Annotated in this window: 48 protein-coding genes (1 of these 48 running past the window's edge); 15 read left to right on the forward strand and 33 right to left on the reverse strand. The window is 41.1% G+C overall.

What is annotated here, in order from left to right; translation table 11 throughout:
- The first annotated feature begins 483 nt into the window (after positions 1–483).
- Positions 484–2268, forward strand: coding sequence for a hypothetical protein (locus AN214_RS15810; RefSeq protein WP_152960786.1), 1785 nt, complete (start codon positions 484–486; stop codon positions 2266–2268).
- On the opposite strand, the gene AN214_RS15815 is transcribed toward AN214_RS15810, so the two are convergent.
- From AN214_RS15815 to dapB, 6 genes are all read right to left on the reverse strand, one after another.
- Positions 2265–2957: a potassium channel family protein gene (locus tag AN214_RS15815; RefSeq protein ID WP_054980611.1), complete on the reverse strand. Its 693-nt coding sequence runs from the start codon at positions 2955–2957 to the stop codon at positions 2265–2267. The two genes, AN214_RS15810 and AN214_RS15815, sit on opposite strands and share 4 nt — an antisense overlap.
- A gap of 53 nt (positions 2958–3010) precedes the next feature.
- Entirely contained in the window at positions 3011–4126 is a 1116-nt protein-coding gene (locus AN214_RS15820) for a tetratricopeptide repeat protein (RefSeq protein ID WP_054980612.1), read from the reverse strand.
- 89 nt (positions 4127–4215) lie between these two features.
- Complete coding sequence (gene greA, locus AN214_RS15825) at positions 4216–4692, reverse strand: transcription elongation factor GreA (RefSeq protein ID WP_010558849.1); 477 nt, start codon at positions 4690–4692, stop codon at positions 4216–4218.
- Positions 4693–4797: 105 nt separating this feature from the next.
- Entirely contained in the window at positions 4798–8016 is a 3219-nt protein-coding gene (gene carB / locus AN214_RS15830; RefSeq protein ID WP_054980613.1) for a carbamoyl-phosphate synthase large subunit, read from the reverse strand.
- A gap of 17 nt (positions 8017–8033) precedes the next feature.
- Positions 8034–9164, reverse strand: coding sequence for a glutamine-hydrolyzing carbamoyl-phosphate synthase small subunit (gene carA, locus AN214_RS15835; protein ID WP_054980614.1), 1131 nt, complete (start codon positions 9162–9164; stop codon positions 8034–8036).
- Between the two features lie 217 nt (positions 9165–9381).
- The gene (gene dapB, locus AN214_RS15840) at positions 9382–10182 is read right to left on the reverse strand and encodes a 4-hydroxy-tetrahydrodipicolinate reductase (protein WP_054980615.1); all 801 of its coding nucleotides are present in this window, start codon (positions 10180–10182) and stop codon (positions 9382–9384) included.
- A gap of 339 nt (positions 10183–10521) precedes the next feature.
- On the opposite strand from dapB, the gene AN214_RS15845 reads away from it, so the two are divergent.
- The 3 genes from AN214_RS15845 to AN214_RS15855 all read left to right on the forward strand — a co-directional run bounded on the left by AN214_RS15845 (position 10522) and on the right by AN214_RS15855 (position 13825).
- The gene (locus AN214_RS15845; protein ID WP_054980616.1) at positions 10522–11838 is read left to right on the forward strand and encodes a Na+/H+ antiporter NhaC family protein; all 1317 of its coding nucleotides are present in this window, start codon (positions 10522–10524) and stop codon (positions 11836–11838) included.
- 182 nt (positions 11839–12020) lie between these two features.
- Positions 12021–12338: a hypothetical protein gene (locus AN214_RS15850; RefSeq protein ID WP_054980617.1), complete on the forward strand. Its 318-nt coding sequence runs from the start codon at positions 12021–12023 to the stop codon at positions 12336–12338.
- A 197-nt stretch (positions 12339–12535) separates the two neighbouring features.
- Positions 12536–13825 carry a hypothetical protein gene (locus AN214_RS15855; RefSeq protein ID WP_054980618.1) on the forward strand — a complete coding sequence of 430 codons (1290 nt, stop codon included), beginning with the start codon at positions 12536–12538 and terminating at the stop codon, positions 13823–13825.
- A gap of 152 nt (positions 13826–13977) precedes the next feature.
- On the opposite strand, the gene AN214_RS15860 is transcribed toward AN214_RS15855, so the two are convergent.
- Positions 13978–15312: an FG-GAP and VCBS repeat-containing protein gene (locus tag AN214_RS15860; RefSeq protein WP_054980619.1), complete on the reverse strand. Its 1335-nt coding sequence runs from the start codon at positions 15310–15312 to the stop codon at positions 13978–13980.
- 117 nt (positions 15313–15429) lie between these two features.
- Here AN214_RS15860 and AN214_RS15865 point away from each other — a divergent pair, with 117 nt between their 5' ends.
- Positions 15430–17409: a transcriptional regulator gene (locus AN214_RS15865; protein WP_054980620.1), complete on the forward strand. Its 1980-nt coding sequence runs from the start codon at positions 15430–15432 to the stop codon at positions 17407–17409.
- A 6-nt stretch (positions 17410–17415) separates the two neighbouring features.
- Here AN214_RS15865 and AN214_RS15870 read toward each other — a convergent pair whose 3' ends face one another.
- Both AN214_RS15870 and AN214_RS15875 read right to left on the reverse strand, forming a co-directional pair.
- Positions 17416–17934, reverse strand: a complete 519-nt coding sequence (locus AN214_RS15870; RefSeq protein WP_054980621.1) for a GrpB family protein — start codon at positions 17932–17934, stop codon at positions 17416–17418.
- A gap of 390 nt (positions 17935–18324) precedes the next feature.
- A complete protein-coding gene (locus tag AN214_RS15875; protein ID WP_054980622.1) occupies positions 18325–19197 on the reverse strand; it encodes an AraC family transcriptional regulator in 873 nt (290 codons plus the stop codon).
- A gap of 627 nt (positions 19198–19824) precedes the next feature.
- Here AN214_RS15875 and AN214_RS15880 point away from each other — a divergent pair.
- Genes AN214_RS15880 through AN214_RS15890 form a run of 3 tightly spaced genes read left to right on the forward strand, consistent with a single transcriptional unit; the run spans position 19825 to position 24482 of the window.
- Complete coding sequence (locus AN214_RS15880) at positions 19825–21069, forward strand: MFS transporter (RefSeq protein WP_082428603.1); 1245 nt, start codon at positions 19825–19827, stop codon at positions 21067–21069.
- Between the two features lie 10 nt (positions 21070–21079).
- Entirely contained in the window at positions 21080–21946 is an 867-nt protein-coding gene (locus tag AN214_RS15885) for an ROK family protein (protein WP_054980624.1), read from the forward strand.
- On the forward strand, positions 21939–24482 hold the full coding sequence (locus AN214_RS15890) for a family 20 glycosylhydrolase (RefSeq protein WP_054980625.1): 2544 nt from the start codon (positions 21939–21941) through the stop codon (positions 24480–24482). Before AN214_RS15885 ends, AN214_RS15890 begins: the two co-directional genes overlap by 8 nt.
- 288 nt (positions 24483–24770) lie before the next feature.
- On the opposite strand, the gene AN214_RS15895 is transcribed toward AN214_RS15890, so the two are convergent.
- Positions 24771–25610 carry a GNAT family N-acetyltransferase gene (locus AN214_RS15895; RefSeq protein WP_054980626.1) on the reverse strand — a complete coding sequence of 280 codons (840 nt, stop codon included), beginning with the start codon at positions 25608–25610 and terminating at the stop codon, positions 24771–24773.
- Between the two features lie 91 nt (positions 25611–25701).
- Here AN214_RS15895 and AN214_RS15900 point away from each other — a divergent pair, with 91 nt between their 5' ends.
- Entirely contained in the window at positions 25702–26145 is a 444-nt protein-coding gene (locus AN214_RS15900; RefSeq protein WP_054980627.1) for a hypothetical protein, read from the forward strand.
- Between the two features lie 256 nt (positions 26146–26401).
- Here AN214_RS15900 and AN214_RS15905 read toward each other — a convergent pair whose 3' ends face one another.
- Genes AN214_RS15905 through AN214_RS15915 form a run of 3 tightly spaced genes read right to left on the reverse strand, consistent with a single transcriptional unit; the run spans position 26402 to position 30455 of the window.
- The gene (locus AN214_RS15905) at positions 26402–27091 is read right to left on the reverse strand and encodes a polyphosphate polymerase domain-containing protein (RefSeq protein ID WP_054980628.1); all 690 of its coding nucleotides are present in this window, start codon (positions 27089–27091) and stop codon (positions 26402–26404) included.
- Positions 27088–29724 carry a hypothetical protein gene (locus tag AN214_RS15910; protein ID WP_054980629.1) on the reverse strand — a complete coding sequence of 879 codons (2637 nt, stop codon included), beginning with the start codon at positions 29722–29724 and terminating at the stop codon, positions 27088–27090. The genes AN214_RS15905 and AN214_RS15910 overlap by 4 nt, the downstream gene beginning before the upstream one ends.
- A gap of 2 nt (positions 29725–29726) precedes the next feature.
- Complete coding sequence (locus AN214_RS15915) at positions 29727–30455, reverse strand: DUF4956 domain-containing protein (protein WP_054980630.1); 729 nt, start codon at positions 30453–30455, stop codon at positions 29727–29729.
- A 481-nt stretch (positions 30456–30936) separates the two neighbouring features.
- Here AN214_RS15915 and AN214_RS15920 point away from each other — a divergent pair, with 481 nt between their 5' ends.
- Together AN214_RS15920 and AN214_RS15925 are read left to right on the forward strand one after the other, a co-directional pair.
- Entirely contained in the window at positions 30937–32319 is a 1383-nt protein-coding gene (locus AN214_RS15920) for a DUF1566 domain-containing protein (protein WP_054980631.1), read from the forward strand.
- Between the two features lie 11 nt (positions 32320–32330).
- Complete coding sequence (locus AN214_RS15925) at positions 32331–32951, forward strand: hypothetical protein (protein ID WP_054980632.1); 621 nt, start codon at positions 32331–32333, stop codon at positions 32949–32951.
- Positions 32952–33024: 73 nt separating this feature from the next.
- On the opposite strand, the gene AN214_RS15930 is transcribed toward AN214_RS15925, so the two are convergent.
- From AN214_RS15930 to AN214_RS15955, 6 genes are all read right to left on the reverse strand, one after another.
- Complete coding sequence (locus tag AN214_RS15930) at positions 33025–35202, reverse strand: carbohydrate-binding protein (protein WP_054980633.1); 2178 nt, start codon at positions 35200–35202, stop codon at positions 33025–33027.
- 395 nt (positions 35203–35597) lie between these two features.
- Positions 35598–38183 carry a TonB-dependent receptor gene (locus AN214_RS15935; RefSeq protein ID WP_054980634.1) on the reverse strand — a complete coding sequence of 862 codons (2586 nt, stop codon included), beginning with the start codon at positions 38181–38183 and terminating at the stop codon, positions 35598–35600.
- A 235-nt stretch (positions 38184–38418) separates the two neighbouring features.
- Entirely contained in the window at positions 38419–40017 is a 1599-nt protein-coding gene (locus AN214_RS15940) for a glycoside hydrolase family 3 protein (protein WP_054980635.1), read from the reverse strand.
- Positions 40018–40141: 124 nt separating this feature from the next.
- A complete protein-coding gene (locus tag AN214_RS15945) occupies positions 40142–40939 on the reverse strand; it encodes an ATP-binding cassette domain-containing protein (protein ID WP_054980636.1) in 798 nt (265 codons plus the stop codon).
- Complete coding sequence (locus AN214_RS15950; RefSeq protein WP_054980637.1) at positions 40932–41924, reverse strand: ABC transporter permease; 993 nt, start codon at positions 41922–41924, stop codon at positions 40932–40934. The genes AN214_RS15945 and AN214_RS15950 overlap by 8 nt, the downstream gene beginning before the upstream one ends.
- 9 nt (positions 41925–41933) lie before the next feature.
- A complete protein-coding gene (locus AN214_RS15955) occupies positions 41934–43028 on the reverse strand; it encodes a substrate-binding domain-containing protein (RefSeq protein WP_054980638.1) in 1095 nt (364 codons plus the stop codon).
- 177 nt (positions 43029–43205) lie between these two features.
- Between AN214_RS15955 and AN214_RS15960 the strand changes: the two genes are divergently transcribed.
- Positions 43206–44399: an ROK family transcriptional regulator gene (locus AN214_RS15960; protein ID WP_054980639.1), complete on the forward strand. Its 1194-nt coding sequence runs from the start codon at positions 43206–43208 to the stop codon at positions 44397–44399.
- Between the two features lie 68 nt (positions 44400–44467).
- On the opposite strand, the gene AN214_RS22750 is transcribed toward AN214_RS15960, so the two are convergent.
- The 6 genes from AN214_RS22750 to AN214_RS15985 all read right to left on the reverse strand — a co-directional run bounded on the left by AN214_RS22750 (position 44468) and on the right by AN214_RS15985 (position 50556).
- Positions 44468–44644 carry a hypothetical protein gene (locus AN214_RS22750; protein ID WP_157813591.1) on the reverse strand — a complete coding sequence of 59 codons (177 nt, stop codon included), beginning with the start codon at positions 44642–44644 and terminating at the stop codon, positions 44468–44470.
- Between the two features lie 188 nt (positions 44645–44832).
- The gene (locus AN214_RS15965; protein WP_054980640.1) at positions 44833–46950 is read right to left on the reverse strand and encodes a methyl-accepting chemotaxis protein; all 2118 of its coding nucleotides are present in this window, start codon (positions 46948–46950) and stop codon (positions 44833–44835) included.
- 108 nt (positions 46951–47058) lie between these two features.
- Positions 47059–48072 carry a tetratricopeptide repeat protein gene (locus tag AN214_RS15970; RefSeq protein ID WP_152960788.1) on the reverse strand — a complete coding sequence of 338 codons (1014 nt, stop codon included), beginning with the start codon at positions 48070–48072 and terminating at the stop codon, positions 47059–47061.
- 71 nt (positions 48073–48143) lie between these two features.
- Positions 48144–48620 carry a hypothetical protein gene (locus AN214_RS15975; RefSeq protein WP_054980642.1) on the reverse strand — a complete coding sequence of 159 codons (477 nt, stop codon included), beginning with the start codon at positions 48618–48620 and terminating at the stop codon, positions 48144–48146.
- Positions 48620–49306 carry a hypothetical protein gene (locus tag AN214_RS15980; protein ID WP_054980643.1) on the reverse strand — a complete coding sequence of 229 codons (687 nt, stop codon included), beginning with the start codon at positions 49304–49306 and terminating at the stop codon, positions 48620–48622. Before AN214_RS15980 ends, AN214_RS15975 begins: the two co-directional genes overlap by 1 nt.
- 401 nt (positions 49307–49707) lie before the next feature.
- The gene (locus AN214_RS15985) at positions 49708–50556 is read right to left on the reverse strand and encodes a LysR family transcriptional regulator (RefSeq protein ID WP_054980644.1); all 849 of its coding nucleotides are present in this window, start codon (positions 50554–50556) and stop codon (positions 49708–49710) included.
- Positions 50557–50675: 119 nt separating this feature from the next.
- Between AN214_RS15985 and AN214_RS15990 the strand changes: the two genes are divergently transcribed.
- Positions 50676–51371: an FMN-dependent NADH-azoreductase gene (locus AN214_RS15990; protein ID WP_054980645.1), complete on the forward strand. Its 696-nt coding sequence runs from the start codon at positions 50676–50678 to the stop codon at positions 51369–51371.
- Positions 51355–51825, forward strand: coding sequence for a nucleoside deaminase (locus tag AN214_RS15995; RefSeq protein WP_152960789.1), 471 nt, complete (start codon positions 51355–51357; stop codon positions 51823–51825). Before AN214_RS15990 ends, AN214_RS15995 begins: the two co-directional genes overlap by 17 nt.
- A gap of 28 nt (positions 51826–51853) precedes the next feature.
- Here the strand turns inward: AN214_RS15995 and AN214_RS16000 are convergent, their stop codons facing one another.
- The 8 genes from AN214_RS16000 to AN214_RS16035 all read right to left on the reverse strand — a co-directional run bounded on the left by AN214_RS16000 (position 51854) and on the right by AN214_RS16035 (position 57129).
- Positions 51854–52411, reverse strand: a complete 558-nt coding sequence (locus tag AN214_RS16000; RefSeq protein ID WP_054980646.1) for a GNAT family N-acetyltransferase — start codon at positions 52409–52411, stop codon at positions 51854–51856.
- A 47-nt stretch (positions 52412–52458) separates the two neighbouring features.
- The gene (locus tag AN214_RS16005) at positions 52459–53064 is read right to left on the reverse strand and encodes a DUF998 domain-containing protein (RefSeq protein ID WP_054980647.1); all 606 of its coding nucleotides are present in this window, start codon (positions 53062–53064) and stop codon (positions 52459–52461) included.
- Between the two features lie 66 nt (positions 53065–53130).
- A complete protein-coding gene (locus AN214_RS16010) occupies positions 53131–53598 on the reverse strand; it encodes a GNAT family N-acetyltransferase (protein ID WP_200911140.1) in 468 nt (155 codons plus the stop codon).
- 37 nt (positions 53599–53635) lie between these two features.
- Positions 53636–54493 carry an alpha/beta fold hydrolase gene (locus AN214_RS16015; protein ID WP_054980648.1) on the reverse strand — a complete coding sequence of 286 codons (858 nt, stop codon included), beginning with the start codon at positions 54491–54493 and terminating at the stop codon, positions 53636–53638.
- Between the two features lie 319 nt (positions 54494–54812).
- Complete coding sequence (locus AN214_RS16020; protein WP_054980649.1) at positions 54813–55166, reverse strand: 2OG-Fe(II) oxygenase; 354 nt, start codon at positions 55164–55166, stop codon at positions 54813–54815.
- Complete coding sequence (locus tag AN214_RS16025) at positions 55167–55727, reverse strand: GNAT family N-acetyltransferase (protein ID WP_054980650.1); 561 nt, start codon at positions 55725–55727, stop codon at positions 55167–55169.
- A 106-nt stretch (positions 55728–55833) separates the two neighbouring features.
- Entirely contained in the window at positions 55834–56148 is a 315-nt protein-coding gene (locus AN214_RS16030; RefSeq protein WP_054980651.1) for a hypothetical protein, read from the reverse strand.
- A 186-nt stretch (positions 56149–56334) separates the two neighbouring features.
- A complete protein-coding gene (locus AN214_RS16035; protein WP_054980652.1) occupies positions 56335–57129 on the reverse strand; it encodes a polysaccharide deacetylase family protein in 795 nt (264 codons plus the stop codon).
- Positions 57130–57382: 253 nt separating this feature from the next.
- On the opposite strand from AN214_RS16035, the gene AN214_RS16040 reads away from it, so the two are divergent.
- On the forward strand, positions 57383–57671 hold the 5' portion of the coding sequence (locus AN214_RS16040; RefSeq protein WP_054980653.1) for a class II glutamine amidotransferase. Its footprint extends 593 nt past the window's final position; only the first 289 of its 882 coding nucleotides appear in the window; its start codon is at positions 57383–57385; its stop codon lies off the right edge, out of view.

A 57671-nucleotide genomic window follows, 5' to 3' on the forward strand; every position in this document is an offset into this window, starting at 1 on the left:
AAATTCTTGTGGATATTTATTTCTCATAACACCTTCCATCTTACTTCATTTTCAAAATAAAAGATGTCTAGTTGCTTAGGGGAAGATCATTGGTTTGTTTAGCTAATTTCAGAACCAATATCTTGCTTTACTTATGAAAGCTTAAATTTATTGAATACTTATGCATGTACTTAAAACTTAAAATTTCAAGATCGTTAAAATGTTCATTTTTGCAATTCTAAAATAGATAAGCGGCAAATCTTATCCTTCTAGCATCTACAGTAATATAGGCTTATTATTTGTCTATTTGCTGAGTGATGTTTTTCAATAAAGCACTAAAGCGTGTTACTCCCATTTAGAACGCTCAACAGCTCATAACAGTTTAAATAATAAAAATATTCCTTATACTGTCAGTAAAGATGCTGTCCTCTAGGTGATACTAACAGTTGTACTTGGAAACACAGCACCCGTCAGACTGCAAATTAACTATTTATGGAAGAGAATGTGGTAAAAAAGTACAGCGTAATAACCTTAATTATTGTGCTACTTGGCGCACTTATATGGTTTGCCAACTTTTATTCACTGCCTACACCAGAAATTGATCACGCTTTACCTAACACACAGATTACCGATGAAATAATACTGAAGCAGGTAAAGACCACCCCCGACAAAACACAGACACAAACAAAAACAAAAACCGCGATAGCGGAAGATTCAGCTAAAAATAGTTATTGCAAAGACCAAACACGTTACATCGCGAAATTTGAGCGTGACAAAATAGGTTATTTAAGTGCGCTTGCTGTCGCTTGGAAACTACAAGGGCAAAATCCACAAACTATAATTAATGCACTTGAAACCACAGTATCAAAAGACGCCGCACAGCGCTTTAAGCGCGACTTAAAACTGGTCTCATCGTTTAACGAAAGTAATCAGAGTAAAAGCCAACAATACCTCAATGAGTTAACTTTTAATGATTACGCAAAAAATAAACACCGTTTACATTTTTTAAAATGGCGTCAGCACGCAATTAAAAACGACTTTATAGAAAGCTATCGCGAACAAGCAGAACGTTACCCTGATATTGCAGCCGATATACTGCAACAAGCATTTTTACAAGCAATTAATATTGATAACCCCAAACCTGATTTTGATCAATTGCTGTTACTTTACGATAGTTACTACTCACTTAACCCTGTTCCAAACAAGCTGATTACGTCACCTCAGCTATCTTATTTGCTAAGCGGGTTAACGCCCGATGTTGCCAATAAAGTGCTATCTCGTTTATTGCTGATTGAACAATTAGACAGTGAAGAAACAAAGTCCATTGTGCTAGCGCGTATTGGCGGTATTAATAAGCAGTTCGCCCAAATAATCAAAGGTGCAACAGTTAGCGCAAAACCAATTATTGAAAGTGATGAATTAAAAAGCCGTATCGCAAATATTACCGAAAAAGAAAAACTGAGTCTTCGTGAACAAAATGTTTGTCAGCTTTACGATGTCGCCGAAATCGACAGCCAAATAAACGTTACTTATGTGGATGCATCGACCCTTGATTACGACCACCCGAGTTGCGACCGTTTGCTGTCAGAACAAGCTAAAGAGATTGGCATGCTGGCGTTATTTTCTGAATTATCTGCTCAGTTTTTAGCGGCGGGTATCGACCTTAGTAATCTAAATAATGCTGAGCAGGTAAAACGAGCAGATCTTACTTTGATCCATGAATACCTTGCTAAAAAACCTGAGTTTGAGCGTGAACTTGCGTATTTATTAATTTACTCAAGGCCGATGCATAGTCAACGTGTCGCAATCATTGATGCGCTAGTCACGCAAGGGCTTTATCCGAAAGATGCCAATGCCGTTGCAGTAATTCAGCGCCTTAGCAGCGAAGATGCACTGCGTATGCTTGATCGCATGGGCAATATCGATAAGCCAAATCAACGCGGTGAAAGTGTGGTGTATAACCTGATGTTTATCAATCCAAGTCTAACCGTCGAATTAATAAATCGTGGTTACGCGCAGCAACACAGCGAACGCCATCCAGATCCGCTACTGAAAATGTTACATTTTTTAAAAGAAAACCGAGCATCAGATCAATGGATTAGCGTTGTCGATGCGCTTATTAACAACGGTGCAAAACTAAAAGCGCGCCACCTAGACGAAATGTACCGCATTAAGCTGACCATACCGGAAATTTACCAAAAGTTAATAGAGTTACACCCCGAATTGGCCGCTGAAAAAGCAAGTTCACTCAAAGTAATACAATGTCAGGGCGTAAGCGACGCACACTAAGCGTCATTATCGTGTTTTTTTGTCATCGAAAGGTGATTTTGATGCATTATATTTAGTCGTGAGCCAACTAAACTGGCAACTAATATTGTCAGGTATAACTGCCCTACCACTGCTTCAAAATACACAAACACCCTAGAAATTGGAATATTAGGAGCAATATCGCCAAAACCTAGCGTGGTTAACGTAACAAACGAGAAATAAATAAACTCTGGAAATAACACGAACCACTTGATGGTCGAGGGTACGTTATTAAAAGCTGGCATAAAGTTAATATGAATAAGGCTATAAATAATCGCCCAAATAATACCCATCATAAAGTAGAGGCAAATTGCGCCAAGAATTTTGTTACCGTCTACAACGCCTGAAAACAGCACCTGCTTTGCCGTTTTAATTGCGGTAAAGGTAAAGAAAACAAGCATTAAGCCCAATGTGACATTATCGCCCATCACACTATCAATAAACAAAGTCAGCCAAGAAAATGCGATAATTACAAACGGAAACAAAATCTTATATTTAAATACCTGATTGCTTGAATCTACGCCCCACACCGAAATCAACAAGGTGAACATGGTGCACGATTGCATCATATGTTGCATTTTACTGCTAAAAAATTGGTGACATAGCGCTGTACCAAACAATAGCAGAGTTAAGGCGATGGTTAGATAAAGAAAGTTATCTCGTTGGCTCATACTAATTCCTTTGAGCGTTGATACAATAAACGGTATATGCGCGCGTTGTTTAACTAGGATTTTGTTGCAAAATTAAAGTCACTGGCGACACGAATATAAGGCATCGCAATATTATATGTTTGCACTAACTGCTGAGCGCGTTTTTTAGCCGCGGCATATGTCTCAAAATCAAAGTTAATTGCGTAATAAAAACCCGCCATTTTAACAACCTTACAATCAAGCTGTTGCGCCACTCTTAATGCGTTTTTACGTTCAGCATATTTACCAAACTGTAAAACAAACCCACTTAAATTTTGACTTGGTTGTGGTGGCTCAAAGGTGAACACATCGTGCGAACGAGTGCTGGTTTGATGTACTCCGGCAGTTTGCTTGCTGTGCTCGCTAATAAGGAACATTTCCGCTTGAGGCACACCTTGCTTAAGGGCCATTAGCGCGTATTCATGGGCTTTGTTTTTATCTTGCGCTAGATATTCACCATTAAAGTGTAACGACGCCAAGTTATGCGCTGCAAAACCATTGCCTTGTTTGGCAGCACTTTGGTAATAACCAATACTTGCTTGTGGCTCAGTTTTAAAAATCAGTGTGGCATAAATAAATTGCGCTTTATCATATCCTGCATCAGCAGATTCTTTGATAAGTGCTAAACCCCGTGCTTGCTCTTTAGAAACGCCTTCGCCTTTCAAATAAAGCGCGCCTAATTCTAATTTGGCTTTATTATCGCCCTGTTTAACAGCCGCACTTAACCACTCAGCTGCTTTATCCGGTTGATAAACAACACTCGTCTCATTGCTATAGCGACTCGCCAATTTACGCTGCGCATTAACCGAGCCATTACGCGCTGCTTTTAAATAATAATCAAACGCCTGGCGTTTACGCTTTTCAACATCAACGCCAACAACTTTTCCAAGTTCAAACGTAAGGGCTAAATTAAACGTTGCCTCGGCGTGACCTTGTTCATCGGCAAGGGTTAAGTATTCGAATGCTTTTTGTTTATTTTTAACAACCCCGTGTCCTTTAGCGTACAAGGTTGCCAAGATAAAATTTGCTTCTGCGTTGTCATCTTCTGCCAATTCAGCGCATTTATAGCGCGCATTGATATAATCCGCATCGTTAAACGCACTAGTGCATTCATTATCAAATTGTGGCGTGTACTGGGCTTTAACAGCCATAAATGGCGTTAAAAGTAACAAGCAAAACAGGAAATGTATTTTCATAATGCAAAAACAAAAAAGCTCGGCAATAACCGAGCTTTTATAAGTTAGATGTATTCTACTTCTGTGATTTCGTACTCAACCGCACCATTTGGGGTTTTGATTGTTACTGCATCATCAATTTCTTTACCGATTAGACCACGGGCAATTGGTGAGTTAAATGAAATCAGATTATTTTTAATGTCTGCCTCATCATCACCTACGATGCGGTACGTTGTTTCTTCGTCGGTATCAACATTAACGATAGTAACGGTTGCACCGAAAATCACTTTGCCGTTATTTTGCATTTTAGTAACGTCAATGATTTGAACCGTTGATAGTTTTGCTTCAATCTCTTGAATACGGCCTTCACAAAAACCTTGCTCCTCACGCGCTGCGTGGTATTCAGCATTTTCTTTTAAGTCACCGTGTTCACGCGCTTCTGCAATATCAGCGACAATTTTAGGACGGCGTACCGTTTTTAATTCATTTAACTCGTCACGCAGTAATTGTTCACCACGTACTGTCATTGGTGTTTGTTGCATTATTCTTCCTAGAACTCTTTCACAATAAAAGCCCGGATTAACCGGGCTTTTTGTCATTTCTACTTTAATTGCCTTAGTCTATATCAAAAAATATAGACGGGGCAATTAATTTACACGCTTGTGTAACTCTTGTACCGACGATACCGTTGAACGGTCATCCGCAGAGTTTGCTTTACAGTTAGCAAACGCAGCGTTAAGCGTTGTTGTGTAGTTTACTTTACCTTGCAGTGCACCACGACGAAGAACTTTCGAATCTTCAATCGCTTGACGACCTTCAGTGGTGTTTACAATGTAGCTGTACTCGCCATTCTTGATACGGTCAAGAATATGAGGACGACCTTCGTAAACCTTGTTTACACGACGTGATTCAATGCCAGCTTCTTCAAGTGCTTTTGCTGTGCCGCCAGTTGCGTCAAGTTCAAAGCCTAAATCACGCATGGTACGCGCAAGTTCAACAATACGCTTTTTATCGCTGTTACGAACAGAAAGTAGCGCACGACCACCACGTGGCATTACGTTACCCGCACCAAGCTGTGCTTTAGCAAATGCGTCAGCGAACGTATCACCCACACCCATAACTTCACCTGTTGAGCGCATTTCAGGACCACGCATTGGGTCAACGCCAGGGAATTTAGCGAACGGAAGTACCACTTCTTTTACACTGTAGTAAGGAGGAATGATTTCTTTCGTTACGCCTTGGCTTGCAAGAGACTGACCCGCCATACAACGTGCAGCTACTTTAGCAAGTGCAACACCCGTTGCTTTAGACACGAAAGGAACAGTACGTGCAGCACGCGGGTTAACTTCGATTAAGTATACTTCACCATCTTTCACTGCGAACTGCGTATTCATTAAACCAACAACGCCAAGCTCTAATGCCATACGTGTTACTTGGTCACGCATGCGGTCTTGGATTTCAGGGCTTAATGAGTAAGCTGGTAGTGAACAAGCTGAGTCACCTGAGTGAACACCTGCTTGCTCGATGTGCTCCATGATACCACCGATGATCACTTGTTCACCGTCACAGATTGCATCTACGTCGATTTCAATTGCGTCATCTAGGAAACGGTCAAGTAGAACTGGCGCTTCGTTTGAAGCTTGCACCGCTTCAGTCATGTAACGGCGTAAGTCGTCTTCGTCGTATACGATTTCCATCGCACGACCACCCAGTACATATGAAGGACGTACAACCAGTGGGAAACCGATTTCAGCAGATTTAGCTACCGCTTCTTCTAATGAAGTCACTGTCGCGTTTTCAGGTTGAAGAAGATCTAAACGCTCAACCATTTGTTGGAAGCGCTCACGGTCTTCTGCACGGTCGATTGCATCTGGCGAAGTACCAATGATTGGCACACCGTTCGCTTCAAGTTCACGCGCAAGCTTAAGTGGTGTTTGACCACCGTACTGCACGATTACGCCTTTTGGCTTTTCAACACGTACGATTTCTAATACGTCTTCTAGCGTGATTGGCTCGAAGAATAAACGGTCTGATGTGTCGTAGTCGGTAGAAACTGTCTCTGGGTTACAGTTAACCATAATCGTTTCATAACCGTCTTCACGCATTGCAAGGGCTGCGTGTACACAACAGTAATCGAATTCAATACCTTGACCGATACGGTTGGGGCCACCGCCGATAACCATAATTTTGTCTTTGTCAGACGGGTTCGCTTCACACTCTTCATCATACGATGAATACATGTATGCTGTGTCTGAGCTAAATTCTGCCGCACAAGTATCTACGCGCTTGTATACTGGTAGTACTTCTAGCGTGTGGCGCTTTTTACGTACTTCAGCTTCGCTAACACCAAGTAGTTCAGCAATACGTGCATCCGCAAAACCTTTGCGCTTTAAGCGACGTAAGAAGTCTTTGTTAAGGCCAGCCATGCCGCCTTCAACGATTTTTGCTTCATCTTTGATGATGTCTTCGATTTGTACTAAGTACCAGCGGTCAATCTTAGTCAGCTCAAACACATCTTCAACGCTCATACCGTGACGCATTGCATCTGCAACATACCAAATACGCTCGGCACCTGGTTCACGTAATTCGCGAACGATTTTTTCATTCGCGTTAGGATCGTCTAGCGCTACAACTGGGTTGAAACCCGTTGCGCCTACTTCTAGGCCGCGAAGAGCTTTGTGTAGTGATTCTTGTTGGTTACGGCCAATTGCCATTACTTCACCAACAGACTTCATCTGTGTTGTTAGACGGTCGTTAGAACCTGCAAATTTTTCGAAGTTGAAACGCGGGATCTTAGTAACAACATAGTCGATTGACGGCTCGAACGATGCAGGTGTTTCGCCACCCGTAATGTCGTTTTGAAGCTCGTCAAGCGTGTAACCTACAGCTAATTTTGCAGCGATTTTCGCAATTGGGAAACCTGTTGCTTTTGATGCAAGTGCCGATGAACGCGATACACGAGGGTTCATTTCGATGATAACCATACGGCCATCAGCAGGGTTAACACCAAACTGTACGTTTGAACCACCTGTTTCAACACCGATTTCACGAAGAACCGCCATCGATGCGTTACGCATTAGCTGGTATTCTTTATCAGTGAGCGTTTGTGCTGGCGCTACCGTGATTGAGTCACCTGTGTGAACACCCATAGGGTCGAAGTTCTCGATTGAACATACGATGATACAGTTGTCGTTTTTGTCACGAACAACTTCCATCTCGTACTCTTTCCAACCTAGTAAGCTTTCATCGATTAAAAGTTCGCTTGTAGGTGAAAGGTCAAGACCACGAGTACAGATTTCTTCGAACTCTTCCATGTTGTAAGCAACACCACCACCAGTACCACCCATAGTGAAAGAAGGACGAATAATACATGGGAAGCCGATACGCGTTAACGTGTCACGTGCTTCATCCATTGTGTGTGCGATTTCTGCACGAGGACACTCAAGGCCAATCGCCTTCATTGCCGCATCAAAACGCTCACGGTTTTCTGCTTTGTCGATAGCATCGGCTGTTGCACCGATTAGCTCAACGCCGTGCTTAGCAAGTACGCCGTGCTTGTCTAAATCGAGTGCACAGTTAAGCGCAGTTTGGCCACCCATTGTAGGCAGTACTGCATCTGGCTTTTCTTTTTCGATGATGCGCTCAACCACTTCCCAGTGAATTGGCTCGATGTAAGTTGCATCTGCCATTTCTGGGTCAGTCATGATAGTAGCAGGGTTAGAGTTTACTAAGATTACGCGGTAACCTTCTTCTCTTAGTGCTTTACACGCCTGTGCGCCTGAATAATCGAATTCACATGCCTGACCGATAACAATCGGGCCTGCACCTAAAATTAAAATACTTTTTATGTCATTACGTTTTGGCATTTTAGTCTCAGTCCTAATTATTTACGTTCTTGCATTAAGTCGATGAAATGGTCAAATAACGGTGCCGCATCGTGAGGACCTGGGCTTGCTTCAGGGTGACCTTGGAAGCTAAACGCTGGCTTATCAGTGCGGTGAATACCTTGTAATGTGCCGTCGAATAATGAAACGTGCGTTGCACGTAAATTTTCAGGAAGTGTCTCTTGATCCGCTGCGAAACCGTGGTTTTGCGCAGTGATCATAACCACATCGCGGTCTAGGTCTTTAACCGGGTGGTTACCACCATGGTGACCAAATTTCATTTTTACTGTCTGAGCACCTGACGCAAGAGCAAGTAACTGGTGACCTAAACAAATACCAAAGATTGGCGTGTCTGTTTCAAGGAAAGTTTTAATTGCTTCAATTGCATAAGTACACGGCGCTGGGTCACCTGGGCCATTTGATAAGAAGATGCCATCTGGGTTAAGTGCAAGTACATCAGCTGCAGGGGTTTGTGCTGGTACTACCGTTAATTTACAACCGCGGTCAACGAGCATACGTAAAATATTACGTTTTACACCGAAGTCATATGCCACAACGTGGAATTTTGCATCTTCATCGCTTAGAGTTTTAAACCCTTCGCCTAACGTCCAACTTGTTTCGTTCCAAGTGTACTGTTCTTTTGTACACACTACTTTAGCAAGGTCCATACCTTTAAGGCCTGGGAATGCTTTCGCCGCTTCAAGCGCTTTCGCTTCATCAACATCACCTGCGATGATACAGCCGTTTTGTGCGCCTTTGTCACGTAAAATACGAGTTAACTTACGCGTATCAATATCAGCAATACCTAGGATGTTGCGTGATTTAAGATACTCATCTAATGATTGCTCATTACGGAAGTTGCTTGCAAGCAGCGGAAGGTCGCGAATAACTAGGCCTTTAGCCCAAATTTTTGAAGCTTCTTCATCTTCGCTGTTGGTACCTGTGTTACCGATATGCGGGTAAGTTAAAGTAACAATTTGTTCAGCGTAAGATGGATCAGTTAAAATTTCTTGATATCCAGTCATTGAAGTATTAAAAACTACTTCACCAACTGAGATACCCTCAGCACCAATGGCAGTACCGCGAAATACCGTGCCGTCTTCAAGGACTAACAGAGCGGATTTAGACAAGTTGACCTCCTAACAGTAAAAAACGGGCAAAATTTGCGTAAAATTCAACCCGTTCAATCGACCTAACGCCCTAGAGAAAGCGCTAGATTATAAAATTTTGGCAAATTCCAAGTATTTTAGATGAAATCTGAATAAAGGTCTAATAAAAAATCAGAAAAAATTAAAAATAACGTGTTTAACAGAAAATTTACTTTAACCTGCCAAAAATTTCAGTTATCTACCTAAAACCAAGCACATCTTGCATGGTATAAAGTCCAACTGGTTTATTATGTAACCAAGCCGCAGCCCTTACAGCGCCTTTAGCAAAGGTCATTCGAGAGCTTGCTTTGTGAGTAAGTTCGAGTCTTTCGCCGTCAGCCGCAAAATAAGCCGTATGTTCACCAACTATATCGCCGCCACGCATCACAGAATAGCCAATTTCTTTTTGACTTTTCGCCTGCTCATCTTTTGAGCGGTCAAAAACAGCAACTTCATCGTGTTGCCAGCCTTTTGCCTCAGCAATGGCTTCACCAATCATTAATGCCGTGCCAGACGGCGCATCAATTTTATGTTTGTGGTGTAGTTCGAAGATTTCGATATCAATATCGTCTGCCAACGTTTTTGCCGCAGTTTCAACCAGGTTCTCAAGTAAATTGATTCCTACTGAATAATTGCGAGAAAAAACAATAGGGATTGATTTTGCAGCAGATTCAAGCTCCGTCATATCATCCGCGGTTAAACCAGTCGTGCCAATCACCATTGGAATGTTATGTGCCACCGCGTAGGCTAAGTGTTTTTTCATGCCTACAGGTAGTGTGAAATCAATAATTACGTCAGTGTCAGCGTTTACACTCATTTCATCACTAAAGGTAACTGTGCTGTCGCCTTGGTTAATAAAATGCTTAACGGCTTGTCCAAGTAATTCATTGTTAGCGCGCACTGCTGCACATACTAATTCTGTTGACTCATTGTTGATGCTTGCTTCACAAAGTGCGCGGCCCATTCGGCCATTCGCCCCAAACACTGCGATGTTTGTCATAACTCTCTCTATTTTTGTTCGGTTAAATGCGTTAAACCTGACGCTTTCATAATTTCGGATAAAGTTTGTTTGATATTATCCATTAAAGAAAGCCGACCTTAGCATTTTTTAGCGGTTAATTTTATTCCTTTGCCAATGATAACAAGTTCAATTTGACAAAACATCTAGACATCTATACATTCGTACATCCATTTCTATTCACTCTATTTTTTTACCAATATCGCTTAAAACTTGCGCTCACGCACAAAACATGGAACAAATAGAACTGAATAAGAAGAAGAAATTTCAGTTATTGCCGGTTGTTAGCAATAACTTACAAAGTTTCCGTTTGAGGTTTTTATGGATACGCACATTAACAAAACCGCAGCAAAACTCTCGTTGCTGCCGTTACTTACATTTGTCGGCCTATTTTTAGGGGCGGGTTTATATTTGCAGTCGCAAGGCGTTGATTATGCGTTTTATCAATTGCCAGCGCCCGTAGCGATTTTACCTGCAATTTTACTGGCATTTTTACTAAATAAAAAAACCATTAACGAATCGGTAGACACCTTTATAAAGGGTGCGGGCCACAACAATATCATCACTATGTGTTTGATTTATCTGCTTGCTGGTGCGTTTTCAACGGTCGCAGGCGCGACTGGTGGTGTTGATGCTGTGGTAAACGCAGGCCTTGATTTAGTACCTCCTGCGTTTTTATTGCCAGGCTTATTTTTAATCTCAGCAGTGGTATCAACGGCAATGGGTACATCAATGGGTACCATAGGCGCAATTGGCCCTATTGCCTATGCACTCTCAGTCAAAACGGGACTTGATCCTGCGCTTGTTGCCGGTACCGTGGTGTCAGGTGCAATGTTTGGCGACAACTTATCAATTATTTCAGACACCACGATTGCCGCTACGCGCACGCAAGGCTGTGAAATGAAAGATAAATTCCGCGAAAATTTAAAAATAGCGTTACCTGCGGCAGCGTTAACGGTATTGCTGTTAGCATTTTTAACGCCTGAACCTGAAATCATTGATGTGAAGGATTACGACTTATTATTAGTATTACCTTATGCATTTATTTTGGTACTTGCGGTCGCTGGCTTGAATGTGTTTGTCGTGCTGTTTAGTGGCATTGTGTTTGCCGGATTAATGGGCTTTACTGGTGACTATCAAGGTGGTCAATTTGTTAAAGACATTTACGAAGGCTTTAAAGGCATGCAAGAAATTTTCTTGTTGTCGATGTTTATTGGCGGCCTGTCTGAGTTTATTCGTGTAAATGGTGGCCTTGATTACATCGCCCACAAAATTCAAAAAGGCACTGCTGTGATTGCTAAATGGAATCGTAAAGTAGCCGACCAGTTTGGTATTGCTGCGTTAGTACTTACTTCTAATTTATGTATTGCAAACAACACAGTATCAATTATAGTCGCAGGCCCAATTGCGAAAAAGCTTGCTGAAGACGGCAATATTCCGGCTAAACGCTCAGCAAGTTTGCTCGATATTTTCGCCTGTGTAATGCAAGGCAGTTTGCCATACGGTGCACAAGCACTATTACTTGGCGCAACTTTCCATATTACGCCTTGGGATGTTGCAACTAGCTCTTACTATTGCTTTATTTTAGCCTTTGTTGCGCTGGCAATAATTGCTTTATACAAGCGCAACGAAGCCTAGTTTCGCTTTTACAATTTCCGTGTTTGGCGCTCAAATGAGCGCCTTTTTTCTTTAAGAATCTATGTTAAACTCAAAGAGCACTAAAGGTAATGTGCTTATTTAAAAGGATTTAACTAATGCGATTATTCGTTATTTTTTCATTTATCACTTTTCTGGTTAGCTGTTCATCTGCATCTTTCAAGATGTCAACAAATGCTAACGAAGCCATTTTGTCATCTATTTCACGAAGTGCTGCAACAAATCATGTTCTTGATTTAAGTTATCAAAAGCTTCACCAATATAACTTTGTTGCGTTGGGTATGATTGAATCAATAGGCTGTAGCACTGATTACAATAATTTTTTACCTTCTGATTCACAAATGCGAGAACAATTAGCAATTGAAACTGCGCAAAATGGCGGGAATGCTATGATTTTCAACCATTGCCGTTCAGCAACAAGTTATGGTGATTGTAAAAAAGCAAAAGTTTGCAAAGCTGAAAGTTTTCGTGTTGAGCTATAAATCGCTCGCAACATGCATCTCTAATACTTGCAAATTTGAAAGGAATTACCCAGCAACTTTCTTTATCTAATCGTTGAACATAATTTTTACGTCTTTTTAGTATTTCTCATCCTTGATAAATACAAATAAGCCTTGCAATCAGTTCTTATGGTATAACATAATAAATAAGATACAATATAACATTACAAGGACAAAAAATGATACGTAAAGCGCTTGCAAGTGCTATTTTGGTTTCCCTACTGAGCGCCTGCGGTTCAGACAAGCACACCGTAATTGACAATACTCCGGTTGTAGATCAACCTTCTGAGCCTCATCCAGAACTTGAATTACCTGCGGGTCGCTTAGCGATTAACTCTCTCGATTCAAATCAAGTTAGTATTTATGATTTAACCGGCAATCAAATCATTGATACATTTTCTGTTACTAACACCGTATCTGCACTTTATGCCAGCCCTAATGGTCGCTACGCGGTAGCGATTCAGCGTAACGATAATCTAGTTGAATTTATTGATGGCGGTATTTATTTAGAAGAACACGGCGATCATCATGATCTGCATGAAGATGCCCCATCTGCTAACTCATTTGAATTACTCGACGTAAAACCAACCCACTATGTGCCTGTTGGCGAGCAAGCTCTGGTATTTTTTGACGGTGATAAAGACGCATCTGCAGATGCCGGGTTTGCAATTATTTCTGACGAAAGTATTGCTGAAAGCCGCATTGTTGCTGAACACCATTATGAGACCTATCAACACGGTACAGGCCAAATTCGTGACGGCTTCGTACTTGCCACTATTCGTGATGTAAACAGTGAAACATCGTTACCTGAAACAATCGGTTTATTTGAAGTACATAACGATCACTTCCATCAAGAACAAACATTTGAAGATACTTGCCCTGCACTTCATGGCAGTTTCCAAACTGAAGACTACATCGCGTTTGCCTGTAGTGATGGTGTGGTGAAAATTAAACAAGAGGGTGAGCTATTTACGTCTAGCAAAATCGCCAATCCAGCAGACTTACCAGCTGGCGTTCGTATTGGTTCGTTTATAGGCAGCAAAGAAAACAACACGATTATCGGTTTATCTCGCGGAGGCGTGTTTGCTGTTGATTTAACAACAGATGAGATTAGCCCATTCCAATGGCAAGCTGAAGGTATTACCAGCTACCTAGCTTACGGTGTTAGCGGTGATGAAGAATCAATCATTGTATTAGATGAAGCTGGCTATATTAACGTGTATAACCAAGAATCGCAGTGGCAAAGTGTCGCTCGTTTCGCCGCGATTACTGAACTAGATGCAGAAAAAAGCGCTAAGCTTATTGCGAATAAAGCAAATAATCACGTTTACCTAGCGTACGGCAATACCGTATATCAAATTGATATTGAGCAGCAAACAGTCGCTGAAATTACAACGTTTGAAGATGGCATTGGCAACCTAACTTGGTTAGGTGCGTTTGAAGAAGAAGAACACGAACACGACCACTAATAAGCGCACATTTTATCTTTAAGTAAAAATACGCTTATCGGTTTAACGCTTTCACTTTGGTTTCCCATTAAAGTGATCTTAATGCCGGCAAGGCTACATTGCCGGCATTTTTTTATCTTTCTTAAATGCGATTTGGTTTAAAGCAGCTGTCTCTACTTGAACCTTGCTGTTTTTATATTTACGCTGCGGCGAACAAATACGAAGCCAAGTAACACTATTAACCAGCGATAAAATGTGCCACCACTACTTTTGCTCGTTTCCTCTACATTCGGGGTAGTTGAGTTAGCGCTAAAATTTGCGGTTAGTTCAATAGTTGAACCTTTAACAACACCGCAATCAATGTAGCTTTCAACGGCATAGTAATAAAAGTTATTTGTATTAAATTGCCCAGTTGCGATATCTTGATAACCATCGTTGTTGAAGTCACCCACAGATACTGCAGTTAGCCCATCTTCGCCTTGACCGATTTCAATTGCGCTACTATAGCTTCCGTTGACATTATATATAATGCGTAAACTGTAAGGGCCATAATGTGCTGTGACAATATCCATGTCGCCATCATCATCTACGTCAGCAAATCCGACGCCGTAAGGAGCATTACTCTGATCAACAATCATTCTTGAAAAACGATCAGATGAGCGATATACAGAGATGTTGCCCGTATCAATTTCGGCAGAAGCAATCACTAAACCATGCTCACTATCAAGGTAGCTATCCAATGTAACAGCTGCTGTATTTGCGATACTCTGAGACTTTACGTAACCATCAGGTGATTTTTCATAAATTGCTACTTCTTGATTTTGAATTGAGTTAACAAGCTGAAATAAATCACCCGACCTATCAGCTGAAAAACTCGAGATGATTAGTTCAGTAGAACCATCTTGATTCAAGTCTGTTGCACTAATTGCATAAGGGATTACATTTGGGATTTTAATAATGGCTGATTCAGCTAATTGGCCCGTACCATCGTTTCTATACACACGCACTTGTTTAGCGCCGTACTCTGCTACAAATAAATCGGAAAATCCATCTTGATCCATATCATGAGTAGCCATTGCCGAAGGATAATTTAATGAAGAAATCAAACCTCTAGAGCTAAAGGTGCCATTCCCTTGATTAAGGTATTTTATAATTTGTCCTCGAAAAAGACTGATGCCTAATAAATCACTTACACCATCGTTATCTAAATCAACTTTTGCAAGGGTTTTAGCGCCTCCACCTGCCCTACCAATTGATAATTGATCATTACTTGTTTTGATACCTTGTCCAAAGTCACATTGCTGGCCACTCCAGTGAGAAAAGTTACCATCTGAGTTCGCACTTGGTGAAAGCATCACATTATTATTCTCAGTACTTATCGTACATGTGTCAGTGCAAGTTTCATCACCATATTTAACACTACCATTACCAGTGACACCCAAAGTGATTTGATTCGCAAATACGCTAAACGGCAAACTAATTAATATTGCACAGAGTTTTTTTTTCATTTTATTCTCCTAGAAGTCAGACTTTACGCACAATGCCTTAGCTAAGTGTTCGGTTGCAATTAAGAAGTTATCTCGATACTATTTTAAAGTTATTTTATTTATTTTCATAAGGTTATAATGAGAACGTTTTACATAGCAGATTTCAAAGTTGAACCTGAAAAGAATAAGGTAAGTTTACCCAAGGCCGAGTTTCGTTTAGAACCCCGTGTAATGTCGATTTTATGTTACTTAGTCAAACATCAAGGTGAGGTATTAAGTAAAGAACAAATTTTGGCGGCACTTTGGCCAAACCAATCACTTGAGCCAGAACTCGTTACTAAGGCCGTTTTCGAAATTAGAAAGATACTAAATGACAACCCTAAAACCCCTCGTGTAATCGAAACCATCCCCCGCAAAGGCTACATATTTATAGGCAAAATAAACATAAAAGAACGTAAGCTCAGCACTGCTAACATCTCTTTGGTTGGTGTTTTTGCATGTATAGTTGCCGCATTTCTTTACACCAATAATACGCAAAGAAATGGTATAGATTTATCTAACGTACCGACTAAAAAAATAATACGACATAGTGTAGATGGGGAAATCACTTCGATAAGCGTAAATAACAATAATCATCTGTTGTTTACTCACAAAGAAAACTCTAGCTCATCGCTTTATTTACATAACAATACAACGCTTAAAAACACCAAGCTTGAAACACCGCTGACTGAAATAAAAGATATATTTTCAACGAAAGGGTCAGATTATATTCTTAATTGCAATGACGCTTGCTCTATATTCAAACGCGAGAAAGACAACTACACGCCTATTTTAAAGATTAATGAAAGAATCATTAAAGTAAGCGTTTCTCCAAACGAAAAGTGGTTAGCATTACAAATCACTAAGCACCATAGACACAATATAGCGTTAGTCTCGATTGAAGAAAAAGACGCCAAAATCTTCTATCTGCCTCATAATGGTAGTGAACAACACCCAGTGTTTGCCAACGACAACAGCCTATATTACATTTCTCAAACTTCAGACAGAAAAACTTACTTAGCAAACTACAATCTAGACACTCGCCAAACGACAACTAAGCCATTACCCATTGATAGAGTGAGCGGTTTATCTTTTTATACTGATTCAAAGTACGTTATAACAGGACGTTACAATGGGCAGTATGCATTATGGCTCTTAACTATAGACCCACTCTCCTTATCAGTTATAGCTAACATTGACCCACAGCAAAAAGTGATTGGCATAGCGGTTGATCACAAAACTAAAACTATCCATTATGCCATACAAAATAGGCCCATCACCATTCAAAGTAAAGGTGCACTATCAACTAAAATTGAGCACCCTAGCATCAACCTCGATGGTAAATATCTTAGTGAAAATAACGCTTTTATTTTTAATTCGAATCGCTCTGGAAGCTACGAAATTTGGTTAGAATCGCAAGATCAGCTATCAAAATTAACAAACATAAATGCAAGCTACATTCATTCGATAAAAGTGGATAACTCACAAAGTCTAATTGCCCTTAGTTACACAAAAAACAAAACTAAGCACATCGCGGTATATTCTTTATTACGCAATACGATAATTTTCGATGTCACAACCGAAAACGATAGCTATTTACTCAATTTTGACCACACTTCAACTAATTTATATATAAGTGAAAGGGCAGCCGAAAATTATGATTTGCTTAGCTTAAATATCGAAAATCATACTGTCTCTAAAGTTGCCCTTGATGCCGGTATTGCAACAATGAGTGATGCTAATGGTATCTACTATTATTCTTTCAGTAATCAAGCTTTGCAATATCAAACAAACCTTGGCGCAACCGATACCCTTTATGACTTTGAGAACAAAGCTCTTCAAATCAGAGCAAGCAGCATCAAATTAACAAAAGAGGGCTTTTTTTATTTGAGTAAAATTAATAAGCAGCAAGTAATCAGCTTTTACAACTTCAATTCAAAAACAACGAAACCATTATTTATGATGAAACCTAATCAATTTGTAACTGATTTTGGATTTATCAACTCCCTGCCATATATCATTTTTGATGAAGATGCAGATGTAACAAGCCAGATAATTAGTTTAGAACTAGTTAACTAGCCTAATTTAAAGTTGGTTTAAAATACTTTTCACAAAAGGCGATTTTGCTTTGCCGTAGTCATCTTGAATGGTATTGCCTTCAGCTAGTACCGCTTTCTTTTTTGCTTCATAGGCAACTCTATCTTCTGGATTTTCGAGCATATGTTGTTTGTAAGCGACTTGCTTTAAATGCTCTTTGCTATTGTGTTCAATAACATGTAAATGCACATTAAACACTTCGCCATTATATTTAACGCCTATGTCTTTACGCGGGCGTGTTGCTGGAAAAGGTTTATTACTATGTTGATCTACAAAGCCAAACTGCTTGATGTATTCGACTGCTGATTCCAATTCACCTGGTTGATATAAAATAGAAATATCAATGATGCCCTTGCCGGCAACATAAAATGATGACGAGCCAAAATGTAAAAAAGTAAATCGAGGATCAGCAAGGCGTTGCATAATATGCCTTGCGACGGTTAAGAATTCTTCTCGCCAAGGATTAAAACTAGCTGGTACTAATTTATAACTACAAAATTCAATCATTGAAAGGTCTTAAAAACAATTTTGTTTAATATAACGTTTTGTTAGTTAGCGATAAATAGTTTCTCGTTAGATGAGGTTTAATTGTTACAGATCAATAAATGTTATTGAGAACAATTATCAATTAACTTAAAATAAATATCAATCTGATACAGTGTATTTATCTAAAATAATGCCAATTCAGTTAGTACAGTTATGTTGCAAAACACCTTATGTGCTAACAATTCGCGATTTCGGTGAAGAGGTTTAACTGTACCTGTATTTACACACCTCCCTGGTTTTTAGTAACGATGGGCTGTAATTCAGCCTTATTCCACTAAGTTAACAAACCAAAGGGCACGCACGTGCCCTTTTATTTTTCAAATACATGGGCTGTTGCACAAATTAACAATCTCAATTAATTAAGTTGTGGTTAATGAGCTGTTGACGAAATTTACGCGGCGTACACCCTTTAAACGCCAGAAAACGGCGATTAAAGTTAGACACATTATTAAAACCGCACTGGTCGCTGATCACCGAAATTGGTGATGAACTGGTCACCAACAGCTTGCACGCTTTACCAATGCGTAAGCGATTAATAAACTCAGTGAGCGTGCATTCGGTGCGCTGTTTAAAATAGCGATGGAAGTGGTTGGTTGACATATGCGCCAATTCTGCAAGTTGGTCGGCGTATAAATTATCTGTGTAGTGCTGATATATAAACTCAATCACTTGGTTAAGTTTACCGTTATCTTGTTCCATCTGTTTGCCAAATGCGAACATAGGGGTAGATAAAGTAACTTGCTCGATGTCGTGCTGCATTTTATCTAACAAATCGAGTAATAAGAACAAACGCTGAGTTGCACCCGCGTTATCCATATTCTCAAATAATGTTTTTGCTTCAATTGCGCATTCTTTTGAATACTTAATGCCTTTTAGCGAACGCGCTAACATTGGCAGTAAGCCTTGCAACTCTTTATGGTCACGCGCTAACTTATCGAGCCATTTTACGGGAATTTGCGCCACATACACGATTTGCTCAGAGCCATCTTGGTTTGCTTCAGATTGCCATGTGTGCGGTAAATTAGGCCCGACAAAAACCAAATCTAGCTCACCATATTCCTCAATATGATCGCCAATATGGCGCATACCTTTACTGTTTAATGTTAGGCAAATTTCATATTCAGGATGATAATGCCAGCTAAAAGGCAAATAAGGCATCAGGTATTTGTGATACCGCCATGACGCATCGGTAGGCGTTATCACCTTTTCACAAAATGCACGCATAATTTAATAACTAACTTAATTCATTTACGACAAACCATTTCAACAGAATCGCGCATAACAAAAGATACTATTCTATCAAGTAACGATACTTTTCAATTTTATCTTTACGGTGTATCTCTGACTATTCGCTAAAAGTCGAACAAGTATGTACCTATAAAATTTACGTGTTACTTAATAAAGTGGTTTAAAATAACCGAAATGTTGTGACACCTGCTTCAGCTCGTGTTTTGTTCGGTGTTAGTAGTTTCAATATGTACATTAAAAAACTCCCAAAACTCACGACATTTCAGCGGTGATTGGTGCACTCAATTAACGCTCTATCAAAAGTCAAAATCACGCCTGAAATGATCGAAAACTGCTGTTAGCTTGATTGAAAAGTATTATTAATAAATAGAAAAATACCGCTATCTAATTCTTTATCTTGGCACACTAGATAACGTTTACAGTCTACTCGGTATTTCCCCCTAAGAAATCACCTTACAGGACATGTAAGCGCGAGGCTGTGGCAATCCCCTTGTTTTTGTCTGCCCGTAAAAAATTAATTTTTGTCGCAGCCTCACCCATACGCTCTCGGCGAACGAAAAATACTAATAAACGAATAAAACCAATAATAAACAGGAAATAATCATGAAAGCCTATCCCGTCGTGCTCTTAGTCTTAATCACTTTTTTTGTGATTTCATTTGTTTCAAACCTACTCGGCCCTATTTTTCCCGCACTGATTGAAAGCTATCAAATTGGTCTGATGTTAGCTGGATTTTTCCCCTTTGCCTTTTTTGCCGCATACGGCTTAATGTCAATCCCAGCGGGACTAATCGCACAAAAAAAAGGGGAAAAATTTGTTATTTTACTAGCGTTTGCGCTGGCAGCACTCGGCGCCATATTATTTGTATTACTGCCTAATTTTGCTATGGCAATGTTTGCACTGTTCACCATTGGCAGTGCGATGGCACTACTCCAAGTAGCGATTAATCCGCTGCTTCGACGCGCCGGTGGTGAGCAAAACTTTGCCGCTTATTCTGTATCGGCTCAGTTATTATTTGGTGCAGCAGCGGCATTATCACCATTAGTGTACAGCACTTTGGTTAGCCACATTGAAAATGGTACACCAACTGGGCAACTACTGGCGACCTTCACTGAACCAAATAAAGCGTGGCTAATTATGTATGCGCTATTTGCGGTTATTAGCTTAGTGATGTTGGCCGTTACTTTTATTACTCCAATCGCGCGCGAGCCTCAGCAACAACAGAACACCAACCTTGCCGATTCGTTAGCACTTTTCAAAGACAAAACCGTATTACTGTTTTTTATTGCAATTGCCTGTTATGTCGGTTTAGAGCAAGGCATTGCGAACTCGATTTCGGTCTTTTTAGAGACTTACCACGGACTTGATCCCAACACCCAAGGCACTGAAGTGGTCAGTCAGTTTTGGTTATTTTTAACCATTGGCTGTGTATTAGGTTTAGTGCTGTTAAAAGTACTCGACGCCAAATTAGTGTTAAAACTGTTTTCTCTGGGTGCTGCAGCGTCACTTGCTTGCGCTATTTTTGGCAGCAAGCAAGTTGCGCTTGTGGCGTTTCCAGCAGCAGGGTTCTTTTTATCAATTATGTGGTCTGTACTGTTTTCACTTGCGCTAAATTCGGTTGCAAACGGGCACAGTGCGGTGTCTGGTATTTTATGTACTGGCATTATTGGTGGTGCGTTGGCATCGCCAATTATTGGCTTTATCGCAGAGCTTTCAGGCGATTTACGTGTTGCACTGTTAGTGTTGTTTATTCCACTGGGCTTTATTTTTAGCGTTAGCATTTGGGCTAAACCGCTGATTAAAAATCACACCATTCAATTCAATAAAAAACGTATCGCAGTAGATTAAGAGAGCAGTAATGACTAATTGCAATACCCCGTTTATTACCTGTGTTGACTTAGGTGGCACTAAACTTGCCATCGCAAACATTGCAAATGGCGAAATTATCAAATCGCATACCGTGCCAATTGATGCGAGCTTAAGTAAAGACGACTTTAACGCGTTTTTATTTAACAATTTAACTCCCTTTGTAACAAAGGCGTGCCGTGGCATTTGCATTGGTGTGCCAGGCTTAGTCGAGAGTGGTACTGGCTTTGTCATTGAGGTGCTCAACATTAAACACTGGCAAAATGTGGCGCTTAAAACGCTGCTTGAAGCGCGTTTTACTCGGCCTGTTTTAGTGCATAACGATGCTAATTGTTTTACCTATGGCATTTATAAAAGCAAAGACTATCAAGGTTATGAAAATTTAGTTGGCGTCACCTTAGGCACAGGCCTTGGCGCGGGCTTAATCTTAAATGGCCGCCTTTATACCGGCAAACAATCTGCCGCTGGCGAGTTTGGTAGTTTCCCCTATTTAGACGGCATTATCGAAGACTATTGCTCAAGCCAGTTCTTTAAAAAACAAGGTTTAGATGGCGCAGCCACTTATCAGCAAGCACAAGCAGGTGATAACAGCGCTCTGGCGGTGTTTGCCGAACTAGGTAAGCATTTAGGCCACGCACTAGTGCAAGTAGTGCAAGCGTTTAACCCTGAAAAAGTGGTATTTGGCGGTGCAATTGCTAAAAGTGCCCCACTGTTTATTGATGTATTACAGCAAACATTACTTAAGCAACTGCCGCAAAGCATTTATAACGCACTGCAAATTCATTACACCCAAGATACAAATACCGCGCTGTTTGGCGCTTATCAGCTTTTTTTAGACGAGGTAGCAACAGGTGAATAAGTTATTAGTCCTTTATGCTTTATGTTTAGTAACACCGAAGTTTGTCAGTGCCAATCAACACACCATTGATACGCTTGCCAACGAGCTTGATGTTAACTATCGCTTAATTAGTGCCAGCCCTAAAAGTTGCCCAGGCGATGAAAAAAAGTGTTACTTATCTGAGTTGACTCTGACCAACCCAAGTGACCTCAAAGACACCAACTTTGCCATATTTTTTAGCCAACTAATGCCGATTTATGCTGTTGAATCAACGCACTTTGATATTAGCCATATCAACGGCGACGTTCACAAAATCTCCGCAAAAAAACACTTTAAAGGTTTTACTAAAAATACCCCAGAGGTGATCCGTTTTTACAGCAAAGATTCGCAAATTACCCGTTCCGAATTTATGCCAAACTACATTATTAGCGATAGAACTGCGAGCGATAAGGTAACTGCACGCACCATTAAAAGCACCCATACTCGCATTGATCCTGAAACCGGCCTTGAGCGCCAGCCCTACCTTGCGCCATTTACGTCACTTGCGCAGTTACGCGTAAGCAAACAAGATCAAACGCCGTGGATGTCGCCACAATATCTCTATCAAACGCAGTTAAAACCGAGCCTTAACACGGCGCCAGTGAGTTTAATCCCGAAACCAAGTCGCCTTGACATTAACTCAACCGATAATCTTGTAACCCTCAGCAAAGGGCTAAACCTGCCACCTGAGCTTGCCAACAATAACGCGCTGTCTGCGGCGTTAACGCGCCTTGAACTGTTCGGTATAGGCCATTCCAAAACAGGCATTCCAACACAACTTAACATTGATAATACACTCGCCAATGAGGCCTATCAGTTAACCCTAGCGCCCAATGCTATTACCATCACAGCGAGCAGCAACACCGGTGCATTTTACGCACTAATGTCGATTGCGGGCTTAGTCAGCCTTGATAATTTAAGCGTGCCAAGCCTTACCATAATTGATGAGCCGCATTTTGAGTTTAGAGGTTTGCATATTGATGTGGCGCGAAATTTCCGTAGCAAACAGTTTATCTTAGATACCTTGTCACAAATGGCGGCCTACAAACTCAATAAATTGCACCTCCATTTGGCCGACGATGAAGGTTGGCGCTTAGCCATTAACGACTTGCCAGAGCTTACCGAGATCGGCGCATTTCGCTGTTTTGACTTAACTGAAAGCGAATGTTTATTGCCACAATTAGGCGCAGGTATCGACAAATCGAGTCCAATTAACGGCTTTTATAGTAAAGCAGACTACCAAGAGATTTTAAAATTTGCCGCACTTAACCATATTGAAGTCATTCCATCGCTGGATATGCCCGGGCACTCACGCGCTGCGGTAAAAGCCATGGATGCGCGTTACAAAAAATACATGCAAGCGGGCGAGCAACAAAAAGCCGAGCAGTACTGGTTAAGTGAAGCAAATGACACCACCCAATACTCATCAATTCAGCATTATAACGACAACACTCTCAATGTATGTTTGCCAAGCACTTATACTTTTATTGAAAAAGTGATTGATGAACTTATCGCGATGCACCACGAAGTTGGTGTAGAGCTTGCCACTTATCACATTGGTGCAGACGAAACGGCTGGTGCGTGGCTTAATAGCTCGGCATGTAACGCCCTTAAAGCCAGCACACCTGAGCTAACCTCATTTAACGGTTACTTTATTGAAAAAGTATCGCAGTTAGTTGCCAGCAAAGGGATAAAAGTAGCGGCTTGGAATGATGGTTTAGGTGATACTAATCCACAGAATATGCCATCAAACGTACAATCGAACGGCTGGTCGATGATCACCGAGGACGGCTACAAAGAAGTACACCAGCAAGCCAATTTAGGCTGGGATATGGTACTTTCTACACCCGAAGTTACCTACTTTGATTTCCCTTACCAAAGCCACCCTGAAGAGCGCGGCAACCATTGGGCGGCACGTGCCATTGACGGTTATAAAGTGTTTGGTTTTATGCCTGAAAACTTACCTGCTCACGCAGAAATTTGGCAAACCAAAGAACATCTCGCATATCGCGCTGATGATAACCAAGAGCGTCTAAACCAAGGTATTCAATTTAAAGGCTTGCAAGGCCATTTATGGAGCGAAATGTTACGTTCAGATAACCAAGCCGAATACATGCTTTATCCGCGCTTATTAGCGCTGGCTGAACGCGCTTGGCACAAAGCCGACTGGCAACTTAACTACACTGAAAAAGGGCGTATCTATGATAAACAAAGCGGTGTGTTTACAACACAAAAACAAGCCGAGCGAGATACTGATTGGCAGCGCTTCGCCGCGTTGGTTGGCTTAAAAGAAATTGCAAAGCTAGAAAAACAAGGGGTATTTTATCGCGTACCAACCGTTGCAGCAGCGGTTAACAACGGCAAGCTAGATGCATTTACGCCTTACCCTGGCTTTGCAATCGAGGTGCAAGATAACCAAGGCACTTGGCATGCAATTGACCGTATCAAAGATGTAAACGATGCTCGTTATATTCGTGCGCGCAGTGAAACACGCGTTGGCAGAAGTCTTTCGCTATAATAGACGATGTGCGCCGCTTTACGTTTACGCTAGCCTAAAGCGGCGCAAATAATATATACCGATTTGCTACAAAGGCGTAACTTTTGGTTATTTATAACAAAAGTATTAGCTAACCTAATATCATGATTTAAATGATAAAATAATACTTTTAAACAGCTTTACACACCTTTTCTGGGGATAACCCTCTAATGATTATGGATGAAGGTATTAGTTTCCAAATAGACCAGCGACACTATTTAAATAGCAAACAACCATTTCATGATAAAAAGCTTATTTGTTTTTTGCATGTTAACCCAACTCAAAGGTGGTAATACCATAAATTTTATTGCTGGCGGTAGCGGGCATTGTTTTTTGATACATGCGCATTGTGGCAAACACCACATCCATACGTTCCGATTCAGCTAAAGAGATAGCCTGAGGGTTGTTTTCGGGAACATCTAAAATAATCTGTTCGCCTTGAATATCCATCTGCAACGCCTGAAAAAGCGATAATGCAATATCTGGCGAATCCGCAAAAAGCGGCCCTACTTTATAACCTTGCTGACACTTGCGCCTGACGGCATAGCCCTTAATTTCACCGTTTTGTAAAAAACATACAGACTTACCCTGAGGTTGTGATAACCACGCAGCTAGAAATTGCTCACGGGCAGCACCAAAACATGGCTTATCGTAAGCTAAAATATCGGGAATATACTCTTTTGTAACATCAATGACCTGTGCCGAAAGTGCTGTCGCATTGGCTAATTTTTGAAAGCGTTTATTCTGATAATAAGGCACGTAACCGATGCGCTTGTATATCTCGACATTTTCCAGCACACCATCAATGCCAACATTTCGGTCGCCGCAATATGCTAAGCGGTGTTTGGTCAGAGTTAAACCATAACCTTTACCTCGATGCTCAGGCGCAACAATATACAAGCCACAAAACGCATACGTGTGATCATAAGTGACCGCACTGCCAACTGCGACAATTTCACCGTTTAACTCGCCAACAAAAAAGCCATTGGGATCTGCCAAATAAAACAGCTCAGCATCGTTTAAGCCTGGGTTCCAACCTTCTCTTGCAGCCCAATCAATGGCGATTTTTAGCTCATCAGCCAACATAGGACGAATTGTAAATTCTGACATGGGTTCAACTTTTAAGATAAGTAAAGCATTTCGTTAAAGTAACAGAAGTTATTGTCGATAAGATAGCGATCACTTTTAACCAAGGAATGTTATGAGTATTTCCAGCATTAATAAAATACCCTTTGCCATTCACCCAACACGCTCTGTTGTCGCTGCAAATGAGCAAGATAATGACGAATCGAGTAACGAAAAAGACGGAACAACCGTGTCAATCTCACCTGAAAGTTGGCAAAAACTAAAAGAAAGTGAAGAGGAGAAAGAAGCAAAGTTAAACGCCTTACCCAAACATATTAAAGATATGATCAAGGCAATTGAGCGCATAAAAGAGCAAATCGAAATGGCTGAAGAAATGCTAGCAAAAGCCAAAGAAGCTGATTATTCCGATGAAAAAGTAAAAAAAGCAGTCATTGACAGCCAGCAGAGTTTTTTAAACTCTTTAGAAATTGCGCGCTTCGATGCAATTCAAGCACTGCAAGATGCGATGAAAGAGGCAGGTATTGAAGACGTGAGTATCATTACAGACTTAATGTCTTAAAACGATAAACCGTGTATACCTGGCTAATAAAGTGGCGCAATTATTAAAAATTGCGCCTTAATGCGTTATTCACTCAAACTTACTCGATAACCATAATCAGCGTGTTATGTATTAAACACTTACGCATACGGATTTTCTGATTATAGACAGCGTATTTTTTAAAAGGCTAACGTTTCTTCCTCTTGCTTAAACATGTTTAAAAACATTTAAGTGAAAAAATAAGTGATTCGGTTAAATGCCTTTTAAACCTCCAACCCTATTGCCACATCAAATGACGAATGCAGTTAACGTATTTTGAGTGCCGAGAGGGTCTTAACGGGCAGGTAGCCAATAAATCACTTAACGCAGCTTCATTATCCGCGTTTGTTTTAAGCTCCAGTAAGACATAATCACCCAAAGCTGCAGCACGCGTTAAATTTGCCTGCTGACGATACCGTTGATCGTATGATTCAATGTTACTATCAAACGTTGCTCGAATAGACTCATCACCTGAAATATAATACTCCCGACGGTAGCGGCAGATAATCATTGGAGAATGTTCTGTATCCCATAAATACTGAGCATTTACTGGCAAAGATTGGTAAGCGTTTTTAAGTGCGTAAAGCCATGAAAAGTCGGGGTTTTCGAACTGTAATGCGGTATCAAACGTGACCTTAAACCCTTTGCCACCTTGGCGATGCTTAAATTCAAGTTTGGCCTGATGAGCATGATGCAGCTCACCATACCAGCGAATGCGTACTTTTTTACGCGTACTAATACCACTTAAATTTTCTTCAAAGCGCGCTAAAAACGGCGTATCTAGGTACAAACTATTAATATCTCGTGGTGTAAAATGTTCACGAAACATCATCGAGTGCGCCATTAACCATATATACACTTCTTGTAATCGATTTAAAGGAACTGGCACTTTAACCTCAAACCGATATTCTCTTTGCTGTAGGTTCATTTTGGTTTATCCGATTTCATTACTGTGTTGTATAAGTTTTTCACATCAAGCGCTTCAGTGCGCACAGCTAGCCCATTCACATATAATTGACTGCCCAATTCCGCTGTATTCTTGCCACTGCAGTTGGGATCAGAACATAAGTAATCACTAACTCGCATTATCGCAGGGCCAAAAATCCGCTTTTTCGAATAACTCATTAACGCTTTATGTTGAATGTTAGACGCACGCACTCCGTCAGCTTCAATTAAGGAGCTGTCTTTGGCAACCAAGCCAAAATTTACATCGTCAAATTCAGTGTCACTGACAAACAATTGACTGCGCTCACCCGCTGAAATGGCTTTGTCACGCACATTATTAAACTTGGCATGTTTTACCGTAAGCGTTGAGCCACTTACATCTAAGCCATCGCCACCAGAGCGAAAACCAATATTGGTAAATTGACTGGTATCAAGCACACCAGTGCAAAAATCGCAATCAAATGCATCAGACAACGCGTTTTTGATGGTTAAGTCGAATATATCCACCTTTGCATTAATAATGTTTAAGCCATCTTCAGATTGATTATCAGTAATTTGCACCGAGCGCATATTCACCTTGCCTTTAACAAAATAAATAGCGCCTCGTGGCTGCCACAAGCCGAGTTTTGGGCTACTGGCATAACTTATTTGCAGATGTTCAACTTGGTTAATGGTATTTACGTCATTTGAGAAAACACTTAAGCCTGACCACTTTGAAGTATCCGCTTGGCGCGTCATAACAACGGGTTGATGCTGTGTTCCTTGACTATGAAGTGCGCCAAACACCATCAAACCTGCATACCGGCTAAATTTAAGCGTGGTTCCTTTAGGGATCACCACTTGTGTATTCGGCGGCGTCACTAAATATTCATTAATAAGCCACTGGCCCGGCTTAAATACCCATTTATTTTCGGTTTGCGTAATAAACGCTTGATAATGAGATGCGTTGAACGGTGTGATGCCACCGCGAGGAATAAATGCCAATGGGGGCGTGTCTTTTTGAAAATAAAAACTGTCTGTGCCTTTATCTTCAAGTCCCGCACGTACCTTGATTGCATGTAAACGCTCTGGCAAAGTAACCGCTAATGTTTCGCCTGCGGCAATAGTAACGGGTAACTCATCATTAATTTGCTCAAGTGGCGAAATTTCTTGGCGTTTTGTAACACCTTCAATGCTTTTAATCGTCAGTGGAGCTCCTTGATTATTCACCACCGACCACACAAGTTTACCATTTTCATTTTTTAATCGACTTAATAGATCCCATGGCGCTAGCGCGCTAAACCCATCCATTTGCTTATGCAGCTCTTCGCTCACTTGCACAATACTCTCACACTCATCAGTTTGGTAATTAGCAGCCCAACAGTTAGCTTGTTGCTTCATTACCTGATAGTTAAATGGCGTAGTGAGTGGACTATCACTGTGCAGCGATTTGATAAATTGTTTGTCGTAATCAGCCAGTGCTGGAATAAGCGTAGTATCAAGGCTCGCAATTAAACGCTGTTTAGCTGTCAAATAATGTTGCTTGATATTAGCGTCTGCAAGCATTGCCTTACTTAGTGCGAATTGATGACTTGGCGGTTTCATTAACCAAATATGCGCAGCCGGCGTTATCGCTACATCGCTTTGGATCGGTTCGAGTTTGGCGATATGCGGGTTGTAATACCAACGCCAGTTATTCCATGTCAGCGCATGCCATGCTCCCCATAAATCAACCATCGCAAGATATTGCCCCATGCGCTGCGCATCAAATACATCGCTTGCCGGGCGTTTGCCTGTTAAAAAATCATCTAACAGTGACAATGCAATTTGCCGTTGATTAGCAAGCGCTTGATTTGCCAAAATGGTTTTACGCTGCAAAACTCTCGGCTTCAGCGTACGAATAACTTTGCCGTTTTCATCTGTTGTTTGCGACACTAAATCAAGTCGTGTAATCAAGCCTTCCGTGCGGTTATTAACCGCCAACAAATCTTGACTAAAGGATTGTTCAAACAACATAACACCCCAATCTGCACCATTAACAATTAAGCGCACAGGAATATTTTTCGGCGAAACAATGTCAAAGTTGCTGAGCGCTAAACTTTTGGCAAACAGGTTCGGTCCCTGGTTTACGCGCACACTTGGCGCAACTAAGGCGAACTTACGCGATTCAAACAAAGCTTGTTTTTTCTTAAGTTCAACTTTTAGGGACCAGCGTATTTGTTTATTCACGTGATCTAACATATCACCTTGCAAGCGCACTTTTGCAGTATGGCGCTCCTTACCATATACAATGGAGGCTGGCACTTGGCTACGCAGTTCTGGGATCATGCCACGCTCAAATGCAGTGCGTCTGTCATTTTCAAGCTTGAGCCAATCCTGATACTTAATATCGACCTTGATGAGTGGTAAATCGGTGTTGGCTGATAAGTAACTTTGCGGAGCCTGCACTACACTGCGCATTAATTGCAACGCTTTGTCTTTGCCTGAAACATGCTCAGCAACAAATCCTTTATCAACTAAGTATCGTTTGACTGCACCTGCAGATGGCATTAGCAAAATTGCTAACACCAACAGGCCACCTAATAATTTTATGCGGTCACCTTTCGTTGGTGATTGAGTCGGAGTATCTAATCGCATGGCTAAACCCCCGCAATATTATGTTGCTCCAGCAGCGAAATATTGATACCAGAAAACGCGTTTGACAGTGCCCTCATACACAGGTCAATTTGGCTTTCATCGCTTACTGAAATAAAGAAGTTGGCGTCGAAACGATTATCTGCAATATCGATACGGCGTAATTCAATTCTATCGGCATGTTCACTCAACAAACTTTTAAGTTGCGAGACCAGTTGCGTATCTTTTAGACTTTGATCACTAATAAAATTAAGCGACAAGAACAAACCGTTTTCTTGTTTGGTTTTATCGTCGCGTTTTTTAACCCAACCAATTAAGAACAGAGTGACAAAACACGCAACTACCGCTGCCAGCGTTTGTCCGGCACCAAGCGCAACTGCCACACCAATATTCAAAAAGAGGTAAAGCAGTTCTTCGGGTTCTTTTATAGGTGTTCTAAAGCGTACTATCGATAACGCCCCCACCAAACCAAGAGCCAGCGCGAGTGATGCTTTGACTACTGTGATAATTAAAATCACGCTTAACATTAAAAGTGGAAACAAACGCGAGAAATCTTGGCGATTGCAAAACGCGCTCGCATATTTGCGAAAGTGCACACCTATAATGCTGGCCATTACAAATCCAATCAACAGATTGAGCACAAGGGCTGCAAGTTGCACACTTGCGTATGGGAAGAACATGTTGCGTATATCTTTTGGTAGAAACGCGATTAACATTGGGTCAACTGATTCCATAACGGCTCCTATTATATTGCTAACGTAAGTCATCGCGCAGTTAGCAGTGATAACAGTGTATCTACCCAACTGCGCTATTAATGACTCAGGCACAAAGCAATCCATAACTCGCAACCTTTCCTAGCACGCTATTAAAAACCACCAAAAAAGGTTAATTAAACAAATAGTTATAATTTCGACATTAATACTGTTCCGCGCGAGCTATTCAATAACCGGCACCGCAGCTAAATAAAAATGCGTTGCAATTTGCGAATTTCCCGCCGAATTTTGCAAAAGCAAGTAGTCGATAAACAACAATGGTTAACGCTTGCTACGCTGCAAATGCTCAGTCCGCTAGTTATTTTGAGAGAATTACACGCGATAATTCATAGCGTTAGAAAATTAAATCGCCACATCATTAACGCCTGAAGACGTTCGTGTAACTGCCATTGGATTTATTTTTGCAAACATTAATCTATTCCAATCTGGCTAAGGCAACGTTATGAAAAACGAGGCAAGATATTCATACGCGCTATTGCACCTCGCAATTATGCTTAGCTGCACTTTACTAGGTGCGTGTAAATATGAAGCGGTTGAGCAAAGTGCCGCACAAGTAAATGACGCAAACACTTCGCAACCAGCTGCAGCTGTTTTTCAGCTGCCACTATGCGATGGCGAATGCACATGTGATGAGATGAGCATTGCATTCAATGATACTGGGTCGCAACTTGCTGGGGATTTTCCTGCTGGCAATTTTGCTAACTGCAATAACCAATCGGGTTTCTTGCAAGATTGCGATATAGGTGCGGATGCTACGCAAAACCAAGACCTAGACGGCCATGCTGGGTTTAGTTTTACCAAGCTCGATAACGCTGGCAATAGAATTAATGATATGAATGAAACTGCATCATGTGTACTTGATAATGTAACCGGCCTTATTTGGGAAGTGAAAACCTTTGCTGGCTCTGGCGGCCTACAAGATGCAAATCATACCTACACTTGGCGCGATGATAATTTCGGCGCATTTTCAACCATTAACGGCGGTGACTGTGATCGTGATTGCGATAGCCAACGCTATTTAAAACGACTAAATCAACAGGCTTTGTGCGGTTACAATGATTGGCGTTTACCGAGCAAAATCGAGTTACAGGAAATCGTTAACTACCACACCAATACACCAGCAATTGATAGTAATTTTTTCCCACATACCAAAACCGCATTTTATTGGAGCAACACCCTTGATGTTGATGATGAGGGCAGCGTTTGGGCGGTCGATTTTAATGTGGGCCGTGTGGCTGGTGGCGTTAGTTCTACAACGCGCCATATTCGTGCGGTTCGTGGTGTTGACCGCATTCTTCAACAACTTCAACCGCCAACAAATGAAGAACAAGAAATTGAAAGCCGTCGTCGCTACGCACCACAACAAAGGTGTAATGCAATTGAAGCGAATACCGCACCTACTATACGTTACAAACAAGATCAAAACGGTAATGTACTCGATACCCTAACCGGACTAATTTGGCAAAAATGCGTTGTTGGCTTAAGTGGTGACAACTGTGAACAAGGCGAAGCAGAAAAACTAGATTGGCAACAAGCATTTGAATACGCTAATACACTAAATGATAACACGCCAAATACGCAGCCATGGCGCTTGCCGAGTATCAAAGAACTGCAACAAAATATCGAGCTTGCCTGCGAGGAGCCCCCACTAAACCCGTTTGCGTTTAAAAACATTCCATTCGGTGAAGTGTGGAGTGCTACACCAAACCCACGTAATGATGACGCCAGTTATCACTACCAGTATCAAAATAGTATTGTCTTTTACAGCTCCCGACAAACAAAACACCACGTTCACCTGGTTCGCAGCTGTCAAAGCACTTTCTAAGGAGATAACTCATGAAAACAGTAATTTTAACCAGCTTAATACTTTGGCTTGTCAGTGCGCATGCATCTGAAAAGCAAAACGTGAACTTCTACGACTATTCAATTGGCGTAAGTTATCAATATTTAACCGCTAGTGATTATCAAGCTACTGTTGATAGTGTCGCAATCGATGGCAGTAATGCGCATGCAATCGGGTTGTATTACAAAGGTGAACCACATCGCTATTTGCAGTTTGCTACCGGAATTGATTACATGTACATGGAAGATACGTCACCATTTGCGCAAACTGTAAAAAACGAATTTACCGGCCAGGTCAGTAGTAAAGAGTCATCAATTACGGGGTTTGCAATGTATGCTGAAGCTGGGTTTAAATTCGCACCGCAAACTGTTGAGCGTATGTCATTTGGCTTACTCGCTGGTTATCGCTACAACAATATTGAACGCGCCGTATTTAACTGTGATAGCTGCGAACGCCAAACATTAGATGACTTTGAAAGCTCACTTTATGCTAAAGCGTTTTTTGAGTATCAGCTAACACAAAATGTGCATATTCAGCTCAATTATTCAAACTTTTTTGCTGACAAGGGCTTTGATAACGCCATTGGCTTACATATTAGTTTTATTGGGCTATAACTGTGAGTTCTTATGAGGTGGAAACGCAAATAAAGCGATGTAATGAGCATCGCTTTGCTATTTTATGAAATGATTACTGGCAGTCACTTACAAACTTCCACGGATCACCCGCTGTCGGCACATTATTTTGCGACCACCATTTGGCCTCGTATATTTTGCCTTGATAAGTCACTTGCATACCGCCCGTGTAAACCTCTGACGCAAGCCATGCATTTGGACAAGAAACCCCTTGTTCAAAGCTCACAGAAATAGTGTGATTACTACTGATAGCATTAAAAGTATAAGCATTTGCTGCGGTAACTGTTACCCCATCAACTGTAATGTTTCCCACGCGATAACCACTATCTGCAACAAAATTAAGTGTGAAGTCAGTGTTACCTTTTGCACTTAGCTCGCCATTTGCATTAGGCAGTGGTGAAATACTACCGCCACTACCCACCACTGACGCAGTTACCGTGTAATAAACCGGAATATCGATTGTCGCGTCACTAAAGTTACCATTAACAAATGAAAAATTTGCTGCACTTAGTGTTGTGACATCGGTATTTTTAAGCACTAGCCGTTTTTGATCGCCTTGCGACGCTGCTGCATCTAGTGTAATAACCGTATCCGCACCTTCTTGTGTTAACACTAGCATCGAAAAACTGTAATTAAACAGTGGCATACTAATCACTGTTTTTGCTGCATCAAAACTATTAACCGACAAGGTCATGTTCCAGCCCCAGTTTTGGCTATTAAGTGGAACAATAAAGCCTAAACGGTCATACCCACCGGTTACATTATCAAACATATCTGGCGATAAATCGGCGATGGTTAAACCCACTAACTCAACCGAGCTATAAATGCCACCATCTGCTGCTTGCACACCAACCACCAGCGCATTATCCGTTTCGTACGCTTTTAAATGTTTAAAACCAATCCCTGCGGTGCCCCGAATTTTATCTAAGCGTGGATTAAAATTATTAACCGTTTGCGAACCCGACCAGGCAATTTCATAAATTTTTGATTCTGCAATCACGGCACTTGGATTTGCGCTAATTTCGGCTGCGCTCACCCCTTCAATCACCACACGTTGATTAGCAAAGCTAAGCTCTGCACCAGCAGCAACATCAGCTATCTGTAAATTTGCCAGTGGCTCTGCCGCTGTCCAGTCTCGTAGCACAATAAAATCTTCTGCAAGGGTGAAACCGCGCACCGTAGTGATAGCGCTGTCATTTTGATGTAACGCAAGCGTATCCACTCCGCCACCTAATATCACAAGATCATTACCCCAGCCTGCGGATAATGTTTCTGCGTAGCTTGAGCCTTCAATTACATCGTCAAAAGGCGTATCGAAAATGGTATTATAACCGCCAAATTTATGTACATATTTAGTGATACAAGTACCTAATTCGTCACACGTAATTTCATCCTTTGTTAATAAACGTGCTGTGCCCCACGCGCCGCGTAAATGTGCTGCGGCTAGCAACCCCGACATAGTCGCTTGCACTTGCACTGGATTGCCATTGTCATCAACACCCGGCCAGCTTTTTGTAAGTGCTTCTGCCCATGTCATATTGGCGTCACTTAACAATTGAGTCATTACACCGTAATTAAAATGCATGGCATCGCGAATAACCAATTCTTGTTTTTCTGGCTTTATTAAATCGGCAAATGAGTTAACACCGTTTTTGCCAACAAACGTGCCCTGCCAGTTATTAACATCCGTTGCTAAGATTTTATTGCCACCAGAGCCGACGATCTCGACTAACGCTTCAGTTTCGCAGCCAATCCATGTTGAATCATCGACAAAGACATAAAAACTGTCGTATTCAACACCGTCTACTGTAACCACTTTTGGGCTGTAATACCCTGCATCGATTAATACTGCTTCACCTAACTGATAACCAACAAAGCCCCACGCATTCATTGAGTTGTATTGCATGCTCTTAAACATTTCTGGATCGTTAGGGGTTTGCGCGTTGTAAAAATGATCGACCCCCAGTTTAGTGAAAAACTCATTGATGGTAGTTGGCTCGGGGATCATGCTACCAGTAGAGCAATCACGTACCATACGACCGGGTGCACTTACCCGCGCATAGTTATAAACAGGATTATTGAGGTTTTCGAGATAAAAATCAGCGAGATTTGGGTTTATACCCGATTCAAAGTTTCGTAATGAATCTAAAAAGTCTTGAATACCAGTACCTGCATTGACATTACAGCTAATTAATACAGCCAGTGCGCAAGTAGTCATTTTAGCGTGACGCATTAGGGTGTCCTTCTTAAAATTGTTTACAAATTACTAATTTTGCAAAAGTTAATTTAAGTATGCTTAAACAATCGCATTGTCTTGGTTAAACCAGAACTGCGCTAAATCTAATGGTCTAACATAATCCACACTAACGCCTGCTTAAAATTTAGTCAATACAATTTACTTATTAATTTAACTTTTTATTTACATTTTAAAATAGTGATAATTGTGAGATAAAGATAAGGCAAACTGGGCAGCTTGCCTTAGGGGAACACGAGCCACTAATCTAAACAACATAATTAGGCCCATCTGTGTTAGACGGATAAACGTTGCTGATGTGGTATTTGTAATACTTTTTTATTCAACAACTTGGAATATAGCGGTTTGAGGTACATTAGCCTCAAACCTTTCATTTAAAAGCGAATGCTGGCGCCAACAAAGTAACGGGTACCGAACTCATCCACACTGTGAACAATATTGCCCGCCTTAGGTTGACGCAGTACCAATGCTTCGTTGAGCAAATTCACCGCTTCAAATGACATATCTACATTTTCTGTAACGTGCCATATAACCGATGCATCTAACTGATCATACGCATCATTTAAGCTGTCTAAGCTACTACCATTATACTGACGTACCCAGTCATCACGGTAGTTATAAGCTAAACGTACACTAAACATTTCGTTTTCGAAGTAACCTGATAAGTTAAATGAGTTTTTAGACACTTCTTCAATTGGTACTTCTTCACCGGCTGAGTTGGTACGTGCACTGTCGGTGTAAGTGTAATTAAACTGGGCACCAAAACCGTTACCAAAGTCGTGTTGGTATTGTAATTCAATACCTTGCACATCCGCGGTACCTACATTTCGAGAACGTGTCACTAAACATTCAGGACCACACCCAGCATAGTTTTCTTTTACTGTGGTTTGCTCAATGTAATCACTAATATTCTTTATAAAGAAAGTCGCACCTACAATCGATGACGGATTAAAATAGTACTCTAAGCCCATATCGTATTGATCTGATTTGTATGGATTTAATTCAGGACTGCCCACATTAGCTGTTTGAAAACTTTCAGAGATAATGTCAGCTACTTTCATGTCGTCATAGTCAGGGCGCGAAACCGTCGAGCCTGCTGCAACACGGAAAATAAGGTCGTCTGACAGGTCCATTGCCACATTCACACTTGGCAGGTAATTGGTATAAGACTTTTCAACTTCACCCGCTACGCCGTTAATTTCGCCCACTGAAAGAATATCGGTATCGACGATACGCAAGCCTACGTTACCGCGAAAGCCTTCACCTGAAAAATTAGCTTTTACATAGGCCGCGGTAATGTCTTCTTCTATTGAAAAAGCGTCACGTACAGAAATGCTAGTTGGCTTGTTAGCCTCGGCATAGCTCCAAATATCGCGACTCGCTACTGGAAACGACGACATACTTCCCGCACGCCCTTCTGCTGAGTGCAGGCCAGATACAAAACCGCCATTAAAATCAGCTAACGAAAGACCATCAGCCATTGCCGCTGCTAGGTCAAGGTCTTGGTAATTACCTTGTGATGAAAACGTTTGTTGTTGATATTTTAACCCCGCTTGAATTGATGTTACTAACTCGCTTTCAAGCAAAAAAGTGAAATCAGCTTGTGCGTAATCAATTTCATTTTCACGAATGTAATTGATGTAAGTAAACTCTTGAAATAAATCAAAGTTACTGTGTGATTCAAGATAAGCTGGATTAGTTGGGATGAGTTCCAGAGGTCCAGCGACATCAAAACTAAAACTTGAATTTTCGGTGTTCGTGATATCCCCCCACCACGTACTCGACTGCAACGTTTCACCTTTGGCATCCGATTTACCAATTACAAAATCAGCAGACCACGTATCCGCCTCATATTCAACGGTAAAGTTAAGCGCGTCTGTTTGCATATCAGGTTTACGTAATACCGCGTTGTTAAACAATGGCGCAAGTCCAGCACCTGATGCAAGCGATGTGGCTTGAGTAACAATGCCATTTGCATTTTCAACAACCGAATCACCTTGCATTTGGCCAAAACCAACAATGGCAAACATCGCTGAATTGACGTGATCGTTCTTCAATTCAAATAAATTGTAATTTAAGTTAAACGATAAGTTATCGCTTGGCGCGTATTGCAATGTCAGTTGAGAGCTTGCTCGCTCGCGATCTTCATCGAATAAAATAGATGACATAGCGCCATAAGAGCTACGCTCTACGCCATTAGAATCAGTAAACGTGGCGTTTCCAGCGGGGCCAAAATTCGACAAGGTTTCGCGGTATACCTTTGACTCTTCATTGGAATACGCGAGTAACACACCAAACGTTTCGCTGTCATTCTTCCAACTGCCTAACGCTGAATACGCTGGCGACCAGTCTTCAGCATTGTTGTGATACATGCCTTCAACCGACGCAAATACAGTCCCAGCATCCATATCGAGCGGTTTACGGGTTTTAAGATTAACCGTGCCGCCCATCGCGCCTTCATTAATATTAGATTCAACGGATTTATACACATCCATGCCAGCAATCTGCTCCGACGCTAACATTTCAAAGTTAAAGCTACGGTTCATACCGCCCAAGTCAAACCAACCAACGCTTGCCACATTTTGACCGTTTAATAGCACCATACTATGCTCAGGTGCCGTACCACGAATGGTTACTCCGTTTACTTCACCAAATGTTCTAACAACGGTCACACCAGGGATACGCTGTAGTGCATCACCAATGTTTTTATCGGGAAACTTACCTATATCTTCAGCTGAAATTGAGTCCACAACAGCGTTGGCAAAGCGCTTTGTATTGAGTGCTTTGGTTAAACTTCTACGAATGCCACGCACTTCAATGGTCTCAATGTTGTCATTTTCGGCCAGTTGTTTACTCTCTTCTGCTGACAAATTAAATGTCATGGCACAAAGCGCTGCACTAATACACAATGACAGGCGTGTTGCTTTTAGTGTTACCGCAACAGGTTGGTTAGTCTTCATCTTGTTGTCCTTATTATTATTTATAAGTTTTCAAATATTATGTGGCACCACTGCTGCTAACCAACTGAAAAATAGTTACATTACCAGTTAACTCGCTCCGTCAAAGCACTGCCTTCTCCCCAGACGCACGCAATTGCCACTTTAGTTTATTTATATTAGTAAATTATTTTGATTAATTATTTATTAAATCATTTTGACTAATTGTCAAGCAATTCTCATTCTTTTTGCCTAATTTCTATAAAAGTGACGCAATGTATTTTGCGGCACAAACACGACTTGAGTATGCACAAATGTAAGTCGCCAATTCTGCATAGTCCGTTAGTTCGTAATCTGAGCGCATAGCAATCACCACTACTTGCTTGCCAAAGCGTTTTAGCGCGCGTTGTACTAATCGTTTTTGCTCTGCTACATCAAAGCTTTCTCCGGGTAACGGATAATCTTCGGTAACAATTACAAACGGTGTTGAAATTGTCTCATCACAACCTTCAAGCAACGTTAAAAACTCATCAAAAGGTAATAAGTTAACTTTACTTGTGCGCTGTTGTAGGCCCTGAATAATGGTATCTTTTGCAGATCGGGGATCGTTTGGCCCAATACCGCGACTATTTACTAAGCTGTCATATTTTTTCGGATGCGCGGCAAAGGTGAGAGTAAACTCACGACCAGTAAGTGGCCAATTCCCCACCTCATTGCGCAACACCGAAACGCTACTACTAACCGCCGTTTCAATTAACGCTTCAATATCGTCTGCAGTTAAGTGCTCCGGCGTTTTTGCAACATTGAGCTTGTCGTATTTAAACGACAACACATGGTGTAACCTGTCGTTTATCACGGCTTCATCAAGTTGCCCTGATTCAACTGCGTGGATCACCCCATTTAACGTAGCAAGTTGTAGCGCTTTATAATCAGTTGCACTGTTTTCATAGTGCTCTTCGCTTAGCATCACTAAATGCGCACCTGCTTTTAACGCTAAAATTGCGGCTTCAGCAGGTTGGTAGTTTTTACGCATTGCCCACATATTCATACTGTCGGTTATGATCAGTCCATTAAAGCCCATTTGTTGCTGTAGCAAGTTGGTTAAGATTTTTGATGACAATGTTGCAGGGTAAGTATCGTCAAGCTGTGGGAAGCAAATATGACTTGTCATAATCAGCGATACACCGGCATCAATTGCCGCTTGAAACGGTAACAAATCACCCTGTTGCAGTTCGCTCAACGTTTTGTCGACGGTTGGCAAACATTGATGGGAATCACTATGCGTGTCGCCATGACCTGGAAAGTGTTTTGCCGTTGCCAAATTGCCACCGCGTTTAATACCCCTAACTGCTGCTGCAACATGCGTTGCGACTTGCTTAGGCGTTTCTCCAAATGAACGCAAACCAATAATCGGGTTGTTGGGATTGGTGTTAACGTCAGAGCAAGGCGATAGCAGTGTGTTGTAACCGATTTCATGCATTTGCTCAGCAAATACCTGATACATTTGCTCAGTTAGATCTTGTTTATTAGCTTTGCCAAGAGCCAAATTTCCCGGCCCTAAATCGGTGTGCTTGGCTAAAATACCCCACGAGCCTTCTTGGTCAACACACAGCAATAACGAGGCATCGCACGCACGTAACTGGGCTTGGTGTTGCAGTTCGTCAGCTAATGTTTTCGCATCTTTAGGTGTGGCAGCGTTATCATCGGTAATATAAAAACCACCCACATGATGTGATTTCACCAACTGTTTCGCATAATCAATATCGGGCCCAGCAAATGCCAATACAAAGAGCTGCCCAACTTTTTCAGCTAACGTCATAGTGCTAATTAACTGAGTTACTTTACTGTTATTATTCATGATTTCTCCAAATTTAGGCCGCAAGAGACCGCTTTTATGAATTAACATAAAAGTAAAAACATTGGTTAAGTGAAACTTTTGCTATTTGGCTTTGTGCTAAAATGCGCGCAAAAGCCAAAACACGCTAAGCAACCTTAGACGTAGTAACGTCGAGTGCTGTTTTTGCGCCCGTGATTAAACTGACTAAGTCTTCTTTCGTGACATCTGAAACAGATACATCAGCGACAGATTGCCCTTGATATAGCACTACTGCCCTATCGCAGGTATCAATCACATGCTGCATATTGTGACTGATCAGAAGCACTGCTACCCCTTGCGAGCTAATCACATTAATTAATTCATTTACCTGAGCACTTTGCTCAACACCTAGGGCCGCGGTCGGTTCATCCATAATGACAATGTCCGCGCCCCAATTGACCGCTCTAGCAATAGCAACCGCTTGCCGTTGACCACCTGAGAGTGATTGAATTTGCGCCTGAAAGCTTGGAATACGACTGTTTAAGCGATTAATCGCTTTTTTGGCGCGCTTTTCCATGGCTTTTTTATCAAGCCAACCAAGCGCACGTAACAGAGGGTTTTTATGCTTTATTTCACGGTTCAAAAATAGGTTATCGGCAATGTTAAACTCTGGCACCATGGCAAGATCTTGAAACACCGTTTCAATACCCGCATCACGCGCTTGCTCTGGGTTGGTTATGTGTACGGTTTTATCATTTACCAAAATACTGCCGCTGTCGGGCGCGTGAATGCCTGAAATACAGCGCACCAATGTTGATTTACCTGCACCGTTATCACCAAGCAAACCAACTACTTCACCTTTGTTGATTTTAAAGCTGACATTTTTAAGCGCAGTTACCGCGCCAAAGCTCTTTTGAATGTCTTTTAATTCCAGTGCAACTTGATCTAATGCTGTTCTAACCATTTTTAATCTCCTTAACACCTATCGCCACGGCAACAATTAGAATTAGGCCTCGCGCTATCATTTGTTCATTGGTCGAAAAGCCGGACAAAATCAAACCGTTATTAATTAAGCCCATTAACCATGAGCCAAGCACCGCGCCAATAATACAAGCGCGCCCGCCAAATAAACTCGTACCACCAATGGCAACTGCAGCAATCACGGTAAGTAAATCTGCCTCGCCTAATGTATAGCGCGCGCCATGTAAACGGCCCGCATATAAAAGCCCTGCAAGCGCAGCTGCCATAGATGAAATGACTAAGGCATAAATACGAATGCGCGTTACCTTAATCCCCATAGCAAGCGCCGCTTTAGGGCTGCCGCCAACCGCCAAAAGGTGTCTGCCAAAGGCCAGTTTGGTTAATGCAACATAGCCGATAGCTGCAATAATAACCGTCCATATTAATAACGATGGAATGCCAAATAGTTCGCCAGCGCCAAAAAATCCGGTGAAGCTACTATTAATAATGGGTACCGATTCTAAATTGGTAAACTGACGCGCGAGCCCAGTGATAACACCCATTGTGCCAAGCGTGATTAATAAAGACGAAACCTGTAATCGCTCAATTAAAAAGCCGTTCACTAAACCGACAAACAAGCCGACGCACAGTGCACCAAGTACCGCCAATGGTATACCGGTATACTGCAACAAAACCGCACCGACTAAAGCTGATAATGCAACCACGGCGCCAATAGATAAATCGATATGACCCACAGCAAGCGCAAATGTTAAGCCAACAGCCATCACGGTAATAGGCGCTGTTTGACGAATAATATTCATAAAATTAGTCAAACTAAAAAATGCGGTGTCATGCAGTACAACGGCAAAAAGCAATAACACAGCGACGAAAATATAGTAAATAAATAGTTCGCGCTTAAAGGCGTATTTAGCGACAAATTCGGCAATGCGCGATTTTGTCTCTATGGTAGTTAAGTCACTGGCACTCATTATTTTTCCTTATTGTTTTAGTGCAAGGTCAAGCATTTTAGGCAATGGCGCTTTAAATGCTTGTTGCCAAATATCAGCAATATTGTCTTTCGTAACAGCGTCATATGGCACCAAAGTAAAGTGCGGTGCAGGTAGGTCTAATGTTGCTAATGCACCTAACTTAGCCATCGTTGCGCCAATAACATAAGGCCTATCGGATATGGTTGCGAGCATGTTGCGCTGCATCGCCATATCGAGCAAATTATTAACGCCAAGGTCGTGTGTTACTACTTTAATATCGCGATTACCAAATGAACGCAGTGCCTCAATAACACCTTCAGCTGCGGCATCCCAAGATACATAAATCACATCCAGATCAGGATGTTGCAAAATCATTGCCGCGGCGATTGCACTTGTTTCATGCTCTTTAACAAAGCCTTTTTCGACAACAATTTTATGACCCGCTAAGCTTGCAACTTGTTTACGAAATGCGCTATCGCGATTATTGGTAATAAAGTACTTTGCATCGTGAAAAATCATGCCTATTTTGGCGTTCTCTCCAAATGCCTGTTGAATACTTGTTGCTGCAGCTTTGCCCATTCCGAACATATCGTCGGTTACAATGCCAACATACTCTTTGCCATGGCGAAAGCCTGGTATTGGGTTGCTTAACAGTACTAACTCTGCACCTGCATTGATGGCTTTTTGATAACTTTGCTTAGTGCTTGTGCCATCAACACTGAGTGATAACAAAATGTTAGGTTTTAACGCGGTGATATTTTCAAGGTCAGCAACTTGCTTGGCCGGATCAAACTGTGCATCAGTACTGGCAACCACTTTAATGCCAAGCGCTTCAAAAGTATCGCTCGCACCGCGAGATACTGCGCTTATCCAAGGGCTTGCACCATGCCAAGCCATAGCTGCTGTAAGCGATTTTTGTTTAATCTTTTGGGCTTGTTCTTTGCTTATCGTAATTGATTTTGCTTGTTTTGCCTGTTGCCAATCGATATTTTGTTCATCGGCGAGAGTGGGCATGGCGAAAGAGATGAGTAATCCCGCGGTTATTGGGATTAGTTTTTGTAATTTCCTAATATTTCGCCAAATTGGCTGTCCTTGCTCTTTCATTTTTGAATTCTTTTTATACAATGGATTGTATTATATTTATGCAAATGGTTAATTATGTCAAATGTTTTGACTAATTAATTCTGGCGAAAAATACCAGTTAATAATTGCACATCCATCATTACTCAATATATCATCGTTTAAACTTCTGAATTTTGGGATAAAAGCAGGACATTTCTTTTGAAAGGATCAAACGCAAAGCAAAATAAAGCGCTTAATTTACGCTTAGCCCTGTCCCAAATTGTTGCTTTGGGTCCAATCTCCCGCGTTGAGATCGCTCGAAATACTAATCTGACCAAACAAACAATTACCAATATGGTTGAAACCTTATTGGAGCATGATCTGGTGTCTGAAGTTGGCATAAAAAAAGCCGAAGGTGCCGGTAAACCCTCAAAAATGCTCTGTTTTAATGAGAAAGCGGCGTATTCGATTGCCATTCGCATTATGGAAAATGAGTTGTTTGTGGGTATGTTTAAACTCAATGGTGACTGCATCAATAGCTTAACTACGCTATTTTCACCTAATGAACTGGTGAGTAAAGCCACTTATTTAGTTAACACCTTAGTTAATATTGAAAATATCGACAGTAGCAAGGTACTTGCTGTAGGTCTTGCCATGCAAGATAGTAATAACTTTGCCTTAGATGCGCACAAAGTAGCAAAAGAAACCCAAATCGCCCTTGCCGAAAGCCTAAATTTGCCCGTTGCGTTAGAAAGTACTGCATCGGCGTGTGCCGCATACCAAATGTTGTTTGGTGAAGCTCAAACGCTGCAAAGTTTTGTTTATGTACATATAGGCAATCGAGTTGAATCATCTGTTGTTTATAACCGCGACATACTGCTTGGCCAAAACGGCCTAACCGGTGCGCTAGGCGATATATTTGTTACTCCCGAAACGGATAACGATACTGGCGAACTTGGCCGTTTAAATGACTTTTCATCGCTTAATTCGCTAAAAGCGGCGCTCAATATTGATAATCAAAAGCACGATGATTTTTTGGCGAGTTTAACTGCCGATAATAAGCTTCTTGAAAGTTGGGTTAATCGCGCCGAAGAGCCAATGCGCATCGCTATTCATACAATAGAGTCTATTTTTAATAGCCAAACGATTATTTTAGGCGGCGATATTAATGAATGGTTACTCGATACCTTAATCAAGCGGCTTCGCCCTTACATTCCAAGCATTGCACAATATGGCGAGCGTCAAGTTATCCGCTTAATAAAAACCCCAGAAGTTAGCCAAATAACGCAAAAAGGTATCGCAACGTTACCTCTTTATGCAGCATTAGGCTTTGAGAACCATCATATTCTTTACTGCCCAACCGCTCTTCAAGCAACGCCTTTGCAGGCACTTATTTACGCATTAGACGCATAAAAAAACACTTGCTGGTTGAAGGCAAGTGCTTTTATGGTTGAGATACTGTAACTGTAAAATTATAAATGTTATTTATGACGAATTAAGTATGTCGCTAATGCTGCAACTGAGCCGATAACTACCGCACTCGCCATACCTGCACCCACTAATGTGCCAATGGTTGCGCCTAATGCAAAAATTGCGATACCACCCTCTACAAGGTGTGAAACGTCAAAATCGAATGTTGTGTTATCTGCTGTTGTCATGGTCTTAATCCTGTTGTGTTGATGGGTTTAGTATAGGCAGATATGTGAACTGTAAATTGGCTTTGTGCTTAGCGGTAAATTTAAGTGATATTTGGTAAAAGCAGAGGATAAAGCGTTGTATAAGGTTAAAAATAAAAAAAGGCGCTAATTTATTCATTAACGCCTTTTCACTCAAACACCAAAGCGTGTTAAGTTTTTAATTGTCCAAGTTGTTTGTGTTTCTCTTCAACTAAATGTGTTAGTTGTTGCGCCGCTTGTTCAACAGTATCGGCCAACTGCGACAGTTCGGCTGCAGCATCAGAAATACCGGTCATGTTAGCACTTAAATCTTCGGTTACTGCACTTTGCTCTTCCGCTGCTGTCGCGATTTGCGTTACCTCATTTGAAATAAGGGCAAGCTCATCCACCATTTCACCCATTTGCGACGCGGCTTTAGCACAGTGCGCCATCGCATCGCTGGCTTGCGATACTGATTTTTCGATAATTGATTCTGATGTGCCAACCTCACTTTGTAAGTTATCGATCAATTGGCTAATCTCGTTGGTTGATTCTTGTGTTTTTGATGCGAGTGAGCGAACTTCATCTGCAACAACCGCAAAGCCACGCCCCTGTTCACCGGCACGCGCTGCCTCAATTGCCGCATTTAGCGCCAGTAAGTTGGTTTGCTCAGCAATCGAGCGGATCACATCAAGAATATGCGTAATATCATTACTGCGCTGAGCCACCGCAACAATTGATTCTTTTGCGCTGCTCACGTATTCAGTCATGGTTTCAACCGAGTGAGATGCCGCAACAATACCTTGTTCGCTCTCTTTTACCTTTAAATTGGTATTGTTTGTGGTCATCGCAGCACTTTCTGATGAGCGGGCGACTTCGCTTGCGGTCGCACTCAATTCATTAATCGCGGTAACAACACTGTCTATTTCCATATGTTGCATATTTACTTTGGCTTTTATTTCCTGCGCAGCCTGTGATGTGTTCGCTGATTGACTAAACGAGTCATCCGCCAACTCTTTTAAGCCATCAACCATAGTTCGCAGTTTTTGCGTAAACATATTAAAGCCAGCCGCCAGCGAAATTAGTTCTTCGTGTTGCGTAACCGTTAAGTTCACGGTTAAATCACCTTCACTGCTCGCTAGGTTTTCAATGCGTTGTTTTATATCGGTAATTGGCTGGATAATAGTGCGTAAAATGACGATTGAAATCGCAATTGCAATTACCGATACCAAAATACCAATAAGCATCATGGTGCGGCCCACAGACGCGGTTGCTTCAGCCTGGCTTTCCGCTAGTGCTACCGCATTGGCAAGTGCGACGTTTTTAGGTAATTCTAAAATTAAGCTCCAAGTAGTATTAGCCGCTTTAATATTGATTGGCATAGAAAAAACCAAATTCTCACCAATCTCAATATTATCTTGGCGCTTGCGTATAGCCATAATGTTTGTTGCATCGCCATTGGTAAGGGATTCGCTTAACGGGCGCGCCAGCTTTTTATAATGACTTGAGCCCACAACTAAACCAATATCACTTAAAATAGTCACTTTGGCTTGCCCATTGTAAAGGCTTTGCGAAATGCTCTCGGTAAGCGACTGGAATTTAGGTAAATTAATATCACTGCCTACCAAACCAATAAATTTGTTATTACTAATGATTGGCACAGTCAGTGAGGTCATCAATTCCGATTTGCCGGGTTCAATTTCATAAAGATACGGCTCCATGATGCACGGCTTTCGCGAATCCATCGCACACAAGTACCACTCACTTTCTCGAAAACCGAATTCATTTTTTGCATGTAAATATTTTTCGGCAGCATCTTCAACTTGGTGTTGCAGTAAACTGCCGTCGTTTTCGCGCGTAATGTATATTTCAAGTGTCCCTGCACCTGGCACTGAGTGCGTAAATCCGGTGGTGAATTCACTGTCACGTTGGTCATAGCCATTCGCTTCAAATTGCGCATAAATTGACGAAATATCGGGGTTTTTGGCAAGGGCGCCACGTGTCATTTGATAGACGCTATCACGTGATAACGGTGAATTTTCAGCGGTGTTTGCTAAGCCACCCGACAAAGTTAATGGAATTTTGTATTCTGTGTTGATGTAGCCCGCAATCTCCGTGGCATAAAATTGCGTTTTAGCCATTAATTTATCGTTTATTTCAGCAAGCAATACGTCCTGTACTTTAGCGCTTTGCGTATCATTATTAGTGTTTAATTGAGACCAACTGATAGCAACCAAAGTAATAACCAGCAAAGCCAAGGTTATTGAGATAAACGCTATTAGTTTTGTTTTAATTGAGAGGTGATGCATAGATGTAGCGACTCTTTGTTTTTATACTCAGTTAAATATAGTCAAAATACGAGAAAATATGATGACAATAGTCAATTGTTGTTATGTTTTTCTTTAAACTACCATAACTTAGCCTGCAATAGGGTTAAAGTTGCAGTTTTTAACTTCAACAAACCAAGGGGCCTCAAAACGCGCGGTATTATTTGGCTCTGGCGGCAGATCAAGAGATATTCCCATTGGCGCAGCCAAATGCTTTATGATTAATGCTTTTTCTCGCCGATCTTCAACCTGTAAAAACCGCTCTTCGAGTGAATTTCGCATGTCTTCACTCAACTCATTATTATTAATAAAAAGAAAGTAGGCATTTACCCATTCCAATAGCGCATTTAACGCAGGGTTCGGAAATGCTTCAGCCTGTTGATAGGTTGGTAAGTATAATCGCTGATAATTCGTTAACTCTTTTTGAATGACAAAGGTAAAAAGTAAATATGTACCAGCCCTAACATTACCTGCTCGTTTGTTTATAGATTGATAATATTCTAAAGCGACTCTAAACCGCTGTTCAGCCTCTTTTATTTTCCCTTCATCAAGTGCGATTAGACCTTGGTTGTTACTTATCACCGCCATCATATTGGTATTTTTTGTCGCTTTTGCTAAACGAGCAGAATATTCAAATAATGATTTTGCCCGTGGCAAATCATTTGCTTGGCGCGCGAGTAAAGCGAGGCTGTTATTTAAGATTAAGCGCAGTCGGTCATTTTTTGCATTTTCATAGGAGCATTTAAAGCTTATTTCAGCATCGCGTAAGTAGTTGTTTCTTCTAAGCCAAATACCTAAGGCACTGGTTACTGTTGTAACATGATCAGCAAAGCCGTTAGTATTTTTATACTTAAAAATAGCTTCGACAGATGAAATCAAGTTCTCGAGCTTTCCTAGCGGCAAAGACGCTCTCATTTGTAACAAATGCCATTCGATTTTTTGCTTTTCAGTTAGCTTGTCACTGTGTGCTATTTGTTGAAGAATGCGATAGCTTTCTGACGGTTTTACAGTTAAATAGTCCTCAGCCTCTTTTAATCGCTCATCAATTGAATCAGCAAATAAAAAAGGTGAACAAAATAAAAACAGCAAACAGACTATGCGCAATCGAAGACTCCAAACAGTATTGCGAAAATTACATCAACCTATTTAGGTATAACACATAGCATCAATAAACCTTATAACTCTGGCAAATTATTTTCATAAGGTTTACCAGTAAACTCTGCCATATTTTTACACACGTTTACCGCTAAACCTCGTTCTTTGGGGTTTGCCACCGCAACATAAGTGCCATCGTTTAAAACCATGTAAACACGGTACCTCTGAGTTGCAGCTTGAGCAGTCATAGCTCTAAAACCCTTTATTTCTGTGAGATGATAAACACGGTTAAAAACGGTGTATAGGTTGCTCGCCTTAAGCTGAATTGTTTGTGAGCTTAAATTTATACGACAAACATAGCCGCCAAAAACACCAATCCAGCCCAGCCAACAAAAAAAGCCTGATACCCAAATTGGTAAAGACCTAGTTGAGTCAGAACCTAAAACACTTAAGATACCAACGAGTAATAAAAGCAAACTCAGCAGTTTTAATAATAGCTTAGCAATACCGGTGACACGATACACCGCCTCGTCATGTGATAGCTTTTTAAAATACATCAAAGCACCCCGTATTTAATCAAACCCGCGAGCACGGTAAAAAAGAAAAACGGCAGTGACAACCTAATGATTGATTTACGATCCCATATTTCAATATACACATCGCTTTTATTACTGAGTGTTTCAGTTTGGTCAAGTGGCGTAATATCAGCAGTCTGCCTATTGTCAAAGCTAAGCGGGGTTTTGTTAGGCCAATTTGAGATGTTTTCTGTTACCGGAAACTTATAGTGCGAAGACAAAAACGCCAACAAAGCGTAGGCATCTTGATAGTCATCAAACACATAGTTTTGCTCTGCAATGGTTATTTGATACGGTCCTTTGGTTCCAAGGCTGGTTAATTCGCATGTCAGCGCACTAAAAGGTGCTATCGCACTTCGTTTTTGAAAAAAATGCCAAAGTGATGTTGATAAATAAACTTGTTGCGTGGCGCTATCAAACTCCAATAATCGTTTTCGACCAAATAGCAACAATGAAATGCCACAAAAGAAAATAGCCGAAATGATAAAAGCGAGTCCGCTTGTTTGATGCAATGCAATTGCCATCACCACACTCGCAATACCGGGCACAAGTGCAACCAATGCAAACAATTTGGAGGTCATTTGACGTCTTGATGGCAAGCTAGCATTGCCATTTGCCGTTATTTTTAGCACGCGTCTAACCAATTTGGGCAGAGTTTGATAATCCATTATTTCAACCATTACAATTGAGACTGTAGACCCTAGTCACAAAGATAAACAGAGCCAAGCTTAATACCGAAAAAGATTACCACAAACATCGCTTTAACTGAAAAAAGGTTACTAAGCGCATTAAACTACCCGACAAAAACATACGTTAAATTCTTAACTAACGCGGTAATAACTAAAAATGGCAGCGAAAAACGTACAATGTTATGCCGACATCAAGTCACTTAACCTGAACTCGGGTTAAAAAGTTAACTAAACATTTGAAATATATGAGCTATGTTGTTTCATACCTTCTAGCTTGATAGTTTTTCTTGGTACAAGGCAAATTTGTGCGTCAATAGCGAGCCTATTGCAAACAAATTTAACGCAGTAATAAGTAAAAGTAGCTGCTAGAAAGTAATTTATTATCTCGAGAACAGGTTACTTAACCACTCACTAAACAAGCGAGCGGGAAGCGTCGCCAACGCGCTTTTATTAGGAATGTAATAACAAAGATCAGATGCAACAGGCAAAGTAGTTAGCTCACACAATTCTCCGCGTGCCACATAACTTTTGGCTAATGTTTGTGAGCAAAACACGTACCCGCCATGAGCTATGGCCTGTTGCAAAGCAAAAAGCTCTTGATCGTACTGGGTTAAGGCTAAGGTTTGCGTTACCCCATTTTGCTTGCACCATTCATTTAATGGCACAGGCGGTAAATCGGGATTTTTCCATTTACAGGTATAAATATGACTTAACGAGGCTAAGTTGTTTTGCTCGCCTGCCGATTTTGCGCGATACACATTAAATACATCGCACTGCAAAATATCTTGGCTATTCACAACGCGTTTATCGCCTAAACGAATAGCCACAGCATATTGATTATGCTCAACGTTCTCTCCCGTTGAAATCGCAACCTCAATATCACCGTGCTTTGCGTTGAACTCCGCGAGCGACGGTAACAACACAGAGGCCGCAAATGACGATGTGGTATTTACATTAACCAGCTTACCAATATGGGTGATTTCATCTAACGCCTGTGCAATTGTTTGAAAACCTGAATTGGTGGCCTGTGCTAAACGTTTTCCTAATTCGGTTAATTCTATTTTTCGCGTTTTACGCACAAATAATTGGGTATTTAAACGCGCTTCTAACTTACTTACATGATGCGAAATTGCGGTTGGCGTTAATGCAAGCTCACTCGCCGCGAGTTTAAAACTGCCATGACGTGCTGCCGCATCAAATGCTTTTAACGCTTGTAACGATACTTGCAAAGCCTAATCCTACTCTTTCTATAAATAAGTTTTACTCATCTATAAATGATATCAAATCGTTTGTCCAAAGCCACCTAGAAACGCATTATTCAACGCACACTTTTACTAAAGGAAACATCATGACCACAATACTACACATTGATTCAAGCGTTAGAGCGATAGATAACGATAATCCATCACACAACTCACTGTCTAAAAACATTGCTAAAACATTTTTAGACAGCTGGCCAGAGCAAAACACAATAGATGAATATATTTACCGTGATGTAGGTGTAAATCCGCCTCACTTTATTTCGCAAAATTGGATTGGCGCCGTGTTTACGCCAAGTGAAAAAAGAACTGCAGCGCAACATCAACAATTACAACTATCAGATACCCTAATTGATGAACTAACGCGCGCCGATATCATTTTAATGTCAACGCCGATGTACAATTACGGCATGCCAGCGCAGTTAAAAGCATGGTTCGACCAAATCATTCGCATCAATAAAACCTTTGATTTTGATTTAGCCCGTGGCGACCAACCACTTAGGCCTTTACTCAGAGGAAAAACCTTAGTGCTGATCACCTCGTGTGGCGAGTTTGGTTTTGGTAAAGGCGAGGTAAACGAAGCGCACTCACATCTCACACCACATATTCAAACCTTATCAAAATATTTAGGGGTACAAGTGATGTTTGAAATTGCCTCTGAGTATCAAGAATTCAATGATAAAAGGCACCAAGATTCCGTTACCAAAGCGCATCACGATGCAGCCGAGCTGGCAAAGACTTTAAGCGCGCAACAACAGGAAATACAGCGTGCCAGCGCAGTTTAATCAAAGTCACATAAGGGCAATAATTTCGCTCGCAGAGAAAAACGTGGCACAAGCTGGTTTACCTTTTTCAGCCATGATCCTTGATGAAAAAGGTGAAATATTAAGTACTGGTGTGAATCAAGAATCACAATGTTACGACTGCACTGCTCACGCGGAAATTCAAGCCATTCGAGCCGCAACGAAAAAATGTTGCCGCTTGAGTCTTGAGGGCAGCACATTAATTGCCTCGGGTGAACCATGCGCCCTTTGTTACATGGCGATATATGTGGCGAAAATATCGCATATCGTAATTTTAACCGATCGCCATCAAGCAAGCGCCTATGGGTTTAACTATCTCGCGAGTTACGACAACATCAATGCACAATTACTCGATAATTTTTCCATAACCTACTTGCAAAACAGTAATGCAATACGCCCATTCGAGCAATATCGAAAGACACTAAATCAAGGTTAAAAAAGGCGCATTAAGCGCCTTTTTTAAGTTATGTTTGTGAGTACGCTTTATCCTTGGCAAGTAAGCCATACATCGCTGAGTCTGAAATTACCCCATTAATTTCCCAACGCTGTCTTAACAAACCTTCTTGCACAAAGCCTAAACGCGTTAATGCTTTTGCTGATGCATTGTTGTCAGGGTCAATTTCAGCTTCAATTCTCCTTAAATTCAACTTATTGAAAGCATAATCAATCAGCGCATTTGCAGCTTCTGCTACTATGCCTTTTCCCCAAAAGTCACGACTTATACCGAAACCTATTTCTGCACGTTTAGATTCGTTGTCGATACTAAATAGCATGACCTTACCAATCAATGTGTTACTGTCTTTCAAAAAAACACCTAACGTTAATGAACTGCGTTCATTCATTGCTTGTGTGCTACTCGCTATAAATTCATGTGCCTGAGACACCTCTCGCCAAGCTTCGGTGTTCCAGTACTTCATAACAATCGGGTCGGAAAAAATAGTAAATAGTGAGTTGGCATCGTCATCTGACAATGCTTTCAATATTAAGCGTTCGGTTTCAATTTTAATCTTGTTCAATAGCATTACATCCTTTCTAATTTCCATAAAGTTAAGGGGAAAACAACCACGTTCTAGGCTAAAACCAACGACAACCCAGTTAGCCAAATTAATTGCGCACCATAAGATAATCGCTGATGAATGCCTGGGTTTGTTTGCTGATTAATTGCACGCGTCATAGTCAACAAAAATACAACGGCTGCGACGACCATAATCCAAGAAAACACCTTAAAATGCTGTGAAATGACATCACTGGTTGGGCTAAGTGCCACCAATACTGGCGCCACAAATAACGACAACAACATTACAATGCCTGCAACTGTGTGTGTTTTGCAGTTAAAAGAAGGATTTTCAGTAAAAGGGTCAGCATCCATCGGGAAATAACCCGCAACCCAAGTTGCGAGGCCATGTGCAATAACACACCAGCCTGCACCGGTGACTAGCAAAGATACATTTGGTAATTGGATTAAATACCAGCCAAAAAAGCAAAAAAGTAAACCCAATGGGTAATTATTGATACGGGGAGACAATTTTTCTGTTGGACAACCCGCAGCACCAAGCTCACTGCAGAACTGCTTAGCATGGTTATAACCCGCATAATATCGCCCAGCAATAAACACACCTAACACAATCCAGACCGTTGCAATAAGCCCAGAATAAACTGCCACTTTTTCAAACATAAACCACCTTCCTGTGTTATTTCAGTTCCATTTATTTACACTTTCTAATGTCGTTTTTAAAAAGCGTTATTTGCTATGCGTATTTTGCCAAACCATTGGCACAAAACGAATTCCATTTACACTCATTTGAGAGCCTGTTACCACAAAACCTTGAGACTCATAAAAAGAAACCGCATTTAACGATGCTTTTAAACTTACTTCGTCTGCGTGTGACGTTGCCATTAGCCGTGCAAGTAATGCTTTACCTATGCCAAATGCCTGATACTGGTTATCGACAAACAAGTGCGTTATATAGTTGCCCTCTCGCATTGCAGCAAAACCAATGAGTTTATTGTTAATCGACGCTTTAAAGCTTTGATACTCGCTGCCATCGAGCACAGTATTAATGTCTGATTGAATGCTAGCAACATACGCGTTTTGCCCGTTGGATTCCAAATACGGCAAAATCGATTGTTGTGATACATCAAGCACCAATGCCGACAGACTACTGGCATCACTCTGTGTTGCTGTTTCAAATGTTATTTTCTTAAACACGAACCATCTCTTTTTTGTTTAACCGATAAAACAATAATTACTCAAGTAGCTGCTTGATACTTTTGACTACAAGGTCAGCATCGGCGATATGAAGGTGATGCTTGTTTGACTTTGAATACACGATTGCGCTTTGACTCGAAAGCCTCAAAAAGTCGTGTTCAGCGCCTGCGTAAAGAGTATCCATTTTTAGCGCAATATCATCTGGTACAAAAGGCGGATCGTAGCGTTCACCCGATGCCTTAGCGCGTAACACGATAATCGGTTTATTGGCAAAACCGCCTGACTTAACCAGCGATTGATAGCTTGCGATATGGTCAACATTTTCCGGCACTTTTTTATACATTGGATCACGCACACTTTGCTCAAATTGATAGTAACGGGCTAAGTTTTCATCGTCTGTTTTAAAATTTTTCGGCCAGCGTGTTGCCATTGTATAAAAGTAACCAAATGGCGGAGGGTCGATAAACACCGCGCCTTTCACCTTGTCTGCATACTGATTATTAAAGGCTGTGATAATGTAAGAAGCGTACGAGCCACCAGCAAAATAGTATGGTGATTTAACATTGGCATTGTGCAGCAGCGCGTTAAGGCGTGTTGCCATATCAGTAACAGTAAACGGTACTGGGCCTTTTTCACTTTTACCTAACCCTGCTCGGTCGTATAAACAAATACTAAAATCGCTGTGTAAGCGTTTTACATTTTCGAGCCAAACACCATCGGAGCCTGAACGACCAAAACCTTGTTCAATAATGAGTGTCGGTTTATCGTTTTCATAACAGGTCAAATACAGCTTAAATCCACCAACATCAAATAATCCTGATTTTGTTGGTTCCAGCTCTTGCGCAATTGTCGTAACACTCATCGCAAGTGCACATAACCCAGCAACAATCTTCATGTAAGTTCCCTAAATAACATGTTTTAGTATATTTTTATTAGAGCGTGTTGACCTTTGCTGTCTATTTCTGCAGCAGTTTGTTTGGCATTTAGACGAGGCAGAGCGATTGCTGTGTAGTTAGTTTACATAAATGAGCGATAACACAGTATAAACGCCAAACAAGCGCTGCCTAATAGGTTCAACCCAAAGCGTTTTGTTCTTTGTTGTCGCTTTTTGACTTAGCCCGCTAGGCCTACAAAGCAACGCCGCGATCAAAACACTTTGGATTTGAACAGAATTTAGACCACAAAGATCAACACGCTCTAGGCTCACGTGAGCACTACTTATTTCTAATCCAACCAATACTTAATATGTAACGATTACCTTTAATTACTTTAGAAACTCGATGTTCACATGCATCGGGGCGGAAAACTTTAATACGCTCACTGTCGTAAATCGGTGATGCACATATAAATTCACCACCTTGTTGTGCTTTTTTAAGCACGATATTCAATCGATAATGTTTGCCCGACGCAACTTTATCGGTATGCGCGGGTATTTCACTGCCCGTTGGGAATTTCAATAGATAAACATCAAATTTAATTGGCCACACTGCCCCACATAACAGCATTTTATCGTAGCCACTATTTTGCCGCCCACGTTGCCAACGAAAAAGCTTTGTCGTGAGCGGCATTTAACAACTAACCTTGCTTTTAGCTAAGGACGATGTTGCCTCTAACGCCTGCTGATTTAATTCACTAAGGCACACACTAAACTCAGTGCACGCCAAACTTTGTCCGTTCAAGCGTAAAAAATCTGGTTGCGTACTTACAGCTCGAAAAGCAAACTTCTGCAATACGCGCTCTGACGCGGGGTTATTATTGAGTACCTGTGCACGCAGTGTTTTTAAATTAAATTGCTGCGCAGCAACCTTTATTAGCTGCGCTACACATAAACTGGCAATACCTTGCGATGTCATGTTTTTTGCAACGCGATAGCCGATGTACGCTGTGCCACCTGTTACATCTTTTAAATTAGCGCGCGCCACAATGACATCGTTTTGTATTAATACAGCAGAATAGCCGTGCTTAGCGCGCATTGTTGCTTCAAGCGCAGCAATATGTTTTGAAACGCCAACATTGGAATAAAAATCGGCATCTCTTGGTGCAATAAATGATTCAAACCACGCTTTATTTTCTAGTTCAAAGTCGAGTAACTGCTTACAATGACTGCTATTAAGGGTTTCCAATTTCATAAATTACCTTACTGCCGTTCATTTGCTGATCTATTGCGCTTGGTTATGGCAATACTCGCAACAGCAAAACAATTGTTTTTTTGAAAGATGACTTTTACTCAACTAATTAATTGCTGCTTTCGATGGTTAAATACTTGTTTTTACCGAATGAAATGTAATACCAAGCGAAAAACATTGCTTCAATAATATTGTTAGCAAATGGGTTTTTAACAGTGATTTTTGTGCCACTTAATTCACTCACTTTCACCTCTGCACTGCTACACCAATCGATTTTTGCTTGAATAACTTGGGTATTCGCAGGCAGCGACACGGTTTGAGTTTTACCTCGTTTAATCACAGCAACTTGTTTACCATCGGCAAATAGTTTGTAATCTCGCGCCATATCTTGGAACTGTTTAGGTCGGAAAACTTCAATATCCATATTTATCCTTGTGTTACTAAAAATTGCAGTTAACTAGCAAAAAGGTCAAAAAAATTAACTAACCACCTATTTTTGCTAATCTTTTTAGAACTTTATCAATAAAAAACCGTATTTACTATCGATTCACCAAGGTTACGTTATGCGCTTAAAAAGAGGCTTCAAGCGCTATTAGGTTTAAAGTAACGATTATCGAGTACGTTTTTGCTGAATATACTGATTTACCTCAGCAACGGGCGCTAGCCAAAAACCGTTTTTAGGATCTTTTAAATATACGATTAACTGCTCTAATGCCTTGCTATCGATAGTGTAAAGCGCTCTATCACCAACTTCGTGACCGGCAAGTACTATCCACGCATCATCAAATTTAGCCCGCTCGATAATCGCCTTTATTTCTTCAAATGATTTATTATCGATATCAAACGCGCGGATTTGTGCAGCATCATAATAATGCGGGTCATTTGCTGTTTCATCATTCCATGTTCTGCCATATTCAAATGACTTAGCGATCAGCGGCACATAGCTTTGTACTGATTCACCACGACCGACAAATTTATGACCACACGGATAGGCATAACCCACTGGAGCCACACCTGTAATTTGCTCAATTTGCTGTTGCGCCGTTTCAATATCTTTTTCGATAAATGGCAAATCAACTTGTTCTAGCCCTTTGTTCTTTTCCCGTAACCAGCGAAAATTGCCCGTACATAAATGGCTAGCACTGTGATTAGCAATTTCGTGCCCTGCTTTAGCGGCGGCTTGCCACTTAGCTTCTTTGCCTTTCATTTGCACTGGCATCAAGTAAAACGTGCCCTTAACGTTATGTTTATCTAAGATTGGCAGCCCAACATCAGCTTGGGAGCGGCGCGCATCGTCAAAGCTCAAACTAACCGCATGCTGCGCGTTATTGGGGTAAAAATCACCAGCAACAGAAGCGAAACTCGATAACGTTAAACAAATTGCAAAGGAAGAAATAAGTCGCATAAAACACACTATAAAAAGAATAAGTTAAACACAAACTAACCAGCCATTTTAGTAAATACAAGTGAAAAAAATTTGTATAAACTGAGTTTTAAACACCATATTTTAATGCCCTTAAACACCGTCAAAACAATCTTTTAGCCTTTCCCCTTCACGTTTACTGTAGATAACAGAAAATCAGTGGTAAACCGTGCATATTTTTGTATGAAATTTTTAAAAATCGCCTATAGTGTAAAAAATTTTTTTGGATAAATTTATGTGTCGTTTTATTGCGTATAAAGGTGAAGAAGTCACTTTAAACGATATTGTTATTTCGCCAACGAATTCGCTTATTGAACAAAGTAAAGACGCGAAAAAGCGTAAAAAGCCGCTCAATGGCGATGGATTTGGCTTAAGTTGGTACCCCACTCACAGCGATCCTTTTCCTGCGCGATTTGTCAGCATTGAGCCTGCGTGGAGCAATCAAAACTTGCAACAAATTGCGAGCAAAGTGCGCAGCCAGTGCTTTTTTGCCCATGTTCGTGACGCATCTGTTGGTATGCCTG

The organism is Pseudoalteromonas sp. P1-9 (genome assembly GCF_001399975.1).
Classification (GTDB): domain Bacteria; phylum Pseudomonadota; class Gammaproteobacteria; order Enterobacterales; family Alteromonadaceae; genus Pseudoalteromonas.

Excerpts from the sequence above, each read along its gene's own strand:
- AN214_RS15815 (WP_054980611.1), bottom strand. The coding sequence starts at position 2,957 with ATGAGCCAACGAGATAACTTTCTTTATCTAACCATCGCCTTAACTCTG.
- AN214_RS15820 (WP_054980612.1), bottom strand. The coding sequence starts at position 4,126 with ATGGCTGTTAAAGCCCAGTACACGCCACAATTTGATAATGAATGCACT.
- greA (WP_010558849.1), bottom strand. The coding sequence starts at position 4,692 with ATGCAACAAACACCAATGACAGTACGTGGTGAACAATTACTGCGTGAC.
- carB (WP_054980613.1), bottom strand. The coding sequence starts at position 8,016 with ATGCCAAAACGTAATGACATAAAAAGTATTTTAATTTTAGGTGCAGGC.
- dapB (WP_054980615.1), bottom strand. The coding sequence starts at position 10,182 with ATGACAAACATCGCAGTGTTTGGGGCGAATGGCCGAATGGGCCGCGCA.
- AN214_RS15845 (WP_054980616.1), top strand. The coding sequence starts at position 10,522 with ATGGATACGCACATTAACAAAACCGCAGCAAAACTCTCGTTGCTGCCG.
- AN214_RS15850 (WP_054980617.1), top strand. The coding sequence starts at position 12,021 with ATGTCAACAAATGCTAACGAAGCCATTTTGTCATCTATTTCACGAAGT.
- AN214_RS15855 (WP_054980618.1), top strand. The coding sequence starts at position 12,536 with ATGATACGTAAAGCGCTTGCAAGTGCTATTTTGGTTTCCCTACTGAGC.
- AN214_RS15860 (WP_054980619.1), bottom strand. The coding sequence starts at position 15,312 with ATGAAAAAAAAACTCTGTGCAATATTAATTAGTTTGCCGTTTAGCGTA.
- AN214_RS15865 (WP_054980620.1), top strand. The coding sequence starts at position 15,430 with ATGAGAACGTTTTACATAGCAGATTTCAAAGTTGAACCTGAAAAGAAT.
- AN214_RS15870 (WP_054980621.1), bottom strand. The coding sequence starts at position 17,934 with ATGATTGAATTTTGTAGTTATAAATTAGTACCAGCTAGTTTTAATCCT.
- AN214_RS15875 (WP_054980622.1), bottom strand. The coding sequence starts at position 19,197 with ATGCGTGCATTTTGTGAAAAGGTGATAACGCCTACCGATGCGTCATGG.
- AN214_RS15880 (WP_082428603.1), top strand. The coding sequence starts at position 19,825 with ATGAAAGCCTATCCCGTCGTGCTCTTAGTCTTAATCACTTTTTTTGTG.
- AN214_RS15885 (WP_054980624.1), top strand. The coding sequence starts at position 21,080 with ATGACTAATTGCAATACCCCGTTTATTACCTGTGTTGACTTAGGTGGC.
- AN214_RS15895 (WP_054980626.1), bottom strand. The coding sequence starts at position 25,610 with ATGTCAGAATTTACAATTCGTCCTATGTTGGCTGATGAGCTAAAAATC.
- AN214_RS15900 (WP_054980627.1), top strand. The coding sequence starts at position 25,702 with ATGAGTATTTCCAGCATTAATAAAATACCCTTTGCCATTCACCCAACA.
- AN214_RS15905 (WP_054980628.1), bottom strand. The coding sequence starts at position 27,091 with ATGAACCTACAGCAAAGAGAATATCGGTTTGAGGTTAAAGTGCCAGTT.
- AN214_RS15910 (WP_054980629.1), bottom strand. The coding sequence starts at position 29,724 with ATGCGATTAGATACTCCGACTCAATCACCAACGAAAGGTGACCGCATA.
- AN214_RS15915 (WP_054980630.1), bottom strand. The coding sequence starts at position 30,455 with ATGGAATCAGTTGACCCAATGTTAATCGCGTTTCTACCAAAAGATATA.
- AN214_RS15920 (WP_054980631.1), top strand. The coding sequence starts at position 30,937 with ATGAAAAACGAGGCAAGATATTCATACGCGCTATTGCACCTCGCAATT.
- AN214_RS15925 (WP_054980632.1), top strand. The coding sequence starts at position 32,331 with ATGAAAACAGTAATTTTAACCAGCTTAATACTTTGGCTTGTCAGTGCG.
- AN214_RS15930 (WP_054980633.1), bottom strand. The coding sequence starts at position 35,202 with ATGCGTCACGCTAAAATGACTACTTGCGCACTGGCTGTATTAATTAGC.
- AN214_RS15935 (WP_054980634.1), bottom strand. The coding sequence starts at position 38,183 with ATGAAGACTAACCAACCTGTTGCGGTAACACTAAAAGCAACACGCCTG.
- AN214_RS15940 (WP_054980635.1), bottom strand. The coding sequence starts at position 40,017 with ATGAATAATAACAGTAAAGTAACTCAGTTAATTAGCACTATGACGTTA.
- AN214_RS15945 (WP_054980636.1), bottom strand. The coding sequence starts at position 40,939 with ATGGTTAGAACAGCATTAGATCAAGTTGCACTGGAATTAAAAGACATT.
- AN214_RS15950 (WP_054980637.1), bottom strand. The coding sequence starts at position 41,924 with ATGAGTGCCAGTGACTTAACTACCATAGAGACAAAATCGCGCATTGCC.
- AN214_RS15955 (WP_054980638.1), bottom strand. The coding sequence starts at position 43,028 with ATGAAAGAGCAAGGACAGCCAATTTGGCGAAATATTAGGAAATTACAA.
- AN214_RS22750 (WP_157813591.1), bottom strand. The coding sequence starts at position 44,644 with ATGACAACAGCAGATAACACAACATTCGATTTTGACGTTTCACACCTT.
- AN214_RS15965 (WP_054980640.1), bottom strand. The coding sequence starts at position 46,950 with ATGCATCACCTCTCAATTAAAACAAAACTAATAGCGTTTATCTCAATA.
- AN214_RS15975 (WP_054980642.1), bottom strand. The coding sequence starts at position 48,620 with ATGTATTTTAAAAAGCTATCACATGACGAGGCGGTGTATCGTGTCACC.
- AN214_RS15980 (WP_054980643.1), bottom strand. The coding sequence starts at position 49,306 with ATGGATTATCAAACTCTGCCCAAATTGGTTAGACGCGTGCTAAAAATA.
- AN214_RS15990 (WP_054980645.1), top strand. The coding sequence starts at position 50,676 with ATGACCACAATACTACACATTGATTCAAGCGTTAGAGCGATAGATAAC.
- AN214_RS16000 (WP_054980646.1), bottom strand. The coding sequence starts at position 52,411 with ATGCTATTGAACAAGATTAAAATTGAAACCGAACGCTTAATATTGAAA.
- AN214_RS16005 (WP_054980647.1), bottom strand. The coding sequence starts at position 53,064 with ATGTTTGAAAAAGTGGCAGTTTATTCTGGGCTTATTGCAACGGTCTGG.
- AN214_RS16015 (WP_054980648.1), bottom strand. The coding sequence starts at position 54,493 with ATGAAGATTGTTGCTGGGTTATGTGCACTTGCGATGAGTGTTACGACA.
- AN214_RS16020 (WP_054980649.1), bottom strand. The coding sequence starts at position 55,166 with ATGCCGCTCACGACAAAGCTTTTTCGTTGGCAACGTGGGCGGCAAAAT.
- AN214_RS16025 (WP_054980650.1), bottom strand. The coding sequence starts at position 55,727 with ATGAAATTGGAAACCCTTAATAGCAGTCATTGTAAGCAGTTACTCGAC.
- AN214_RS16030 (WP_054980651.1), bottom strand. The coding sequence starts at position 56,148 with ATGGATATTGAAGTTTTCCGACCTAAACAGTTCCAAGATATGGCGCGA.
- AN214_RS16035 (WP_054980652.1), bottom strand. The coding sequence starts at position 57,129 with ATGCGACTTATTTCTTCCTTTGCAATTTGTTTAACGTTATCGAGTTTC.